Origin of the sequence: Streptomyces sp. NPDC050121 (genome assembly GCF_044460385.1) — a bacterium.
Lineage (GTDB): Bacteria > Actinomycetota > Actinomycetes > Streptomycetales > Streptomycetaceae > Streptomyces > Streptomyces soliscabiei.
The window spans coordinates 115,343-172,064 of the sequence record NZ_JBITJV010000003.1 but is presented as its reverse complement, the minus strand read 5'-3'; the positions used below and the strand labels follow the sequence as shown (position 1 = coordinate 172,064).

At 70.6% G+C, this 56,722-nt stretch carries 49 protein-coding genes and 1 pseudogene (2 of these 50 cut by a window edge); 23 read left to right on the top strand and 27 right to left on the bottom strand.

The features are described from left to right. The 4 genes from ACIBTS_RS05610 to ACIBTS_RS05595 form a co-directional block, all read right to left on the bottom strand. Window positions 1-866, bottom strand: the beginning of a protein-coding gene (locus ACIBTS_RS05610; RefSeq protein ID WP_399316823.1) for an FtsX-like permease family protein. Its footprint begins 1,423 nt before the window's first position; the window shows 866 of its 2,289 coding nt (coding positions 1-866); it begins with the start codon at window positions 864-866; its stop codon lies off the left edge, out of view. Next, window positions 863-1,531 (bottom strand): ABC transporter ATP-binding protein, encoded by a 669-nt coding sequence (locus tag ACIBTS_RS05605; RefSeq protein ID WP_399316822.1) that lies wholly within the window; start codon window positions 1,529-1,531, stop codon window positions 863-865. The genes ACIBTS_RS05610 and ACIBTS_RS05605 overlap by 4 nt, the downstream gene beginning before the upstream one ends. A gap of 905 nt (window positions 1,532-2,436) precedes the next feature. Beyond that, window positions 2,437-5,184 carry a pyruvate, phosphate dikinase gene (gene ppdK, locus ACIBTS_RS05600; protein ID WP_399316820.1) on the bottom strand — a complete coding sequence of 916 codons (2,748 nt, stop codon included), beginning with the start codon at window positions 5,182-5,184 and terminating at the stop codon, window positions 2,437-2,439. Between the two features lie 468 nt (window positions 5,185-5,652). Continuing rightward, window positions 5,653-6,930 carry an ROK family protein gene (locus tag ACIBTS_RS05595; protein ID WP_399316818.1) on the bottom strand — a complete coding sequence of 426 codons (1,278 nt, stop codon included), beginning with the start codon at window positions 6,928-6,930 and terminating at the stop codon, window positions 5,653-5,655. A 120-nt stretch (window positions 6,931-7,050) separates the two neighbouring features. Between ACIBTS_RS05595 and ACIBTS_RS05590 the strand changes: the two genes are divergently transcribed. The 3 genes from ACIBTS_RS05590 (at window position 7,051) to ACIBTS_RS05580 (ending at window position 12,808) form a co-directional block, all read left to right on the top strand. Then, window positions 7,051-8,640 carry an MGH1-like glycoside hydrolase domain-containing protein gene (locus ACIBTS_RS05590; protein ID WP_399316817.1) on the top strand — a complete coding sequence of 530 codons (1,590 nt, stop codon included), beginning with the start codon at window positions 7,051-7,053 and terminating at the stop codon, window positions 8,638-8,640. After that, on the top strand, window positions 8,637-10,586 hold the full coding sequence (locus tag ACIBTS_RS05585; protein ID WP_399316815.1) for a glycogen debranching N-terminal domain-containing protein: 1,950 nt from the start codon (window positions 8,637-8,639) through the stop codon (window positions 10,584-10,586). The genes ACIBTS_RS05590 and ACIBTS_RS05585 overlap by 4 nt, the downstream gene beginning before the upstream one ends. Before the next feature lie 485 nt (window positions 10,587-11,071). Beyond that, complete coding sequence (locus ACIBTS_RS05580; protein ID WP_399317195.1) at window positions 11,072-12,808, top strand: CDP-alcohol phosphatidyltransferase; 1,737 nt, start codon at window positions 11,072-11,074, stop codon at window positions 12,806-12,808. 40 nt (window positions 12,809-12,848) lie between these two features. Here ACIBTS_RS05580 and dusB read toward each other — a convergent pair whose 3' ends face one another. Next, window positions 12,849-13,988 (bottom strand): tRNA dihydrouridine synthase DusB, encoded by a 1,140-nt coding sequence (gene dusB / locus ACIBTS_RS05575; protein WP_399316813.1) that lies wholly within the window; start codon window positions 13,986-13,988, stop codon window positions 12,849-12,851. Between the two features lie 64 nt (window positions 13,989-14,052). Here dusB and ACIBTS_RS05570 point away from each other — a divergent pair, with 64 nt between their 5' ends. Next, window positions 14,053-15,498: an MFS transporter gene (locus tag ACIBTS_RS05570; RefSeq protein ID WP_399316812.1), complete on the top strand. Its 1,446-nt coding sequence runs from the start codon at window positions 14,053-14,055 to the stop codon at window positions 15,496-15,498. Here the strand turns inward: ACIBTS_RS05570 and ACIBTS_RS05565 are convergent. Continuing rightward, a complete protein-coding gene (locus ACIBTS_RS05565) occupies window positions 15,488-16,408 on the bottom strand; it encodes a helix-turn-helix transcriptional regulator (RefSeq protein WP_399316810.1) in 921 nt (306 codons plus the stop codon). The two genes, ACIBTS_RS05570 and ACIBTS_RS05565, sit on opposite strands and share 11 nt — an antisense overlap. Before the next feature lie 101 nt (window positions 16,409-16,509). Between ACIBTS_RS05565 and ACIBTS_RS05560 the strand changes: the two genes are divergently transcribed. Further along, complete coding sequence (locus tag ACIBTS_RS05560) at window positions 16,510-17,991, top strand: MFS transporter (RefSeq protein ID WP_399316809.1); 1,482 nt, start codon at window positions 16,510-16,512, stop codon at window positions 17,989-17,991. A 168-nt stretch (window positions 17,992-18,159) separates the two neighbouring features. Further along, complete coding sequence (locus ACIBTS_RS05555; RefSeq protein ID WP_399316807.1) at window positions 18,160-19,302, top strand: serine hydrolase domain-containing protein; 1,143 nt, start codon at window positions 18,160-18,162, stop codon at window positions 19,300-19,302. A 21-nt stretch (window positions 19,303-19,323) separates the two neighbouring features. On the opposite strand, the gene ACIBTS_RS05550 is transcribed toward ACIBTS_RS05555, so the two are convergent. Continuing rightward, on the bottom strand, window positions 19,324-20,064 hold the full coding sequence (locus ACIBTS_RS05550) for a DUF899 family protein (RefSeq protein WP_399317194.1): 741 nt from the start codon (window positions 20,062-20,064) through the stop codon (window positions 19,324-19,326). A gap of 44 nt (window positions 20,065-20,108) precedes the next feature. Between ACIBTS_RS05550 and ACIBTS_RS05545 the strand changes: the two genes are divergently transcribed. Further along, on the top strand, window positions 20,109-21,410 hold the full coding sequence (locus tag ACIBTS_RS05545; protein ID WP_399316805.1) for an RNA-guided endonuclease InsQ/TnpB family protein: 1,302 nt from the start codon (window positions 20,109-20,111) through the stop codon (window positions 21,408-21,410). 35 nt (window positions 21,411-21,445) lie between these two features. Here ACIBTS_RS05545 and ACIBTS_RS05540 read toward each other — a convergent pair. The 3 genes and pseudogenes from ACIBTS_RS05540 to ACIBTS_RS05530 all read right to left on the bottom strand — a co-directional run. Next, window positions 21,446-21,730: pseudogene (locus ACIBTS_RS05540) on the bottom strand (DUF899 family protein); the annotation flags it as partial. A 120-nt stretch (window positions 21,731-21,850) separates the two neighbouring features. Beyond that, on the bottom strand, window positions 21,851-22,450 hold the full coding sequence (locus ACIBTS_RS05535) for a TetR family transcriptional regulator (RefSeq protein ID WP_399316803.1): 600 nt from the start codon (window positions 22,448-22,450) through the stop codon (window positions 21,851-21,853). 25 nt (window positions 22,451-22,475) lie between these two features. Next, window positions 22,476-23,480 carry an aldo/keto reductase gene (locus ACIBTS_RS05530; RefSeq protein ID WP_399316800.1) on the bottom strand — a complete coding sequence of 335 codons (1,005 nt, stop codon included), beginning with the start codon at window positions 23,478-23,480 and terminating at the stop codon, window positions 22,476-22,478. Window positions 23,481-23,641: 161 nt separating this feature from the next. Here ACIBTS_RS05530 and ACIBTS_RS05525 point away from each other — a divergent pair, with 161 nt between their 5' ends. Next, a complete protein-coding gene (locus tag ACIBTS_RS05525) occupies window positions 23,642-24,754 on the top strand; it encodes an endonuclease/exonuclease/phosphatase family protein (RefSeq protein ID WP_399316798.1) in 1,113 nt (370 codons plus the stop codon). On the opposite strand, the gene ACIBTS_RS05520 is transcribed toward ACIBTS_RS05525, so the two are convergent. Both ACIBTS_RS05520 and ACIBTS_RS05515 read right to left on the bottom strand, forming a co-directional pair. Beyond that, window positions 24,733-25,011 carry a DUF397 domain-containing protein gene (locus ACIBTS_RS05520; protein WP_399316797.1) on the bottom strand — a complete coding sequence of 93 codons (279 nt, stop codon included), beginning with the start codon at window positions 25,009-25,011 and terminating at the stop codon, window positions 24,733-24,735. The genes ACIBTS_RS05525 and ACIBTS_RS05520 overlap by 22 nt on opposite strands. Continuing rightward, on the bottom strand, window positions 24,993-25,835 hold the full coding sequence (locus ACIBTS_RS05515) for a helix-turn-helix domain-containing protein (protein ID WP_399316794.1): 843 nt from the start codon (window positions 25,833-25,835) through the stop codon (window positions 24,993-24,995). The genes ACIBTS_RS05520 and ACIBTS_RS05515 overlap by 19 nt, the downstream gene beginning before the upstream one ends. Before the next feature lie 168 nt (window positions 25,836-26,003). On the opposite strand from ACIBTS_RS05515, the gene ACIBTS_RS05510 reads away from it, so the two are divergent. Beyond that, a complete protein-coding gene (locus tag ACIBTS_RS05510) occupies window positions 26,004-26,387 on the top strand; it encodes a hypothetical protein (protein ID WP_399316793.1) in 384 nt (127 codons plus the stop codon). 88 nt (window positions 26,388-26,475) lie between these two features. Here ACIBTS_RS05510 and ACIBTS_RS05505 read toward each other — a convergent pair whose 3' ends face one another. Continuing rightward, window positions 26,476-27,858: a glycine--tRNA ligase gene (locus tag ACIBTS_RS05505; protein WP_399316791.1), complete on the bottom strand. Its 1,383-nt coding sequence runs from the start codon at window positions 27,856-27,858 to the stop codon at window positions 26,476-26,478. Between the two features lie 206 nt (window positions 27,859-28,064). On the opposite strand from ACIBTS_RS05505, the gene ACIBTS_RS05500 reads away from it, so the two are divergent. The 4 genes from ACIBTS_RS05500 to ACIBTS_RS05485 all read left to right on the top strand — a co-directional run bounded on the left by ACIBTS_RS05500 (window position 28,065) and on the right by ACIBTS_RS05485 (window position 31,292). Next, window positions 28,065-29,024, top strand: coding sequence for a metal ABC transporter substrate-binding protein (locus ACIBTS_RS05500; protein ID WP_399316789.1), 960 nt, complete (start codon window positions 28,065-28,067; stop codon window positions 29,022-29,024). 20 nt (window positions 29,025-29,044) lie between these two features. Then, window positions 29,045-29,845, top strand: coding sequence for a metal ABC transporter ATP-binding protein (locus tag ACIBTS_RS05495; RefSeq protein WP_399317193.1), 801 nt, complete (start codon window positions 29,045-29,047; stop codon window positions 29,843-29,845). After that, window positions 29,845-30,747, top strand: a complete 903-nt coding sequence (locus tag ACIBTS_RS05490) for a metal ABC transporter permease (RefSeq protein WP_399316787.1) — start codon at window positions 29,845-29,847, stop codon at window positions 30,745-30,747. The genes ACIBTS_RS05495 and ACIBTS_RS05490 overlap by 1 nt, the downstream gene beginning before the upstream one ends. 125 nt (window positions 30,748-30,872) lie before the next feature. Continuing rightward, window positions 30,873-31,292, top strand: coding sequence for a Fur family transcriptional regulator (locus tag ACIBTS_RS05485; protein WP_028806487.1), 420 nt, complete (start codon window positions 30,873-30,875; stop codon window positions 31,290-31,292). A gap of 69 nt (window positions 31,293-31,361) precedes the next feature. Here ACIBTS_RS05485 and ACIBTS_RS05480 read toward each other — a convergent pair whose 3' ends face one another. The 9 genes from ACIBTS_RS05480 to ACIBTS_RS05440 all read right to left on the bottom strand — a co-directional run bounded on the left by ACIBTS_RS05480 (window position 31,362) and on the right by ACIBTS_RS05440 (window position 40,627). After that, window positions 31,362-32,213, bottom strand: coding sequence for an isoprenyl transferase (locus ACIBTS_RS05480; protein WP_079662386.1), 852 nt, complete (start codon window positions 32,211-32,213; stop codon window positions 31,362-31,364). Window positions 32,214-32,295: 82 nt separating this feature from the next. Continuing rightward, on the bottom strand, window positions 32,296-33,045 hold the full coding sequence (gene recO / locus ACIBTS_RS05475; RefSeq protein WP_079662385.1) for a DNA repair protein RecO: 750 nt from the start codon (window positions 33,043-33,045) through the stop codon (window positions 32,296-32,298). A 159-nt stretch (window positions 33,046-33,204) separates the two neighbouring features. After that, window positions 33,205-34,062, bottom strand: a complete 858-nt coding sequence (locus ACIBTS_RS05470; RefSeq protein ID WP_399316786.1) for a DUF6879 family protein — start codon at window positions 34,060-34,062, stop codon at window positions 33,205-33,207. Then, window positions 34,059-35,012, bottom strand: coding sequence for a hypothetical protein (locus ACIBTS_RS05465; protein ID WP_399316784.1), 954 nt, complete (start codon window positions 35,010-35,012; stop codon window positions 34,059-34,061). Before ACIBTS_RS05465 ends, ACIBTS_RS05470 begins: the two co-directional genes overlap by 4 nt. 40 nt (window positions 35,013-35,052) lie before the next feature. Continuing rightward, entirely contained in the window at window positions 35,053-36,015 is a 963-nt protein-coding gene (locus ACIBTS_RS05460; RefSeq protein ID WP_399316783.1) for an SCO2521 family protein, read from the bottom strand. 1 nt (window position 36,016) lies between these two features. Beyond that, complete coding sequence (locus ACIBTS_RS05455; RefSeq protein WP_399316782.1) at window positions 36,017-37,003, bottom strand: SCO2522 family protein; 987 nt, start codon at window positions 37,001-37,003, stop codon at window positions 36,017-36,019. Beyond that, window positions 37,000-37,920, bottom strand: a complete 921-nt coding sequence (locus ACIBTS_RS05450; RefSeq protein ID WP_399316780.1) for an SCO2523 family variant P-loop protein — start codon at window positions 37,918-37,920, stop codon at window positions 37,000-37,002. Before ACIBTS_RS05450 ends, ACIBTS_RS05455 begins: the two co-directional genes overlap by 4 nt. A 3-nt stretch (window positions 37,921-37,923) precedes the next feature. Then, a complete protein-coding gene (locus ACIBTS_RS05445; RefSeq protein ID WP_399316778.1) occupies window positions 37,924-39,786 on the bottom strand; it encodes an SCO2524 family protein in 1,863 nt (620 codons plus the stop codon). Window positions 39,787-39,829: 43 nt separating this feature from the next. Continuing rightward, a complete protein-coding gene (locus ACIBTS_RS05440) occupies window positions 39,830-40,627 on the bottom strand; it encodes an SCO2525 family SAM-dependent methyltransferase (protein WP_399317191.1) in 798 nt (265 codons plus the stop codon). Between the two features lie 45 nt (window positions 40,628-40,672). Between ACIBTS_RS05440 and ACIBTS_RS05435 the strand changes: the two genes are divergently transcribed. The 3 genes from ACIBTS_RS05435 to ACIBTS_RS05425 all read left to right on the top strand — a co-directional run bounded on the left by ACIBTS_RS05435 (window position 40,673) and on the right by ACIBTS_RS05425 (window position 42,721). Beyond that, window positions 40,673-41,137: a GNAT family N-acetyltransferase gene (locus ACIBTS_RS05435; RefSeq protein WP_399316776.1), complete on the top strand. Its 465-nt coding sequence runs from the start codon at window positions 40,673-40,675 to the stop codon at window positions 41,135-41,137. Window positions 41,138-41,187: 50 nt separating this feature from the next. Continuing rightward, a complete protein-coding gene (locus tag ACIBTS_RS05430; RefSeq protein WP_399316775.1) occupies window positions 41,188-41,742 on the top strand; it encodes a SigE family RNA polymerase sigma factor in 555 nt (184 codons plus the stop codon). 91 nt (window positions 41,743-41,833) lie between these two features. Continuing rightward, the gene (locus ACIBTS_RS05425) at window positions 41,834-42,721 is read left to right on the top strand and encodes a hypothetical protein (protein ID WP_399316774.1); all 888 of its coding nucleotides are present in this window, start codon (window positions 41,834-41,836) and stop codon (window positions 42,719-42,721) included. Between the two features lie 24 nt (window positions 42,722-42,745). Here ACIBTS_RS05425 and ACIBTS_RS05420 read toward each other — a convergent pair whose 3' ends face one another. From ACIBTS_RS05420 to leuA, 5 genes are all read right to left on the bottom strand, one after another. Beyond that, on the bottom strand, window positions 42,746-43,417 hold the full coding sequence (locus ACIBTS_RS05420; RefSeq protein WP_099937358.1) for a response regulator transcription factor: 672 nt from the start codon (window positions 43,415-43,417) through the stop codon (window positions 42,746-42,748). After that, window positions 43,414-44,670: a sensor histidine kinase gene (locus ACIBTS_RS05415; protein ID WP_399316772.1), complete on the bottom strand. Its 1,257-nt coding sequence runs from the start codon at window positions 44,668-44,670 to the stop codon at window positions 43,414-43,416. Before ACIBTS_RS05415 ends, ACIBTS_RS05420 begins: the two co-directional genes overlap by 4 nt. A 67-nt stretch (window positions 44,671-44,737) precedes the next feature. Next, window positions 44,738-46,795 carry an MMPL family transporter gene (locus ACIBTS_RS05410; RefSeq protein WP_399316770.1) on the bottom strand — a complete coding sequence of 686 codons (2,058 nt, stop codon included), beginning with the start codon at window positions 46,793-46,795 and terminating at the stop codon, window positions 44,738-44,740. A 164-nt stretch (window positions 46,796-46,959) separates the two neighbouring features. Next, a complete protein-coding gene (locus tag ACIBTS_RS05405) occupies window positions 46,960-47,655 on the bottom strand; it encodes a TerB family tellurite resistance protein (RefSeq protein ID WP_399316767.1) in 696 nt (231 codons plus the stop codon). A gap of 219 nt (window positions 47,656-47,874) precedes the next feature. Continuing rightward, window positions 47,875-49,596, bottom strand: coding sequence for a 2-isopropylmalate synthase (gene leuA / locus ACIBTS_RS05400; RefSeq protein ID WP_399316765.1), 1,722 nt, complete (start codon window positions 49,594-49,596; stop codon window positions 47,875-47,877). A 343-nt stretch (window positions 49,597-49,939) separates the two neighbouring features. Between leuA and ACIBTS_RS05395 the strand changes: the two genes are divergently transcribed. From ACIBTS_RS05395 to ACIBTS_RS05365, 7 genes are all read left to right on the top strand, one after another. Continuing rightward, window positions 49,940-51,010: a M4 family metallopeptidase gene (locus ACIBTS_RS05395; RefSeq protein WP_399316763.1), complete on the top strand. Its 1,071-nt coding sequence runs from the start codon at window positions 49,940-49,942 to the stop codon at window positions 51,008-51,010. 21 nt (window positions 51,011-51,031) lie between these two features. Beyond that, the gene (locus ACIBTS_RS05390; RefSeq protein ID WP_399316760.1) at window positions 51,032-51,298 is read left to right on the top strand and encodes a protealysin inhibitor emfourin; all 267 of its coding nucleotides are present in this window, start codon (window positions 51,032-51,034) and stop codon (window positions 51,296-51,298) included. A gap of 82 nt (window positions 51,299-51,380) precedes the next feature. Next, the gene (locus tag ACIBTS_RS05385) at window positions 51,381-52,727 is read left to right on the top strand and encodes a GH1 family beta-glucosidase (RefSeq protein WP_399316759.1); all 1,347 of its coding nucleotides are present in this window, start codon (window positions 51,381-51,383) and stop codon (window positions 52,725-52,727) included. Further along, window positions 52,724-53,983, top strand: coding sequence for an MFS transporter (locus ACIBTS_RS05380; protein ID WP_399316757.1), 1,260 nt, complete (start codon window positions 52,724-52,726; stop codon window positions 53,981-53,983). Before ACIBTS_RS05385 ends, ACIBTS_RS05380 begins: the two co-directional genes overlap by 4 nt. 115 nt (window positions 53,984-54,098) lie before the next feature. Further along, window positions 54,099-54,524 (top strand): hypothetical protein, encoded by a 426-nt coding sequence (locus ACIBTS_RS05375; RefSeq protein ID WP_319672185.1) that lies wholly within the window; start codon window positions 54,099-54,101, stop codon window positions 54,522-54,524. A gap of 58 nt (window positions 54,525-54,582) precedes the next feature. Then, a complete protein-coding gene (locus tag ACIBTS_RS05370; protein ID WP_399316755.1) occupies window positions 54,583-55,446 on the top strand; it encodes an ATP-binding cassette domain-containing protein in 864 nt (287 codons plus the stop codon). Further along, window positions 55,443-56,722: the 5' portion of a hypothetical protein gene (locus ACIBTS_RS05365; protein ID WP_399316753.1), read on the top strand. The gene runs 37 nt beyond the window's last position; only the first 1,280 of its 1,317 coding nucleotides appear in the window; it begins with the start codon at window positions 55,443-55,445; its stop codon lies beyond the right edge, outside the window. The genes ACIBTS_RS05370 and ACIBTS_RS05365 overlap by 4 nt, the downstream gene beginning before the upstream one ends.

The following is a 56,722-nucleotide window of genomic DNA, read 5'->3' as shown; positions in this document are numbered from 1 at the left end:
AGGGCAGCGGACAAGGCTAGCGATCCATCCGACGGATACCACCGGAAGCCGGGGAGACCGACGCGGGAGATGAGTTGGTTGGCCGCTGCGTAGATGCACAGACCGAGCGCCGCACCAAGGAGTGCGGCAGCGACCGTCTCGGCTGCATTGACGCGCTGAACGCCCTTCTTGCTCAACCCGAGTAGCCGCAGTGCCGCAAGCCGTCGGGCCCGCGCTGCAGCCGACAGCCGCGCACACACCGACAGGTAGACAGCCAACGGAAGAAGGACAACACCGCACAGCGCGAACCGCACGAGGCCCAGCGTCGAGGGCTCCACCGTTTCGTCGTCTGTGGACGATCTCCCATAGGACGTCACGGGATCCCCGTCCTTCAACTGGCCCCGAGTGACGCCGATGTACGCGTACAACTCATCGGGGTGAGCCAACCCTCGAGGGCTGATGAGTCCCCGTTCCCGCCCCGGCACGAGCTGGGCAAGACCCGGCTCCTTTCTGAGCGCTTCGTGCAGTCGCGGCGACACGAACATCTCGCCGGGAGCCGGCAGTTCACTCAGCCCAGGGGGAGGGTCAATGGCAAAGGTACCTGGTGCGTGGAAAACACGGGTCATGGGGCGGGAGCCGTACGGGTCCGTCAGCCTGATCTCGCGAGGTGCCCTATTTGCCTCGACACAGACTTGGCGTTGGTTGCGACATTCCCCCACGCGTGCCGCCTTACGCCCGTCCTGCGCTGCCAGGATCCCGGGGATCGCAAGCACCATGGCCAGGCAACAGACACCGACGGCACTTCCTCCGGCCATGAGGAGGAACCGCACTCGGTTGCCCCGCCCACTGCCCAGCAACAGCCGTAGACCCAGCAGGAGTTCCTTCATGTCGCCTCCCGCGCCAGGGCCGAGAGAACGCCGTCGCGCATCGCATACTGGCTGTCAGCCCGGGAGGCCACTTGGGCATCGTGCGTGACGAGCACCACCGCTGTCCCCTGGGAACGGGCAAGGGACAGGAACTCTTCCAGGACAGCGGTAGCGTTGGCACTGTCCAGCGATCCCGTCGGCTCATCTGCGAACACCACAGCCGGTCGATGCACCAACGCCCGTGCGACCGCAACGCGTTGGCTCTGCCCTCCTGACACCTGCGAAGGCCGACGCTGTCGCAGATCGGCGAGACCCAGACGTCCGAGAACCTCCCCGGCAGCGGTCAGCGCCTGTGCCTTGCGCTGCCCGGCCAGACGCAGCGGCAGGGCGGTGTTCTCTTCCACGGTCAGCTCCGGGAGTAGTTCGCCGTACTGGAAAACGAATCCGAAACGCTCACGGCGCAGCGCGCTGAGTTCCTCGTCGTCGAGTTCGCCGAGAACGCGTCCCTCGAATCGAACTTCACCGCGCACCACGGGCAGGACCCCGGCAAGGCAATACAGCAATGAGGACTTGCCGGAGCCACTCTGCCCGGTGATCGCCACGACTTCGCCCCGGCGCAGGCTGATGTCGGCATTCCTGACGGCGGGCGTCTCCCCGTAGAAAAGGTCGACACCCTTGGCGGACAAGACTTCTGACGTGTTGATGATCGTTCCCCTATGACGAGAGGGAGCCCAGATGCGGGCATCTGGGCTGTGGGGTGCAGACGCTTTTAGTGACGACTCGTGTAATTCAGCGTGCTTGAGCAGTTGTCCGGGTGCAGACTGCCACGGTTACTGCATGCCCTGATCCGCGCATGCTCCGTGTAGCGCTGGGCACCGTCCCAGTTCGAGTGATGCAAGGCGACGGCCTTTCCCTGCTTGCCGTCGTAACGAACCCAGTCGTGACCCTCGACACGCACCTGCACGTAGACGTTGTGACCGTCGTGGGCGTCAGCGTCCCTCAGGACGCCTTTCCACTCGAATGCGCCGTGATTCTGGCCTGCAGGATGGAAGCGGTACGAACCATCTGTGAAGTCAACGCCCCTCGCACTCTGCCTCGGCAGGTAGTGCCATCCCTCCGCGCCAACCGCCGTCCCCACCCCCACAAGAAACGCCCCCGCAGCCAGCACTCCGGCCAATACCTTCCGCATCGCGTACCTCTCCGACCGCCCGGCAGCCCCGTCGACCACCACTGACAACAGAACGTAGTTGGTCGATCACGTGCTGAAACCTTCAGTCGCTCACCCGCCATCACATCAGGTGATCGAAATCCAGACACCCCACGCAAACCGCACCCGAAACAGCCATCACGAGAGATACCTGAGGCGGGGAACGAACTGCGCAACACTCCCATAAACGGCACAACACAAGAGGACGGCACCCCCGCACAGGGTGCCGTCCTCCTTGGTGCGCCGGAGCCGCCGCCGATCGGTGAGGGTCGGGGACCAGCGGCGGCTCCGGGGTTCATGGACCCTTCAGCCTCTCCGGGCGTCAGGGCCTGTCAGGGCCTCAGCCCCTTCGGACCACACGGCCCCGGGCCCCGGGGCCCCGCCTCAGCGGTGGTCGCTGCCCGTCGACTGGGTGGCTGCTCGGCCCGCTTCCAGGCGGGCTACCGGGATTCGGAACGGGGAGCAGGAGACGTAGTCCAGGCCTACCTCGTGGAAGAAGTGGACGGACTCCGGGTCGCCGCCGTGTTCGCCGCAGACGCCGAGTTTCAGGTCGGGGCGGGTCGCGCGGCCCGCCTCGGCCGCGGCCTTGACCAGCGAGCCGACGCCGTCCTTGTCGATGGTCTCGAAGGGGCTGACGCCGAAGATGCCCTTCTCCAGGTACGCCGTGAAGAAGGAAGCCTCCACGTCGTCCCGGCTGAAGCCCCAGACCGTCTGGGTGAGGTCGTTCGTGCCGAAGGAGAAGAACTCGGCCGCCTCCGCGATCTGGTCGGCGGTGAGGGCCGCCCGGGGGAGTTCGATCATCGTGCCGATCGCCAGCTTCAGGGCGACGCCGGTCGCCGCCTCGACCTCCGCGACGACCTGGTCGGCCTCCTCGCGGACGATCTCCAGCTCCTGGACGGTGCCGACCAGCGGGATCATGATCTCTGCGCGCGGGTCGCCCTTGGCGTTCTTGCGCTCCGCCGCCGCCTCCGCGATGGCCCGGACCTGCATCGTGAACAGGCCGGGGATGACGAGGCCGAGGCGTACGCCCCGCAGGCCCAGCATCGGGTTCTGCTCGTGCAGGCGGTGGACCGCCTGGAGCAGGCGCAGGTCGTTCTCGTGGGACTCCTGGCGGGACTCCGCCAGCGCCACCCGCACCGACAGCTCGGTGATGTCGGGCAGGAACTCGTGCAGCGGCGGGTCCAGGAGACGGATCGTCACGGGGAGGCCGTCCATCGCCTCGAAGAGCTCGACGAAGTCCTTCTTCTGCAGCGGCAGGAGCTGCTTCAGGGACTCCTCGCGCTCCACCTCCGTGTCCGCGAGGATCAGGCGTTCCACCAGCTCACGCCGGTCGCCGAGGAACATGTGCTCCGTGCGGCACAGGCCGATGCCCTGGGCGCCGAAGCGCCGGGCGCGCAGCGCGTCCTCGGCGTTGTCGGCGTTCGCGCGCACCCGCAGCCGTCGCTTGCGGTCGGCGAAGGCCATGATGCGGTGGACGGCCTCGACGAGCTCGTCGGCGTCGTCGGCGCCCGCGTGCATCCGGCCTTCGAAGTACTCCACGACGGGGGACGGGACGACCGGGACCTCGCCCAGGTAGACCTTGCCGCTCGACCCGTCGATGGAGATGACGTCGCCTTCCTCCACCACGTGGCCGCCGGGCACCGTCATCCGGCGGCGCTTGGTGTCGACCTCGAGCTCCTCGGCGCCGCAGACGCAGGTCTTGCCCATGCCCCGGGCCACCACTGCGGCATGCGAGGTCTTGCCGCCGCGGCTGGTCAGGATGCCCTCGGCGGCGATCATGCCGTCGAGGTCGTCGGGGTTGGTCTCGCGGCGGACGAGGATGACCTTCTCGCCCGAGCGGGACCACTTGACGGCGGTGTACGAGTCGAACACGGCCTTGCCGACGGCCGCGCCCGGGGAGGCCGCGATGCCCCGGCCGACCTTCTCCACCTTCGCGTCCTCGTCGAAGCGGGGGAACATCAGCTGGGCGAGCTGGGCACCGTTGACGCGCTGGAGGGCTTCCGTCTCGTCGATGAGGCCCTGGTCGACGAGCTGGGTCGCGATGCGGAAGGCCGCGCCCGCCGTGCGCTTGCCGACGCGCGTCTGGAGCATCCACAGCTGACCGCGTTCGATGGTGAACTCGATGTCGCAGAGGTCCTTGTAGTGGTTCTCCAGCGTCTCCATGATCTGCATCAGCTGGTCGTACGACTTCTTGTCGATGTGCTCCAGTTCGGCGAGCGGGACGGTGTTGCGGATGCCCGCGACCACGTCCTCGCCCTGGGCGTTCTGGAGGTAGTCGCCGTAGACGCCCTGGTGGCCGGAGGCCGGGTCGCGGGTGAAGGCGACGCCCGTGCCGGAGTCGGGGCCGAGGTTGCCGAAGACCATCGAGCAGACGTTGACGGCGGTGCCGAGGTCGCCGGGGATGCGCTCCTGGCGGCGGTACAGCTTGGCGCGGTCGCCGTTCCAGGAGTCGAAGACCGCCTTGATGGCGAGGTCCATCTGCTCGCGCGGGTCCTGCGGGAAGTCGCGGCCGGCCTCGGTCTTGACGATCTTCTTGAAGCGGGTGACCAGCTTCTTCAGGTCCGCCGCCTCCAGCTCGGTGTCGACGGCGACCTTCTTCGCGGTCTTCGCTGCTTCCAGCGCGTCCTCGAAGAGCTCGCCGTCGACGCCGAGGACGGTCTTGCCGAACATCTGGATCAGCCGGCGGTAGGAGTCCCACGCGAAGCGGTCGTCGCCGGCCTGCTTGGCCAGGCCCTGGACGGACTTGTCGGAGAGGCCGATGTTCAGGACGGTGTCCATCATGCCGGGCATCGAGAACTTCGCGCCCGAGCGGACGGAGACGAGGAGGGGGTTGTCGGCCTGGCCGAGCTTCTTGCCCATCCGCTCTTCCAGGGCGGCGAGGTGCGCACTCACCTCGTCACGCAGTGCCGCGGGCTCCTCGCCGCTGTCGAGGTAGACCTTGCAGGCCTCGGTGGTGATGGTGAAGCCCGGAGGGACGGGAAGGCCCAGGTTGGTCATCTCGGCGAGGTTGGCGCCCTTGCCGCCGAGGAGGTCCTTGAGGTCCTTGTTGCCTTCGGTGAAGTCGTAAACGAACTTCACGCCCTCAACGCTCGCGGCCTGCTCGGTTACCGGGAGATCTTTGTTTTCCGACACGGGTCTCGACTCCTCGAGGACGCGGTGGCTGCCCTGACGGCCAGGAACATACCCAGATCAAAGGCGTCTGGGTACGTCTACTCGCGCGTCATGTGCTCGTAACCAGTCGTCCGCCAGCGGATCGAAAGTCAAGGCTTGGCAAGCCCAGAGCGGCGGATGTTTTCACTTCTTGAACGCAAGCACCTCCCACCCACCCCGCAGCCCGCTCAGACGAGCGCCATGGGGCACGATTGATTTCGATCGATGAACGATCAAGCGGTGGCACTCAGTGCCACTCCTTGGAGAAGTGCAGCGACTCATGATCCGCTCATCTGAGCACTACCCCCCTCAGGGGTGGCGAGAATCACGCTTCCACAGGCCGCCCGATTTCACCATGCGGACGCGTCTCGGGACGGAAACCCGCCCGTCATGCCGTCGGCCTGCCGCTCGTCGTGCGGCCCGTCGTGCCGCCCGCCATACGAGCGTCCCTCACACCCCCAGCGCCAGCAACCGCTCCTCCACCCGCTCCGGCGCGTACAGGTGCTCCACGACCAGCGCACCCCCTCCCACCAGGCCCGCCCGCTCTCCCAGCCGCGAGGTCACGACGTCCAGACGGGCCGTGGAGCGGGGCAGCGCCCGCTGGTAGAGCAACTCGCGCACGCCCGTGAGGAAGGCGGTTCCGGCCAGATCCCCGGCGATCATCAGGACTCCGGGGTTGAGCAGCGTCACGACCGTCGCCAGGACGTCCCCGACGCGGCGCCCCGCCTCACGGGCCAGCGCCGCGGCCTCGGGGTGCCCAGCGGCGAGCAGGTCGCGCACATCCGAGCCCGAGGACGCCGGTATGCCCGACTCCGTGAGCCGCCGCGCCACGGCGCCACCGCTGGCGACGGCGGCGAGACAGCCGTAGGAGCCGCAGCGGCACAGCGCCTCCGCGCCCACCCGGATGTGCCCGATGTCGCCGGCGCCGCCGTCCACGCCACGGAAGATCGAGCCGTCGACCACGACCCCGGCGCCGATGCCCGTGGACACTTTGACCAGCACGAACGCCGAGCAGTCCGGGTACCCGGTGCGTTGTTCGCCGTACGCCATGAGGTTGGCGTCGTTGTCGACGAGCACCGGGACCGCCGGCGCCGCCCCGGTGCGCTCCGTGAACGCCCGCGCGAGGCGGCTCCGTATGTCGTAGCCGTCCCAGCCGGGCATGATCGGCGGCTGGACGACCCGGCCGGTCTCGCTGTCGACCGGGCCGGGGACGGCGAGTCCGATGCCACAGACCTCGTCCGGCCGGTGGCCCGCCTTCTCCAGCAACTCGGCGAACCAGCCGCCGAGTTCGCCGAGGACGGCGTCCGGACCGTCCTCGACGACCAGGGTGCCGCCGTGCTCGGCCAGGATCTCGCCGGTCAGGGTCAGCACGGCCGCCCGGGCGTGCCGGGTGTCCAGATCCGCGGCCAGGACGACCGCGTGGGCGTCGTCGAACTCCAGGGTGATCGAGGGGCGGCCACCGAGCGGGGAGTCGACCGGGCCGCCGGCGCCCTCGCGCAGCCAGCCCGCACGGAAGAGACGCTCCAGGCGTTGGCCCACGGTCGCGCGAGAGAGGCCGGTGGCCTGCTGGAGGGCTCCGCGGGTCGTCGCCCGCCCACTGCGCACCAGTTCGAGCAGATCTCCGGCGCTGGCCTGACCGCCCGCCCTGCCCGCCCTACCGGCCCCTCCGGTCCTGCCGGTCCTGCCGGTCCCGACGGTCCTGCCGGTCCGTCCCGAACGCCCGGTCATGCGCACCCCCTTGTGTTTCCCCAGCCTGCATTACATATTGAGTTTTGCGTGTTAAATAGACGTAACCCTACGGTAGCCACTGCCGAACCAGTCGGCCTTGTCGTCTTCGGGGAGCCCCGAGTGGATCGCACCGCCCAGCTCATCGCCCGCCCGGCGGAGTACGCCGTTGCATACGATCCGGCGGCTCCGCCGGGTTCGCCGCAGCTCAGGGCGCCGCAGCTCAGGGCGTTGCACACGCGGGCGGCAGCCGTGCTGGAGGGCAACTGGACCGGCGCGTCGACCGTGCCGTCGCGCCGGCTGTACCCGCACCAGTGGTCCTGGGACTCGGCGTTCATCGCGATCGGGCTCAGGCACCTCTCGCCGCGCCGGGCGCAGACGGAGCTGGAGACGCTGCTGGCCGCCCAGTGGGGCGACGGGCGTATCCCGCACATCGTCTTCAACCCCTCCGTACCGCTCGACGCGTACTTCCCGAGCCCCGACTTCTGGCGCTCCTCGACCGCGGGGCGCGCTGCGGGCGCCCCGCGCACCGTACAGACCTCCGGCATCGTGCAGCCACCGGTGCACGCGCTCGCGGCCTGGCTGGTGCACCGCGCCGACCCGGGGCTCTCCCGGGCGCGCGGCTTCCTCGCCCGGGTCTACCCGCGGCTCGCCGCCTGGCACCGGTATCTGCTGCACCGGCGGGACCTCGGCGGAGGCGGACTGGTGTCGGTCGTCCACCCCTGGGAGCAGGGCATGGACAACGCGCCGAGCTGGGACGCGCCGCTCGCCCGGGTCACCCCGGCCCCGGCCCGCTCCTTCCGGCGCGCCGACCTCGACCACGGCGCGGCGCAGGACCGTCCGACGGACCTGGACTACGGGCGGTACGTGCGGCTGGCGACGGAGTACCGGGACGGCGGCTATGCCGACGGGGGCGGGGAGTTCGCCGTCGAGGACCCCGCCTTCAACGCGCTGCTCATCGCCTCCGAACACGCCCTCGCCCGCATCGCGCAGGAGCTGGGCGCGGCGCCCGGCGCCCGCCACGCGCGCGCGGAACGCCTGACGACGGCCCTGGTCGAGCGGCTGTGGGACCCGACGGAGGGCGTGTTCTTCTGCCGGGACGTGCAAGGGGCGCGGGCCGACGGACAGAGCGGTCCGGGCGGTACGGGCGGTCCGGGCGGGGCGGGCGGTCCGGGCGGGGCGGGCGGGGCGCTGATCCGTGAGCGGGGCGTCTCCGGGCTCGTGCCCCTCCTCCTGCCCGGGCTGCCGCGCGAGGTGGTGACGGCCGTCGTGGGGGCCCTGCGCGGCCCGCACTTCGGGCTCGGCACGACCACCCGCCTCGTCCCCAGTTACGACCTGCTCGGCGAGGCCTTCGACCCGCACCGTTACTGGCGCGGCCCGGCCTGGTTCAACACGAGCTGGCTGCTGGAGCGCGGTCTGCGGCTGCACGGCCACCGGGCCGACGCGGACGCGCTGCGCCGGGCGGTGCTGGACATCGCGGCCGGCTCGGACTTCGCGGAGTACGTCGATCCGTACACCGGCGAGGCCTGCGGCGCGACCGGCTTCAGCTGGACCGCCGCGCTCACGCTCGACCTGCTGCACCGAAGCGAAGCGAGCGAAACAGACCAAGCGGCCCAAGCGGCCCAAGTGAACCGAGCCAACCGAGTGAACCAGGCGAACAACGCGAACAACGCGAACGAGGCGAACGCTTTCAAGGGAGGGGACCAGGGATGACGGACCGGCATCATCTGCTCGTGTACGGCGGGACGTTCGCCGCCGTGGGCGACCGCGGGGACATCAGCGGCGTACGGGGCTCCGGCACGGCCTCCGGGTCCCCGGAGGGGTTATTCGTCCGGGACGCCCGGCACCTCAGCCGCTGGCAGCTGACGGTGGACGGCGCCGTGCCGGAGGCGCTCGCGCCGGTCGCGGACGGGGACGTCACGCGGTGCGTGCTCGTGCCGCGCGGCGGGCGCAACGAGCCGCCGTCCTGCACGCTGTTCCGTGAACAGGCCGTCGGAGACAGCTCGTTCGTGGAGTCGCTGCGAGTCGTCAGCAACCGGCCGGTGCCGACGACGGTCCGGCTCGCGGTCACCGCCGACGCCGACTTCACCGACCAGTTCGAACTCCGCTCCGACCACCGTACGTACGCGAAGACCGGGGTCGTCCGCCGCCGTCAAGTCCTCGACGACGGCGTGGAGTTCACCTACCGGCGCGGTGAGTGGAAGTCCTGCACGACGGTGACGGCCGAGCCCGCGCCGGACGGCGTCGAGGAGACCGGCACCGGAGCCCGCCGGCTGGTGTGGACGCTGGAGCTGGAGCCGCACGGCTCGGCCGAGCTGACCCTGCGGGTGATGGCCCGGCCGCACGGCGAGAAGCGGGCCCTGCGGGTGCCCCGTTCCCCGGCTGCGGTGGCCAAGCAACTCCGGGCGCAGGAGGGAGAGTTCATGGAGGGCGTGGCCTTCCCGACCGGCTGGCCCGAGCTGGCCGCCGCCTGCGTTCGCGGGCTCGCGGACCTGGCAGCGCTCCAGGTGCAGGCGACCGGGCCGGACGGCGAGGAACTGCGCGTTCCGGCGGCGGGCGCCCCCTGGTTCCTGACCCTGCTGGGCCGCGACGCCCTGCTCACCTCGCTGTTCACCCTCCCCTACCGGCCACGGCCGGCCGCCGCCACCCTGCTGGCGCTCGCCGCCGGGCAGGCGACCGAGACCGGCCGGGACTCGGTGTCCCAGCCCGGGAAGATCGTGCACGAGGTGCGGCACGGCGAACTGGCCCACTTCGGACAGGTCCCCTTCGGCCGCTACTACGGTTCGGTGGACGCGACCCCGCTGTTCCTCGTCCTGCTCGGCGCGTACGTCGAGCAGACCGGCGACACGACGACGGCCCGCCGCCTGGAGCCCAACGCCCGCGCGGCGGTCGGCTGGATGCTGGACCACGGCGGACTCACCTCCCGCGGCTATCTGGTCTACCGCGCCGACAACGGCGGCCTGGCCAACCAGAACTGGAAGGACTCCCCCGGCGCCATCTGCTCCGCCGACGGCACCCGCGCGAGCGGGGCGGTGATGGCGGCGGGGGCGCAGGGGTACGCGTACGACGCGCTGCGCCGGACGGCGTGGGTGGCGCGCACGGTGTGGCAGGACGAGAAGTACGCGGCGCTGCTGGAGCAGGCCGCGGCCGATCTGCGCGACCGTTTCCAGCGGGACTTCTGGATGCCGGACCGTTCGTTCCCGGCGCTCGCGCTGGACGGCGAGGGCCGCCAGGTCGACGCGCTCGCCTCGGACGCCGGGCATCTGCTCTGGTCGGGCCTGCTGGACAAGGAGTACGGCGAGGCCGTGGGCCGGCGGCTGGTGGAACCCGACTTCTTCTCCGGCTGGGGCGTGCGCACCCTCGCCGCCGGGCAGGCGGCGTACCATCCCCTGTCCTACCACCGGGGTTCGGTCTGGCCGCACGACAATGCGCTGATCACGCTGGGGCTCGCCCGCTACGGCCTGCACGACGAGGCCCGTACGGTCGCCCACGCGCTGGTCGACGCGGCGACCGCGACCGGTCACCGCCTGCCCGAGGTCCTCGCGGGCTACGGCCGCGACACGCACGCGCAGCCGGTACCGTACCCCCACGCGTGCGTACGAGAATCCCGCTCGGCAGCGGCCCCGTTGGCGCTGCTCACGGCAGTCGGGGGCGCGTGACGTTCCTCCCGGGAGTGCTTGGCGTGACGTTTGCGCGGTGTTTGCCGAGCACAGGCCCAGGGGGCTGAACGCGGGCGAAGAGCAGGCCGTACGAAACTGTGGCGGATCCGACCCACACCGGATCCGCCGAACAGCCGGGCTTCGTACGGAAGGACCCTCGGGTGCCTGTCTCCACTCACTCGTCCCAACACCCCGCCCCAAACCCCCCCGAGGACGACCCCGCGACCACCCCAGACCCGGAAACCCTGACGGGGACCGCCGCCCCGGCGAAGGCGAACCCTGAGGCCACCGCGGCGGAACCCGCGGAGCCGGAAGCCACGAAGACGAAGGCTGCCGAGACGAACGCCCCGGAGACGGCAGAGCCAGAAGCGGCGTCCCCGGAGACGGCGGAGCCGGGGACAGCAACCCCGGGCGGGGCGCCCCCGGAGCCGGACACGCCCGAGCCGAAGGGCCTTGCCGAATCGGGCGCGACGGAGCCGGATGCGTTGGACGAATCGGTTTCCGCCCCCGGTGAAAGTCGGTCTCCGCGCCCCCAGGGGGTCAGGGGTCGGGTTGGGTACTGGTGGGGGTGGCGGGGGCGGCATCCTCGGGTTGCTCGGGTGGTGTGGTGGGTCGGGACCGTTCTTGCTCTGGTGCTGGTGCTCGGGGCGTTGGTGATGCCGAATCGTCTCTTCGCGGTTCAGGTGAACCAGTTCCTGCGGCTGCCGGGTGAGGCGATCATCGGTGCGGCCGTGCTGCTGGCGCTGCCGCGCCGGCCGCGGGTGGCGCTGGCGGCGCTGGCCGGCGCGGCGCTCGGGGCGCTGACCGTGCTGAACCTGCTCGACATGGGGTTCGTGGAGTACCTGGGCCGCGACTTCAATCTCGTCCTGGACTGGGGTCTGCTGGACGACGCCCAGTCGTACGTCGCGGACTCGATGGGCGGGACGGTCGCGCTCGCCGCGGCGATCGGCGTCGTCCTGCTCGTCGTCCTGGTCATGGTGATCATGGCGCTGGCGATGGTCCGGCTGAGCGGCATCCTGGTGAGCAACACCCGGCAGGCGACCCGGGGCACGCTGATCGCGGGCACCGCCTGGATCACGTGCTCCGTGCTCAGTCTGCAGTACGCCGGGATGCCGGTCGCCTCCGACCGGGTCGCGCACACGGTCGCCTCGGAGGCGAGGCGGGTGCGCGACACCCTGCGGGACGAGGCCGCGTTCGGCAAGGAGGCCCGCGCCGACGCGTTCGGCGCCACCCCCGCCGACCAGCTCGTGCCGGACCTGCGCGGCAAGGACATGATCTTCACGTTCATCGAGAGCTACGGCCGCAGCGCCATCGAGGACCCGGGCATGGCGCCGGGCGTCGACAAGACCCTCGACGTGAGCACGCAGGCCCTGACGAAGGCCGGATTCCACGCGAAGAGCGGCTGGCTGACGTCGGCGACGTACGGTGGCAGCAGCTGGCTCGGTCACTCCACCACGCTGTCCGGGCTGTGGGTCGACAACCAGCAGCGCTATCGCACGGTGATGGCGAGCGATCACCTGTCGCTGACGAAGGCGTTCAAGAAGACCGGCGCCTGGGACACCGTCGGGATCATGCCGGGTGTGCAGAAGGGCTGGCCGGAGCAGAAGTTCTACGGCCTGGACAAGGTCTACAACGCCTTCCAGATGGGTTACCAGGGACCGAAGTTCAGCTGGTCGACCATGCCGGACCAGTACGCCCTGGAGGCGTTCCAGCGGCTGGAGCACAGCCGCACGGACCGTGACAAGCCGCTGATGTCGGAGATCATCCTGACCTCCAGCCATCAGCCCTGGGCGCCGATACCGAAGATGGTCGGCTGGGACGACCTCGGCGACGGCTCGGTCTTCGACGGCATCGAGAAGGCCGGCAAGAAGGCGTCCGAGGTCATCGCCAACAGCGCCAAGTCCAAGGAGGAGTACGGCAAGTCCATCCAGTACTCGGTGACCGCCCTCACCCAGTGGCTGGAGCGCTACGGCACCGACGACACCGTCCTGGTGTTCCTCGGCGACCACCAGCCCATAGCCCGGGTCAGCGGCAACAACGCCAGCCGGGACGTGCCGATCTCGATCGTCGCCAAGGACCCGAAGGTCCTCGACAAGATCGCCGCCTGGAACTGGACGGACGGCCTGAAACCGGCCCACAACGCGCCGGTGTGGAAGATGAGCTCGTTCCGCGACAAGTTCCTGACGGCGTACGGGTCCACCCCGCACCCTTCCGGGAACTGACCCCGGCCGCCGGAATTCACCCCGGCCGCCGGGGCCGGCCTCAGCCGCCGGAGGTGTCCAGCTCCGCGTCCTCGCTGATGCCCGCGCAGTCGTAGGGGTCCTTCAGCCAGCCGTCCGGCAGGACGACCCGGTTGTTGCCGGAGGTGCGGCCGCGGGGGCCGTCGGCGCCGGTGGGCCAGGGCTGGTCGAGGTCCAACTCGTCCAGCCCTGCGCGCAGTTCCGCCAGCGAGGAGGTGATGGCGAGGCGCCGCCGCAGCTCGGAGCCGACCGCGAAGCCCTTCAGGTACCAGGCGACGTGCTTGCGGAAGTCGATGACGCCGCGCGCCTCGTCGCCGATCCACTCGCCGAGCAGGGTGGCGTGCCGGACCATCACCTCGGCGACCTCGCGCAGGGTCGGCTCACGGAAGTCGTCCCGCCCCTCGAAGGCCGCCACCAGGTCGGCGAACAGCCACGGCCGGCCCAGGCACCCACGCCCCACGACCACCCCGTCGCAGCCCGTCTCGCGCACCATCCGCAGTGCGTCCTGTGCCGACCAGATGTCGCCGTTGCCGAGGACGGGGATCTCCGGGACGTGCTCCTTGAGCCGGGCGATGGCGTCCCAGTCGGCGGTGCCGCCGTAGTGCTGGGCGGCCGTACGACCGTGGAGGGCGATCGCCGTGACGCCCTCCTCGACGGCGATCCGGCCGGCGTCGAGGTAGGTGATGTGGTCGTCGTCGATGCCCTTGCGCATCTTCATCGTCACCGGGAGGTCGCCGGCGCCCGACACCGCCTCGCGCAGGATCGCCCGCAGCAGGTTGCGCTTGTACGGAAGAGCCGAGCCGCCGCCCTTCCTGGTCACCTTCGGGACCGGGCAGCCGAAGTTCAGGTCGATGTGGTCGGCGAGGTCCTCTTCCGCGATCATGCGGACGGCCTTGCCGACGGTGGCCGGGTCGACGCCGTACAGCTGGATCGAGCGCGGCTTCTCGGTCGCGTCGAAGCGGATCAGCTGCATGGTCTTCTCGTTGCGTTCGACCAGCGCCCGGGTCGTGATCATCTCGCTGACGAACAGGCCTTTGCCACCGCTGAACTCCCTGCACAGGGTGCGGAAGGGCGCGTTGGTGATCCCGGCCATGGGGGCCAGAACGACGGGCGGCCGGACGGCGTGCGGGCCGATCTGCAAGGGGGACACGGGCGTGGGCATTGCCCCATTCTCACGCACCGGACGAAGTGCCGCGAAAATCATTAGTTAGGCGTACTATTCACGCATGCCTGAGCTCAGCCCTCGACGACGCCTCCTCGTCCTCGCGATCTGCTGCATGAGCCTGCTGATCGTGAGTCTCGACGTCACCGTCCTGAACGTGGCGCTGCCCGCGATGCAGCACGACCTGCACGCCACGACCGCCGGCCTGCAGTGGACGATCGACGCGTACACGCTGGTGCTGGCCGCGCTGCTGATGCTGGCGGGCTCGACCGCCGACCGGATCGGCCGCAAGAAGGTCTTCATGGCCGGCCTGGTCGTGTTCTCGCTGGGCTCGCTGCTGTGCTCCCTCGCGCCGAGCCTGGAGCTGCTGATCGCGGCCCGCACGGTGCAGGCGGTCGGCGGTTCGATGCTGAACCCGGTCGCCATGTCGATCATCACCAACACCTTCACCGACCCGCGCGAGCGCGCCCGGGCGATCGGCGTGTGGGGCGCGGTGGTGGGCATATCGATGGCCGCGGGCCCGCTGCTGGGCGGACTGCTGGTGGAGTCCGTGGGCTGGCGCTCCATCTTCTGGCTCAACCTGCCGGTCGGCCTGCTGGCCCTGCTGGCCACCCTGCGGTACGTCCCCGAGTCCCGCGCACCGAAGGCCCGCCGTCCCGACCCGGCCGGCCAGCTGCTGGTCATCGTCCTCTTCGGCTCCCTGACCTACGCGATCATCGAGGCGCCGGAGGCGGGCGCGGCCACCAGCGGTCCCTTCGCGGCCGTCGCCCTGGTCGCGCTCCTCGGCCTGCTGCGGTACGAGCCCCGACGTACGGAGCCCCTCATCGACCTGCGGTTCTTCCGCTCGGCCCCGTTCAGCGGGGCGACGGTCGTGGCGATCAGCGCGTTCGCCGCGCTGGGCGGGTTCCTGTTCCTGTCCACCCTGTATCTGCAGAACGTGCGCGGCCTGGACGCCCTGCACGCCGGTCTGTGGATGCTCCCCCTCGCCGTGCCGACGTTCCTGTGCGCGCCGCTGTCCGGGCGGCTGGTCGGCACCCGGGGGCCACGCCTGCCCCTGCTCGTCGCGGGCGTCGCGATGACGACGAGCGGTCTGCTGTTCGCCGCCTTCGACGCGGAGACGTCCGATGGGACGCTGTTCCTCGGGTACGTGCTGTTCGGGGTGGGCTTCGGTTTCGTGAACGCGCCGATCACGAACACGGCGGTGTCGGGCATGCCGCGCAGTCAGGCGGGGGTCGCGGCGGCCGTCGCCTCCACCAGCCGCCAGCTCGGCCAGACTCTGGGCGTCGCGGTCGTCGGCGCGGTCCTGGCGGCGGGCGTGGGCGCCTCGTCGTACCGCGAGTCCTTCGTCTCCGCCGCGGTCCCCGGCTGGTGGATCCTCACCGGCTGCGGCCTGGCCGTCCTCGTCCTGGGGGTCGTCACCACGGGTCCCTGGGCCAGGCGTACGGCGGAACGGGCCGCCCAGCGCCTTCAGGCCCCGGAGATCCGGGAGGCGACGAGCATCAGGGCGTGAGCGCGCCCTGGGCGAGCGCGTGCAGCTTCTCCAGGCGCTCGCGGGTCTTCTGGTCCGCGGGCGCGTAGGTCACCATGCGGGCCCCGTGGTCCGGGTTCAGCCACAGGTCGGTGTGGGTGACGGTGAGGAGGCCGACGTGGAGGTTGCGGAACTGCTTGGTCTTGCCGCGGGACCCCACGACCTCGTAGCGCTCCCAGTTCTCGCGGAACTCCGGGGACTCCGTCTGCAGGCGCTTGACCAGCATCTTCCAGGCGGGTTCGGAGAGGTGGCCGGCCATGGAGGCACGGAGTTTCGCCGCCATCAGGCGCATGGACTCGTCGAGGTGGACGACCGACTCGCGCCACTGCGGATGGGTGTGGATGAGGATCATGCAGTTGCGATCCTCTGGCGGCACGGCGTCGAGGTCGCACAGCAGGTGGGCGTAGGTGCGGTTGTAGGCCAGGATGTCGTAGCGGCTGTTCTGGACGCAGGCGGGCAGCGGGTCGAGCTGGTCGAGCAGCGTGCGGACGGCCTCGGAGATGCCGGTGCAGGAGGAGGCCGGGGTGGGGTCCGTGGAGCCGGCGAGCTGGAAGAGGTGCGCCCGCTCGCTCGGGTCGAGCTGCAGGGTGCGGGCAAGGGCGTCCAGAACCTGCACCGAGACATGGATGTCCCGAGACTGTTCGAGCCAGGTGTACCAGGTGACGCCGACCGCCGAGAGGTGGGCGACCTCCTCGCGCCGAAGTCCTGGCGTGCGGCGGCGCGTTCCGCGCGGGAGGCCGACCTGTTCGGGCTTGATGCGCTCGCGGCGACTGCGCAGGAAGGCGGCCAGTTCGTGCCGCCGGACCTCCGAGCCGACGGTCTCGCGGGCCGGCGTCCCGGCGGGCGTCGCAGTGGGCGTCCCACTGGGCGTCTCGTAGGCCATCGTCGTCATCCCTCCAGCGTGCCGCCGCCCGGACCCTGTTGCCAGGTACTCCTTGTACCAGGATAAGGACACTCTGGTACCCGGCTGAGGGGCGGCGCAAGCTCGACGGCGTGACCGAGACAACGACCACCACCACGACTACCACCACGGCCGCCGCCCAGACCACCGCCACGACCACCAGCCCACCGGGCGACCACACTTCGGCACCGGCCCACGCCCTCGGCTCCCTCGGGCTGTTCACCGTGCTGCTCGGCGCGGCGCTGCCCCTCATCGACTTCTTCATCGTCAACGTCGCCCTGCCCACCATGGGCCGGGACCTCGCCGCGAGCGAGTCCGTCCTCGAACTCGTCGTCGCCGGGTACGGGCTCGCATACGCCGTGCTGCTCGTCCTCGGCGGCCGGCTCGGCGACCTGTTCGGCCGGCGCCGGCTCTTCCTGGGCGGCATGGCGGCCTTCGGCCTGACCTCGCTGGCCTGCGGGCTCGCGCCCGACGCGTGGTCGCTGGTCGCGGCGCGGGTCGCCCAGGGCGCGTCGGCCGCCGCCATGGTCCCGCAGGTGCTCGCCACCATCCAGTCCTCCACCGAGGGAGCCCGCCGCGCCAAGGCCATGAGCCTCTACGGGGCCACGGCCGGGCTGTCGATGGTGGCGGGCCAGATCCTCGGCGGGGTGCTGGTCTCGGCGGACATCGCGGGCAGCGGCTGGCGTTCGGTGTTCCTCGTGAACGTCCCGGTCGTCGTCGTGGGACTGTTCCTCGCCGTCCGCACGGTCCCCGAGACCCGCTCCCAGCGCCCCGAACCGGTGGACGGCCCCGGCACGGCCCTGCTCGCCGTCGCCCTGCTGACGCTGCTCGCCCCGCTCACCGAGGGCCGCGCGGCGGGCTGGCCGCTGTGGACATGGCTGTCCCTGACGGCGTTCCCGCTGGTCGCAGTGGCCTTCTATGTCGTCGAGCGCCGCGCCGACCGCAACGGCCGCACCCCGCTGATCCCCCCGAGTCTGCTCGAACTCAGCACGCTGCGGCGCGGTCTGACGCTCATGGTGCCGTTCTCGGTCGGCTTCAGCGGGTTCATGTTCGTCGTGGCGGTGGCCCTGCAGAGCGGGGCTCGCCTGGGCCCGGTCCAGGCCGGTCTCGCCCTGGCCCCCATGGCGGTGGCCTTCTTCGTCGCCTCGCTCGCCGGTCCCCGGCTGGTGACCCGGTTCGGGGCGCGGGTGGTGACGGCGGGGTCGGTGCTCCAGGGCGTCGGAATCCTCCTGATCGTGCTGACCGTGCGCGCCGACTGGCCGGACCTCGGCTTCGTGGAGCTGCTGCCGGGCGCGGCGGTCGCCGGTGCGGGACAGGCGCTCCAACTGCCCGTCGTCATGCGGATCGTGATGTCCGAGGTGCCGCCGGCCCGCGCGGGCGTCGGCAGCGGCGTGATGGTGACCACCCAGCAGACGTCTCTGGCGCTGGGCGTGGCCACGCTCGGCACGCTGTTCCTCTCCCTGGTCCCGGGGATGGGCATGCGCGACGCCCTGGTGACCACGCTGACCGTGCAGTTGGCCGGGGTGGTCGTGACGGGGCTGCTGAGCCTGCGGCTGCCACGCAAGGTGGGCTGAGTCCGGCGGCGTTCCTGCCCTGGCTGAAGGCGCAGGAGTACCTCGCCGAGGCGCACCAGGCGACGGTGGACCCCACGGAGGGTCGCGACCCGCGATGACTTCCGGCCGTCCGGGGAGTCGTAGCGGTGAAGCTAAGGACTCTCCAGGACTCGCACCGGAAGGCCGGCCATGAGCAATCTGCACAGGACCCTGCGACAGTACGTCGACGACGGCACCGTCCCGGGGGCGGTGGGCCTGGTGGCCCGCGGCGACGACGTGGAGGTGGTGACCGTCGGCGCGCAGGACGCCGACGGCACGGCCCCGATGACCCGGGAGTCCCTCTTCCGCATCGCCTCGATCACCAAGCCGATCACGGCGGCGGCGCTGCTGACGCTGGTGGACGACGGCACGGTCGGCCTCGACGCGCCGGTGAGCGAGTGGCTGCCGGAGCTCGCGGAGCCGATGGTGGTCCGTACGCCGTCCGCGCCCGTGGACGACCTGGTCCCGGCGGCCCGTCCGATCACGGTCGAGGACCTGCTGAGCTCGCGCCCCGGCTGGGGCTTCCCGTCGGACTTCTCCCTCCCCGCCGTGCAGGCCCTGTTCGCCGTGCAGAAGGACGGCCGCTTCCCGCAGGCCTATCCCGACCCGGACACCTGGCTGACGGACCTGGCCCGCGTCCCCCTCCTCCACCAGCCGGGCGAGGCCTGGCTGTACGGGACGGCGTCCGATCTACAGGGCGTGCTGATCGCGCGGGCGTCGGGCCGCAGCCTGCCCGAGTTCCTCGCGGAGCGGCTGTTCGAGCCCTTGGGCATGAACGACACGGCGTTCGAGGTCCCGAAGGAGAAGCGGGACCGTTTCACCACCGCGTACCGTCCCGACGGGGTGGGCGCGCTGGAGGTGTCGGACACCCCGGACGGCGGGTGGAGCAGCGTGCCGCGCTTCCCGTCGGGCGGCGGGGGCCTGGCGTCGACGGCCGACGACTGGCTGGCCTTCGCCCGTCTCCTGCGAGACGCGGGCGAGGCCGGCGGCCGTCGCATCCTCTCCCCCACCTCGGTGAGCCGTATGACGACCAATCACCTGACGGCGGCCCAGCGCGACATCGGCGCGCTCTTCATGGAGGGCCAGGGCTGGGGCTACGGCGGCCAGGTCGATGTCTCCCCCGTCGACCCGTGGAACGTCCCGGGCCGCTACGGCTGGGTCGGCGGCACCGGGACGACGGCCCACATCGTCCCGCAGACGGGCACGGTCACGATCCTGCTGACCCAGGTGGCGATGGAGAACCCGACCCCGACCCCGCTGATGCGGGACTTCTGGCGGTGCACCGCCAGGTAGTACGGAGTAAGGCGGAGCGGGTCAGTGGCAGTGGCCGTGCCGGCCGAGGGTCTGAACGGGGGTCGCGCCGGGACGGGTCCACTGCGGCACGGGCCGGCTGGTCGGGCCCCAGGTCGGGTTCCCGTCCGCGTCCGAGCGCCAGGACCAGCACGCGTTGCCGCCCTTGGGCCAGCCCTCGGGGTTGTCCTCCCACGCCTCGCCGCGGCCGTAGGGCGTCATGTCGAGCAGGCCGAGGGACCCGTTGACCCGCTCGTTGCCGCGGCCCGTCGTGGAGTAGGTGAGGAACACGCGGTCGCCGTCGCGCAGGAAGCAGGTGAGATACCCCATGCTGCCGCCGGCCGGTCCGTCCACGCCCCGCACCGAGTACCAGGGCTGGGTGTAGCCCATGAACTCGACATAGGAGGCGACCTCGTCCCACGGGCCCGTGGTCAGCACGGCGAACGACACACCGCGGGCGTTGAGGTAGACGGCGTCCTTCAGATGCCAGGTGGTGGTGCAGCCCTCGCACTGCCCCTGGTGCGGCGCGCCGTCGCACCATGTGGTTTCGGGCGGGGTGCCCGGTCCTTCAGGGTCGGGGTGAATGACCGCTCCCGCGGAGCGGGGCGGGGAAAGCTGGGTCGCCGTCAGGGCGGTCCGGCGTCCTGGTCCGGGATGCGGAGGGCGGCCATGGACGGGTGTTGACGCCGGGGAGTCGAGGGTCCTGGCGCTGGCGGCCGGGGCCGGCGGCCCACCGGGGTGTTCACTCGCACGGGTGACGGTGATCGATGAGGTGCGCGGGCGGGGAACGTGTGGTCTACGTTCACGGCATGGCACGGTTTCGGATGTATCCGACGGGCGGGCAGGAGCGGCAGATGCTGCTGCACTGCGCGCACGCCAGGTATGTGTGGAACCTCGCGGTCGAGCAGCACGCGCACTGGAGGCCGGGCCGCAGGTCCGCGCCCTCCTTCGCCGAGCAGTGCCGTCAGCTCACCGAAGCCCGCCGCGACAACGAGTGGCTGGGCTCGGGGAACGCCGACGTGCAGCAGCAGGCGCTGAAAGACTTCACGAAGGCCAAGAGCGCCCGCTTCACGTCCGGGTTCGGCGAGCCGACCTGGCGCAGGAAGCACCGGCACGAGGGCTTCCGCGTCATCGGGACCGACCGCGTCCCCGAGCACCATGCGGACGGCTCGCCGAAGCTGAACGCGAAGACCGGCAGGCAGGTCATGGGCCGCTCGGTCGTCGTGCAGAGGCTGAACCGGCGATGGGCTCGGGTCAAGGTGCCCGGATGCGGCTGGGTCCGCTTCCGCCTCAGCGCCAAGGGCAGAGGCGCGCGACTGCCCGACGCGAAGACGTTCAGGGTCACCTACCGCAACGGGCAGTGGCATGTGGCGTTCGCCGTCATCCCCGGCCCGGTCGCCGCGCCCGGCACGGGCGGGGCGATCGGCATCGACCGGGGTGTCACCGTCACCGCTGCCCTCTCCGACGGCCGCAAGCTGAACTGCCCTCAGCTCACCGTCAGGGAGCGGGCGCAGATCCGCAAGCACCAGCGGCGTGCCGCCCGCGCGCCGAAAGGCAGCGACCTGAAGGCGGCCGGGCACGCGAAGGTCGCCAGGCTCAAGGCGCGGGAGGCGAACCGGCGCAAGGACTGGTGTGAGAAGACCAGCACCATGCTCGCCCGCTCCTACGACCTTGTCCGCTTCGAGAAGCTGAACATCAAGAACATGACCCGCTCCGCGAAGGGAACCGTGGAGCAGCCCGGCAAGAACGTGGCGCAGAAGTCCGGCCTCAACCGGGCCATCCTCGCCCAGGGCTGGGGCCTGCTGCGCCGGCGCACCGGACACAAGGCCCCGGGCCGGGTCGAGGACGTTCCCGCCGCCTACACCAGCCTGCGGTGCAGTGCCTGCGGGTGGATCGAGAAGAAGTCGCGCAAGAGCCAAGCCGACTTCGAGTGCGTGTCCTGCGGCTTCACCTGCAACGCGGACACCAACGCAAGCCACAACGTCGCGGCAGGACAGGGCGGCATCCCCCGCCCCCGGCAAACAGCCGGTGCCGGAGGGACGACGCCGCCCGCGCGGTCGAAGAACGTCCGTGAACCTCAACCCAAACCGGTTGGAATCCCCCTCTTCTGAGAGGGGGAGGATGTCAAATGTGCTTGTAGACGACGAACGAGTTCGTCGCGGCCCTGGAACAGGTCGAGGAACGGGATCGGGCCGTCGGGTCCGACGACCTCGACCGTCCCGTCGAACTCCACCATCGGCAGCCGGCGGCGGGCCGCGGCGATCGCGTCGCCCTCGCGGGTGTGGGCCTTCTCGCGGACCAGCAGCTCGTCACGGGCGGCCTGCCAGGCAGCCAGGTCGACGACGGGCGGGCGGCCGGGCAGTGCGGTGGTCGGGGCGGTGGTCGGCGCGGTGGTCGGCGCGGTGGTCGGGTCGTCCGGCGTGGTCGTCATGGCGTCCTCCGTGGTCCGTGGTGTCAGGTGCCGGTCCGGTCGGCGTCGTGCGACGTCGTGCGATGTCCTACGACGCTCACGACGACGCTCACCGGTACAGACTCGCGACCCGGCCGGAACTCATCGGCCGCGCTGCCGCAGCCCGTGCAGCAGCAGGTCCACCAGGGCCTGGAAGTCGTCCTGCGACCCCGGCCGTTCCCACTCCTGAAAGTAGGCGGGGTCGTGGAAGCGGGCGGTGGCTTGGAAGACGGCGCGGGCGGTGGTCGCCGGGTCGGGAGCCGTGAACGCGCCCGTCGCCACGCCCGCCTCGATGATCCGGGTCAGCTGGCCGGTGAGGTCGTCGAGGTGTTCGCCCACCACCGAGCCGCTCTCGCCGGTCAGCACCATGTAGGTGGCGAACAGCTCGGGGTCGCCGCCCGCCTTGCGGCGCTTGGCCTCGTAGAGCGCCGTGAGCCAGTCGCGCAGCCGGGTCTGCGGGTCGCGGGTCTCGTCGGCGGTGATGCCGGAGAGGGTCTCGGACGTGTGGTCCAGCCACCGCTTCGTGACCGCCTCACGCAGCGCCGCCTTGGTGCGGAAGTGGCGGTAGACGCTGCCGTGACTGACGCCCAGCGCGCGGGCCACGTCGACCACGGTGGCCTTGGCCGGGCCGTGGCGGCGCAGCACCTCCTCGGTGGTCTCGAGGATGCGTTCGGCGGTCAGGGCCTCGGTCGGTGGTGACATGCTCAGACCGTACCCGGGAGGGCTGTCACGCTTCGAGGTGAGTCATCTGGGCCTCCGGGTAGCGCGCGCCCGCGGCGGCGTCGGCCGGGACCGCCTCCTCGATCGCGGCGAGGTCGGCCTCGTCCAGTGTGACCTGCAGCGCGCCGAGCGACTCCGCGAGCCGCTCGCGGGTCCGCGCGCCGATCAGGGGCACGATGTCGTCGCCCCGGCCGAGCACCCAGGCGATCGCGATCTGCGCGACGGAGACGCCCTTCTGCTCGGCGATCTTCCGCAGCGCCTCCACCAGGTTCAGGTTGTGCTGGAGGTTGTCGCCCTGGAAGCGGGGGGAATGCACGCGGAAATCGTTTGCCGCGAGTTTCCGGTCGGCGCTGAAGTGCCCGGAGATCAGCCCGCGCGACAGGACTCCGTACGCGGTGATCGAGATGCCCAGCTCACGGGTGGTGGGCAGGATCTCCCGCTCGATGCCGCGGGTGATCAGCGCGTACTCGAACTGGAGGTCGGCGATCGGCGCGGTGGCCGCGGCCCGGCGGATCGTCTGCGCGCCGACCTCGCTGAGGCCGATGTGCCGGACGTATCCCTTCTCGACCAGTTCGGCGATCGCGCCGACCGTCTCCTCGATCGGTACGGCCGGGTCGAGCCGGGCGATGCGGTAGACGTCGAGGTGGTCGACGCCGAGGCGCTGGAGGGAGTAGGCGGCGAAGTTCTTCACCGCTGCCGGGCGGCCGTCGTAGCCGCTCCAGCCGCCGTCCGGGTCGCGCAGCGCGCCAAACTTCACGCTGATCTGCGCCTGCTCGCGCCGGGCGGCGGGCGCGGTGCGCAGGGCTTCGCCGATCAACATCTCGTTGTGGCCCATGGCGTAGAAGTCGCCGGTGTCCAGCAGGGTCACGCCGGCCTCCAGAGCGGCGTGGATCGTCGCGATCGACTCGGCCCGGTCCGCGTCGCCGTACAGCGCGGACATGCCCATGCAGCCGAGGCCGAGGGCGGAGACCTGGGGGCCGGTGGTGCCGAGGGTGCGTGTGGGGATCGTCATACCGACAGCATGGCATGACAGCTGACAGATTTCAATATCTGTCAGTCGTCCGGTCGACAGGCCGGGCGCCCCGAGGACAATGAGAGATGTCGGCGTGCAGTCACCTCGGCGGCGCCTGCCGTCGGCCAGCGGCAGCTCCCTGCGCCGCCATGGAGGCCGCCATGAGCATCCGCATCGCCACGTTCAACATGGAGAACCTCTTCCGCCGGCCCACGGCGTTCCGCATTCCGGACCCTGTGAAGCGCAAGGAGATCCTCGACGACTTCGCCACCCTGGTCGGCCTCCTCGACCTGCCGGTGTACTCGGACGGCGACAAGACGAAGATCGCCGGGCTCATCAAGAAGCACCGGGCGTACGACATCGACCCGACGAACCCGCCGCCGATCTACGTCAACCAGTCCCGTCCGGGCAAGGAGTCGGGGCTGTTCAAGACATCGGGGTCGGGCAAGAACATCACCGTCGAGGTGACCGCCAAGGGCCGTGCCGCGTGGGCCGGTTGGGCCGAACTCGGGCAGGACGACTTCGACCTGGACGCGGTGCGCAACACCGGCCGGGTGGTCTCAGAGGTCGACGCCGACATCCTGCTCACCGTGGAGGTCGAGGACCGGCTCGCCCTGGAGCGCTTCAACACGCAGGTCCTCGCGGGGGCGCTCGGCAGGCGGCCGTACCCCTACAGCCTGCTGATCGACGGCAACGACAGCCGGGGCATCGACATCGGGATCCTCAGCCGACACCCGATCACGTCCATCCGGTCCCACATCTTCGACACCGACCCGGAACGCCCCGACCAGCGGCTCTTCAGCCGTGACTGCCCCGAGTTCGAGATCCGGCTCAACGGCACGCCCCTGGTGATCCTCGGCAACCACCTGAAGAGCAAGTTCCAGGACGATCCCGAACTGCGGCTGGCACAGGCGAAGCGGGTCGCGGAGATCTACACGGCGGCGAGGCAGCGCTCCCCGCACGTCATCGTCGCCGGGGACCTCAACGACGACCCCGACAGCGACGCGATCACGGCGCTACGGGACACCGGCATCCACGACGTGATGAGCCACCGCACCTATCGCGGGCTGCCCGGCACCCACGGCGACTGCAAGAGCGAGCGGAACAAGATCGACTACCTCCTGCTCGCGCCGGAGCTGTGGCGGGAGGTGCAGCACGTCGGCCTGGAGACCCGTGGAATCTTCGCGGACGACATCAAGTCCTTCGACACGGTGACATCGAAGGGCAACGAGGCGTCCGACCACGCGGCGCTCTACGCGGACGTCGACCTGTAGGCCCCGACGAACGCCCCCCAGGCCTCCGCCCCGAAGACGAGCACCCCCCGGGCGGGGGCCTTGCTGTCCCGCACGGGAACGAGGGGGAGGTGGTCGGCGACTTCGAGGCAGTTGCCGCCGTCCGAGTTGCTGTAGCTGCTCTTGTGCCAGGCGGCGGTGCTGAGGAGGTCGTCGGAGACTTCGAGGCAATTGCCGCCGTCGGTGTTGCTGTAGGAGCTCTTGCGCCACGTCACGCTGCTCAAGTCGATGGCTCGCACGGCAAATCCTCCAACATACGCAAGATGAACGACTGCGACTCGGCAGGATTCAGCGCCAGGTCACGTACCGCATCATAAGTGCGGTGCAGGCGCTCGACCTTGCCCGATTCCTCGATCAATTCGCCGCGTACGTCGTTTTCGGCATAGGCCACGGTCCGGCCATCCAGCAGCCGCAGGAACATCGTGTCCGTGTTCATCAGGCCATGCGGACCGGTGCCGAACGGCAGCACGTGGAGGGCTGTGTTCGGGCGTTTCGCTACCTCCAGGAGGTACTCCAGCTGGCACCGCCATTCCTGAGAGTCGCGCAGCGACATCCGCAGCACCGCCTCGGAGAGGATCGCCCTGAACGGAGGGGCCTCCTCCCCCTCCAACAGCTTCCGCCGACCCGTACGCGCCTCGATCTGCTGCTCCAACTCCGCCCCTTTGAGGCCACCTGCCACAAGCGCTTCACGCACGTAACCGTCCGTCTGAAGCAGACCCGGGGGCGCACTCACCGAGTATTGCCACAGCCCGACCGCCTCCGCCTCGAACGCCATGTACCGCCGATACTGCTCCTTGAACTGCGACGGATCCCCAACCGCCAGCTCCCACAGCGTGAGCAGCATCGGGGTCGTTCCGTAGTGCTGGTCCAGCGCCTCCACGACCTCCGGGCCGCCCAGGCTCTGACCGCCCTCCATCTTTCCGAAGGTCGACGCGTTCCAGCCCAGCACCTCCTCCAGTTGCCGCAGGCTGTCCCCCTTCTCGGTCCGCAGCAGGCGCAGCTCCTCCGCGAACCGTCGCCGAGGTTCCTGACTCCGCCCCGTGATCACCCGCCTCGACGGCATCTCACCCCTCCGGAATTTATGGAATTTGCGCCGCTGGACGAACCCCTAGCCCGCGCCCCCGGCATGTCGGCACCGTCCGGAGGTCATTCTGACGACGACCCCCACCCATACCCAGAGTATCCCAACCCACACATTTCGTAGGGAAGTTGGGTAAAAGGAGCGGACGACATGCGGCACGAACCCGGCACTCTCCTCTATGACCCCGCCACCGACAAGGTCGGCGAGTACCAGGACCGCTCCGGGCCCTACGCGATGCTGCGGCCGGTCGGCGGCGGCCGGGAGTGGCAGGCCGACCCCGCCGCGCTGCGCCCGGCCACCGCCCAGGAACGGCTGAGCGCCGGCGTGCGTGCGGCGAATCAACGGGCGCGTACCGACGCACCGTTCCTCGTCGGCATCGGCGCCCCCCGCCCGCCCGTGCCGACGCCCGACTGCGCCGAGTGCGTGGATCTGGCGGTGCGCCGAGCCGAGGCACGTGCCACGCACGACTACAGCGCGGAGACCGACGCCAACGTGCTGCTGCGCAGCCACCAGCGGCGCGAGCACCGGGAATGACGAATGCCGGGCCCCCCGAAGAAGGGACCCGGCACTCAGAGCCGAGGAGCAGAGCCGAGGAACGGCGCGGCGGCGCGGCCGCGCGGCCTCAGCAGCCGATCAGACGCCCCGCGAGGTAGCCCTCGATCTGGTCGAGGGACACCCGCTCCTGCTTCATGGAGTCCCGCTCGCGCACGGTGACCGCGTTGTCGTCCAGCGTGTCGAAGTCGACCGTCACGCAGTACGGCGTGCCGATCTCGTCCTGGCGGCGGTAGCGGCGGCCGATGGCGCCGGCGTCGTCGAACTCGATGTTCCAGTTCTGGCGGAGGGCGGCCGCCAGACCCTTGGCCTTCGGGGAGAGCTCCGGGTTGCGGGAGAGCGGCAGGACCGCGACCTTCACCGGGGCCAGACGGTGGTCCAGGCGCAGGACCGTCCGCTTCTCCAGCTTGCCCTTGGCGTTGGGGGCCTCGTCCTCGACGTAGGCGTCGAGCAGGAACGCCAGCAGCGAGCGGCCGACACCGGCCGCGGGCTCGATGACGTACGGCGTCCAGCGCTCGCCGGCCTCCTGGTCGAAGAAGGAGAGGTCCTGGCCGGAGGCCTTGGAGTGGGCGTTCAGGTCGTAGTCGGTGCGGTTCGCGACGCCCTCGAGCTCGCCCCACTCGTTGCCGCCGAACTGGAAGCGGTACTCGATGTCGGCGGTGCGCTTGGAGTAGTGGGAGAGCTTCTCCTTCGGGTGCTCGTACCACCGCATGTTCTCTTCACGCAGGCCCAGGCCGGTGTACCAGTTCCAGCGCTGCTCCATCCAGTACTCCTGCCACTTCTCGTCCTCGCCCGGCTTGACGAAGAACTCCATCTCCATCTGCTCGAACTCGCGGGTGCGGAAGATGAAGTTGCCGGGCGTGATCTCGTTGCGGAAGGACTTGCCCATCTGGGCGATGCCGAACGGCGGCTTGCGGCGCGAAGTGGTCTGCACCTGGGCGAAGTTGGTGAAGATGCCCTGGGCGGTCTCGGGGCGCAGGTAGGCGATGGAGCCGGTGTCCTGGGTGGGGCCGAGGTGGGTGGAGAGCAGACCGGAGAACTGCTTGGGCTCGGTGAACTGGCCCTTGTTGCCGCAGTTGGGGCAGTTGATGTCGGCCATGCCGTTCTCCGGCAGGCGGCCGTGCTTGGCCTCGTAGGCCTCTTCGAGGTGGTCCGCGCGGAACCGCTTGTGGCAGGAGGTGCACTCGGTCAGCGGGTCGGAGAAGGTGGCGACGTGACCGGAGGCCACCCAGACCTCGGGGGCCAGGATGACGGACGAGTCGATGCCGACCACGTCCTCGCGCGACGTGACCATGTAGCGCCACCACTGGCGCTTCAGGTTCTCCTTGAGCTCGACACCCAGCGGTCCGTAGTCCCAGGCGGCCTTCTGACCGCCATAGATCTCAGAACAGGGGAATACGAAGCCACGGCGCTTGCTCAGGCTGACGATGGTGTCGATCTTGTCGGCGGCCACGGTGCTCTCTTCATAACGACGACGGGCGACGAAGCGAGATGCTTCCAGCGAAGACTTCAGGGTACCGGCGGGTCCTCCCCCTCGACCAAATCGGTGGTCGTCCGCGGGGGCCATACCGCAGCCCTTCGGGGCTTACCGGGCCCTTACGCTGCCCTCACCCGAATCCTTGTTGACAACGGTTTCCATATTTGTTGAAAATGACTGTCATGAACGCACGACGACTCATATCCGGCACCGCGGTCGCCGCGGCCACCGCCCTCGGCCTCGGCACCCTGTCCGCCTGCTCCTCCGACAGCGCGGCCGCGGCCAACACGGACAAGTTCGACGTCGTCGCGTCGTTCTACCCGATGGCCTTCCTCGCCGAGCAGATAGGCGGGGACCATGTGCACGTCACCAGCCTGACCGAGCCCGGCCAGGAGCCGCACGACCTGGAGATCAGCGCCAAGCAGACCGCCGCGCTCCAGGAGTCCGACGCGGTGCTCTACCTGAAGAACCTCCAGCCTTCCGTCGACTCCGCGGTCTCCCAGTCCGAGATCAAGACCAAGATCGACGCCGCCTTGCTCACCACGATGGAGAAGCACGGCAACGAGGTCGGCGGCCACGCGGCCGAGCACGACGACCACGAGAACGAGGACCTGGCCGGCCTCGACCCCCACATCTGGCTCGACCCGGTGCGCTACTCCCAGGTCGCCCAGGGCGTCGGCAAGGCCTTCGAGAAGGCCGACCCGGACCACGCCGCCGACTACAAGGCCAACACCGCGGCCCTCGTGAAGAAGCTCGACGAGCTGAACACGCAGTTCAAGACCGGGCTCGCGAACACGAAGACCAAGGTCTTCGTCACCACCCACGCCGCCTTCGGCTACCTCGCCGAGCGCTACGGCCTGACCGAGGAGGCCATCACCGGCCTCGACCCCGACTCGGAGCCCAGCGCCGCCCGCGTGAAGGAGCTTGAGAAGATGGCCAGGGCCGACGGCGTCACGACCGTGTTCTACGAGACGCTCGTCAGCGACAAGACCGCGAAGACCATCGCCTCCGACGCCGGGCTGAAGACGGACGTCCTCGACCCCGTCGAGGGCATCGTCAAGGGCAAGTCCAGGGGCACGGACTACTTCTCGGTCCAGGAGGCCAACCTCAAGGCGCTGCAGACGGCCCTGGGAAGCAAATGACCAGTACGGAGGACGACGACATGGCCGAGCCCGTCATCGCGATGCGCGAAGTCCGCGCGGACCTGGGCTCGCGCCCCGTTCTGCGGGGCGTCGACCTCACCGTGCGGCGCGGTGAGGTCGTCGCCCTGCTCGGCGCCAACGGCTCCGGCAAGTCGACGGCGGTGCGCAGCGTGATCGGCCAGGTGGCGATCGCCGACGGCGAGATCGAACTGTTCGGCACCCCGCGCCGCCGGTTCCGGGACTGGGCGCGGATCGGCTACGTCCCGCAGCGCACGACGGCCGCCGGCGGCGTCCCGGCCACGGTGACGGAGGTCGTCTCCTCGGGCCGCCTCTCCCGCACCCGCTTCGGCGTCTTCCGCAAGGCCGACCGGGAGGCCGTACGGCACGCCCTGGAGCTCGTCGGCATGGCGGACCGCGCCAAGGACGGCGTCGACGCCCTCTCCGGCGGCCAGCACCAGCGCGTGCTCATCGCCCGCGCCCTCGCCTCCGAGCCCGAGCTGCTGATCATGGACGAGCCGATGGCGGGCGTCGACCTGGCCAGCCAGGAGATCCTGGCGCAGACACTGAAGTCGCAGGTCGCGGCCGGTACGACCGTCCTGCTCGTGCTGCACGAACTGGGTCCTCTGGAGCCCCTGATCGACCGCGCGGTGGTGCTCCGCGACGGCTGCGTCCTGCACGACGGGCCGCCCCCGCAGGCCGCGGCCAGCACTCCCCCACTCTCGGCTTCGCTCGAGCGGGGGGACCCCCAGCCCGGCCACGACCACGTACACCCGCACGCACCCGCGGGCGCCGAACCGATCCGCACGGGACTGCTGAGCTGATGGACTTCCTGAACTACGCCTTCATGCAGCGGGCGCTGCTCGCCGCGATCCTCGTCGGCATCACCGCCCCCGCCGTCGGCATCTACCTCGTCCAGCGCCGCCAGGCCCTCATGGGCGACGGCATCGGCCACGTCGCGATGACGGGCGTCGGCCTCGGCTTCCTGCTGTCCTGGTCCCCGGTGTGGATGGCCACGGCGGTCTCCGTCCTCGGCGCCGTCGTCATGGAACTCATCCGCTGGTACGGCAGGACCCGCGGCGACATCGCCCTCGCCATGCTCTTCTACGGCGGCATGGCCGGCGGCGTGATGTTCATCAACCTCGCGCCGACGGGCTCCAACGCGAACCTGACGTCGTACCTCTTCGGCTCGCTCTCGACCGTGTCGGAATCGGACGTCACCGCGATCTGCCTGCTCGCCGCCTTCGTGGTCCTGGTCACCCTCGGCCTGCGCCGCCAGCTCTTCGCCGTCAGCCAGGACGAGGAGTTCGCCCGGGTGACGGGCCTGCCCGTGCGCGCGCTGAACCTGCTGACGGCGATCACGGCGGCGGTGACGGTGACGGTCGCGATGCGGGTGGTGGGCCTGCTGCTGGTGTCGGCCCTGATGGTCGTCCCGGTGGCCGCCGCCCAGCAGCTCAGCCGCAGCTTCGCCGCCACCTTCGCGATCGCCGTCGCGATCGGCGTGACGGTGACCATCGGCGGCACGGTGACCTCGTACTACCAGGACGTCCCGCCCGGCGCGACGATCGTGCTGCTCACCATCGCCGCGTTCGTCGCACTGAGCGTGCTGGCCGCTCCGCTGGCCCGCCGCCGCGCCCGCGCACTGGCGGCCGCGCAGCCCGCCGGGGACCCCGCCGAGTGCGCGATTTTGGCCACCAGGAAGGCCGGGGACGGGATCGGCGTCTGACCGCGCACAGGCCGGACTGGCACAATGGCCGGGCAAGCGGCAGACGTGAGGCGCGCGAGAGCCGAAGGGGCGCGACACCGGCACAAGGCGCCCCGTAGGCGAACGGGCCATCGAAGGAGGCAACGGTGACGACCGCTGGACCGCCCGTGAAGGGCCGTTCCACCCGGCAGCGTGCCGCCGTGGCAGCGGCGCTCGACGAGGTCGACGAGTTCCGCAGCGCCCAGGACCTGCACGACATGCTCAAGCACAAGGGCGACTCGGTCGGCCTGACCACGGTCTACCGCACCCTGCAGTCCCTCGCCGACGCGGGCGAGGTCGACGTCCTGCGCACCTCCGACGGCGAGTCCGTGTACCGCCGCTGCTCCACCGGCGAGCACCACCACCACCTGGTCTGCCGCGTCTGCGGCAAGGCCGTGGAGGTGGAGGGCCCCGCGGTGGAGAAGTGGGCCGAGGCGATCGCCGCGGAACACGGCTACGTCAACGTGGCCCACACGGTGGAGATCTTCGGCACGTGTTCCGACTGCGCGGGGGCCTCCGGCGGTTGAGCGGTGAGCGGTGTGCGGTGAGCCCGGGGTGACGGTCCCTGGGGGCTGCCGCCCCCAGGCCCCCGGTGACTACGAGGTGGTCGGGTTCCCCGCGATGTCCCGCTCCATGGCCAGGAGTTCCTCGTTCGGGACGGCGCCGCCGAAGCGTCGGTCGCGGGAGGCGAACTCCACGCACGCCCGCCACAGGTCGCGGCGGTCGAAGTCCGGCCACAGCACGTCCTGGAAGACCATCTCCGCGTACGCGCTCTGCCAGAGCAGGTAGTTGGAGGTGCGCTGCTCGCCGCTCGGCCGCAGGAACAGGTCGACGTCCGGCATGTCCGGGTAGTACAGGTACTTCGCGAGGGTCTTCTCGGTGATCTTGGACGGGTCCAGCCTGCCCGCCTTGACGTCCTCGGCGAGCGCCTGCGCGGCGTCGGCGATCTCCGCGCGGCCGCCGTAGTTCATGCAGAAGTAGAGCGTGAGCCGGTCGTTGTCCTTGGTCTGCTCCTGGGCGATCTGGAGCTCCTTGGCGACCGACTTCCACAGCTTGGGCATCCGGCCCACCCAGCGGACGCGGACGCCGAGCTCGTCGAGCTGGTCACGGCTCTTGCGGATGAAGTCGCGGTTGAAGTTCATCAGGAAGCGCACCTCGTCGGGCGAGCGCTTCCAGTTCTCGGTGGAGAACGCGTACAGCGAGATGTTCCGCACGCCCATCTCGACCCCGCCCTGCAGCACGTCGAGGACCTGCTCGGCGCCGACCTTGTGGCCCTCGGTGCGCGGCAGCCCGCGCTGCTTGGCCCAGCGGCCGTTGCCGTCCATGACGATCGCCACATGCTCGGGCACCAGCTCACCGGGGAGCTTCGGCGGACGCGCGCCGGACGGGTGCGGCTCCGGCGTCCTGTACTCCCGACGCTGCCGGCCCAGGAACCCGCGTACGACCATGTGTCTCTCGTCTCCTCTGCTGCCTGTTCTCTACGTGCTGTTTCTCTGCGTGCTGTTTCTCTGCGTGCTGTTTCTCTGCGTGCTATTTCTCTACGTACCGAAGGGAGCGCAGGCCGCGCTCCAGATGCCAGTGCAGGTAGGCGGACACCAGCCCGCTGCCCTCCCGGACGTACCGCGGCTCGCACGCGTCCGCCGTCTCCCAGTCTCCCGTGAGCAGCGCGCCCAGCAGGACCAGGGTCTGCGGCGAGGGCACGACGCTGCCGGCCACCCGGCAGTCGGCGCAGACCGAACCGCCGGCGGCGACGGAGAAGAACCGGTTGGGGCCGGGCATTCCGCACTTGGCGCAGTCGCCGAAGCTGGGCGCGTAGCCGTTGACGGCCAGCGAGCGCAGCAGGAACGCGTCGAGGACGAGATGCGGCGCGTGTTCGCCCCGGGCCAGGGTCCGCAGGGCGCCCACCAGCAGCAGGTACTGCTGCACGGCCGGCTCGCCCTCGTGGTCGGTGAACCGCTCGGCGGTCTCCAGCATGGCCGTGCCGGCGGTGTAGCGGCCGTAGTCGGTCACGATGCCGCCGCCGTACGGCGCGATGATCTCGCTCTGCGTGCACAGCGGCAGCCCGCGCCCGACGAGCTCGCTGCTGCCCCGCGCGAAGAACTGCACGTCGACGTGGGAGAAGGGCTCCAGCCGGGCCCCGAACTTGGACTTCGTCCGCCGCACCCCCCGCGCCACGGCCCGCACCCGCCCGTGCCCGCGGGTGAGCAGCGTGATGATCCGGTCGGCCTCGCCGAGCTTCTGCGTCCGCAGGACGATGCCGTCGTCCCGGAAGAGACTCATCGCACACCACCGCACCGCTCGCCCCGAAGCACACCCCGGCCCACCACACCCGGCACCCGGGTGCCCGGCACACTGCCGTAGTCGCGGAACAGGCTCATACAGCCATTCTCGCCTACGCGCGGGGGGCGGCGTGCCCGGGCCGACGGGATGCGTCGCGCCTCAGGCGAACCATGCGCCGTGCTCGGTGGCCTCCCACAACTGGTGGAACCGGCGGATCAGCGGCTGGACCTCGTCTGCCCGGGAGTTCACCGTCGTCAACGTGCTCATGCTCAGCCCGTTCGTGCGAACCTCGTACGACAACGCGTCGTCGAAGACGATGCAGTCGAACGCCGAGCTTCGGCGGAGGTGGAGCGGCAGATCCTCCAGGGCCACCACCCTGACCTGGACACCCATCTCCCGTTGCTCCTCGCAGATCTCGAGGAGGGCGGCGAACTCCTCGGGCTGCTTCACGATGCACAGGCGCCGGACCGAGACGCCCCGTTCGAGGATCGCGTCGCGCTGGGCGTTCAGGTAGCGTCCCGCCGGTTCGGTGCTCCAGAATCCGGCGTCGACGACCGTGGTGCTGATGGCGTCGATGCTCGTTCTCGCGCACCTGGTGAGGGTCACGAGCCAGTCGTGGTTCTCGCCCGCGGACTCGGCGCTGAGGTCGGCCAGGTCCTCCATCTGCCCGGCAAGGCGGTCGATCTCGGCGTGCGCGAACGCGTGCAGGATCTCGGGTCCCGTGGAGAGGACCCTGGTGGCGCTCTCGGCGATCCGCGGCACGCCGTCCGTGCGCAGCGTCTCCACCTCGTTGAAGAGCTTGGTCGCCCTCCCTATGTCGGCGAACCGTCGGTCCACGGACTCCTTCACGGCGTGCAGCTCGTTCACGAAGAAGATCAGGAACTGCAGGACCAGCGTGATGCCGCCGCACAGTACGGCCAGCACGAGTTGCCAGGGGCCGTCCTCGCCGTACGGGTCGATGACGCTGGTCAGCAGGTAGACCATGCCGCCCATCGCGACGGCTACCAGGGCCCTCATCGTGCCTGCGGCTGGGGCGCGGGGTCCGGGCTCGGCTCGGTGGCGGCCTCCCACAGGTCGTTGAAGCGTCTGACCTGACCGTCGACACGACGGGCGTCCGCGTCGAGCCTGGTCTGGAGGTTGCTCCCCTGCCGGTCCGGTTCGAACTCCAGGTACAGCGCACTGTCGAAGATCACGATGTCCCGCGCCGCGGTGTGCCGCTGCGGCGAGAGGACCATGAAGCGCACCTTGATGCCGAGGTCGCGCTGTCCCTGGCAGAGCGCCATGAACCTGTCCATGAAATCGGGGTCGCCCTCCTCGGCAGCGTTGATCATGAAGAGCCGCCGGATGTTCACCCCGGGGCCCAGCAGCGCCTGTTTCTGCGCGTCCAGGTAGTGCCCCGCCGGGTCGGTGTCCCAGAAGGGCCGGTCGACGGAGCTGCTCGTGGCGTCGATGGTGCGCCGGGCGCATTCGGTGAGCCTGATGAGCCACTCGTTGTTGTCCCGCTGCCAGTGGGCGGTCATGCCGGTCAGATCGGTGACGACCGAGGCAAGGCTCTCTATCTCGGCGCGCGCGAAGGCCCTCACGATCTCCGGGCCCTGGCGTCCCACCTGGGTCGCGCTCTGGATCAGACGCCTCGCGTCACTGGTGCTCATGCCCGCCTGATCGAGCTCCTTCAACAGCCCGGCGGCCTCACTGAGCTGCGTGAAGTGGTCGTGCAGCTCCCGCGTCCGGGCACGCTGGCCGGTCTCCACCGAGTCCAGGCGCTTCTCGAAGTCGACCATGTACTGCACGATCAGTGCCGAGCCCCCGATGACGATCGACATCGCGAGCTTCCACAGTTCCTCCTGAGACTGGTCGATCAGGTTGGTGATGACATAGGCGACCGTGCCCACGACCACGGTGATCAGTGTCTTGAGTACGACGGGCGCTATCTGCACCCCGCTCCTCGTGCCCGGCTCTCCGTCCATACCCACCCCTCCCCGCCAGGTGTTCGTAGATGGTGCCCCGTCAGTGCGAGGTCGGCACCTCGTTCGGCAACGCGATTGCGTGGAGCGCCAGTTGATCGCGGATGCGCTGCGCCAGGGTGCCCCACTGTCTGCTGTAGCCCGGGCTCTTCTCCAGGTCCTCCCAGGCGGCGTGCAGGGTGCGGTCGACGCGGGCCCGCGGCATCCACAGGTGAAGCAGGTGGTCGACGAGGGGGCGCAGCACCTTCAGGACGGCCCGGTCGTCGGAGCCGGTTCGCAGTCCGTCGAGCTTGTCCGAGACGGTCGTCAGCAGCCAGTCGTGCAGGGCGAGGTCCTCGCACAGGCCGGCCGCTGCAGCGGGCGCGGTGCCCCGCGGCAGCCGCAGTTCAACCATCCGCAGGCCGTCGTCGGCCTTGGTGAACACGAAGGACGCCTCCTCGCCGTCGGCGGCCGCCGCCGCCCAGCGCAGGCTGGTGTCGGCGGTGGTGAGCGGGGCGTCGTGGTCGAGGATCCGATGCTGCCGGGAGATCCTCGCCAGCAGGCTCTCGGCGATCGATCCGACGTCCAGCTCGCCCGGCCGGTTCGCCGACAGGAAGCCTTCGGTGACCGCCTTCCCGGGCAGTCGGCCGACCGGGATCAGGAAGCCGGGCCGGACCAGGTAGTAGCCCCAGGGCTGTCGCCGGTCGGGGCCGGAGGCGGGTGCGCAGAAGTACGCCGTGGCCTGCAGGACCCGGCCCTCGGTGAGTGCCGCGCGGGCCGACACCGTGCCCACCGCGCGGCTGCGGGCCCCGGTGGCGGTGGGCAGCCGGCAGTCGACGCCGGTGAGGACGTCCGGGGAGACGGCGTGCCGGTTGGGGTGCCGGGAGACCCGTACGCGTTCGTCGGCGCGCAGCCGCAGCAGTTGTACGGCCGCCCGCTCGTCCACGGCGTCCCGGGTGGGCAGCAGGCAGGTGCGTACCTCCCCGCAGAAGAGGACGGGACCCGAGGCAGTGCCCAGACCGCTCATGTCACAGCCCAGGCGGGAACACGTAGGAGGTGCGGTCCACCGCCCCGGCCGGCATGGCGAACCCCTCCGCCGTCGACCGGTCGGCGACCTGTCGGAGGACCTCGGCCTCGACGTGGACCTGGTCGAGGATCACGCGTACGGCGTGCTCGACGGGCAGGAAGCGGGCGGGGAGCACACTGCAGGTGACATACGCCGTGAAGGGCGCGGCCCGCGCATTGAGGCGCAGCACGGGCGGCAGCGCGTCCCACTCGGCCGGGAACTCCTCGTCGTCCCAGGGGGTGGGCGTGAGCACGGTGCGGCCGTTGTCGCGCAGGAGTCCGAGGCGGACCAGCTGCCAGACGGAGGCGAGGAAGGCGCAGGACCAGGTGCGGTCGTCCTCGGGGCCGTTCCACAGTTCGACGTCCATGAAGACGGAGTGGCCGCGCGCGCCGGTCTCGCTGGGCGGCTGCCAGAGCGTGCCGGTGGAGTCCAGGGCGGCGGAGGTGCGCTGTGCGGGGGCGCGTCGGCCGTTGGTGAGCCAGCCGGTGCGGCTGACGGGCGGGCGGAAGCCGTTGCTGCCGGGCGGCGGTGACTCCACCAGGCGGTGCAGGACGGACTCGGCGAGTTCGGCCCGGTCCCGGTGCGCGGGGTCGGCTGCGGCACAGCCCGACTCGCGGGCCAGGTAGTCGATGGTCAGTCCGGCCTCGGCGGCGGCCTGAAGGAGTGGCGGGATCAACTCGGCGGGGGTGGAGAGCCGGGAGAAGTAGTCGTCGATCAGGAAGCAGGTGCTGATCCGGGGCCGCCGGCCCGGAGGGAGCGGGCCGAGGGCGGTCCGGGCGGCGTCCGCCCAGGGCCGTACGGCGGCGAAGTGTCGGCGCAGCCTGGAAGGTCCTTCGACGAAGTCCTCCATGTACAGGTGGCCCAATTCCAGGGAGAGGTGGGAGAACGGCACGGATTCCGTGCGCGGTTCGGCGCTGGTCTCCCGGAAGACGGCCGCGGGACGGTTCACAACTCCCCCCAGTACCTGTCGTCGGTGAGCCGCCGGGCGAGGCCTCCCATGGCCTGCCAGGTCGCTTCGTTGGCGATCCTGCGGTCGTGCACGTCCTCGTCGGTGATGAGGCGCTCCTGCCACTGCAGGACGGGCTCCAGCGGAATGGACGTCAGCGCCCGGGTCCTGCCGATGCCACGGCCGGCGGCGAGTTCCTCGAGTTCCTTGTCGCACTTGCGCATCCATGCGTACTGCGCGGGCGTCACCTGCGACCACAAGGACGAATCCAGATCCGGTACGGCCGCCCGGACGAAGCGGATCGAGCCGTTCAGCGCGTCGCGTCGGTGCCCCATCGCGACACCGGCCTGCACCATGCCCTGCTTTCCGTACACCAGTTCCGCCGCGGCCATCACGTGCTGACGGGTCCAGCGATGATGGACGAGCCACCGCGTGGCGAGCCCGCCGAGCCCGCCGCGGGGTGAGGTGGCGACGAGTGCGAGGTCCATCGCATAGCTGCGTCCGGCGCTCAAGTCGACGATGATGACGTCGAATTCGCGTTTAAGGCTCAGGACGAGATCTACGCAGCGGTGGAGGTTCTCCTCGTCGGTGACGAATTCCCCGCCGGTGCGGTCGCCGGGCAGCAGGACCAGCCGGCCGGATCCGCCGGGCCGGTCGCGCAGGTCGGGGTGTTCGGTGCGGGCCCAGACGTCGACCCGAAGGGGTGTGGCGGTCTCGCCCCGCAGATACGAGTGCAGGCCGCGCCCCTCGGCCTCGGAGAGGACGTCGGGCAGATCGAACACGGCGGCCGCGGTGGGCGATCCGAAGTCGAAGTCCAGGTAGCAGACGTCGTCCCCGTCGAGGGCGCGGTGGTAGGCGAGGTTGGCACTGGTCACGGAGCGGCCGGTGCCTCCCTTGTCGGAGGCGGCGAAGACGAGCACGGCTCATCCCTTCCAGGAGCCGGAGTCGTCCCGGGCGCGCTCGAGTTCGTCGAGCCGGCGGAGGACGTCGAGGGCCAGTGAGTACGCGGTGCCGGGTTGTCTGTCGACCAGTTCCCGGGCGCGGCGCAGGTCTGCCTCGATGCCCCTGATCAGTTCACCCTGGCTGCTTTTCGGGGCGGGGGCGGGCTGCTCCATCTGCTCCTTGCCGAAGAGGTGGGCGGCCTCGCTGATCACCTCCTGGGCCTGCGCCGACAGTTCGACGCTGCGGATGGGGACCTGGGAGTAGAGGGCGTGCGCGGCGACCATGCATTCGGTGACACGCTCGGTGACGCTCCAGGACAACGGCTGCTGGACCAGGGGCGATTCGGGGTAGACGGCGTGCACGTCGTCCCACAGGCCGACGCCCTCGCCGTCGGTGATCCGTCGCGCCCAGAGGTGGTCGAGGGTGCTTTCGGCGAGCCGCAGCAGACGGTCGCGCGAGGCGATGTTCCTCGACAGCGAGCACAGTTGGACGGTCCGCTTGAGCAGGTGCGCCGAGAAGTCCGTCATCGTCCACTTCATGGCCGGGCCGAGCTTCTCGCTGCCCAGCAGTGGCAGGCTGACCCCGGGGTTGTGCAGGCCGATCGCCGGGTCGTGACGGGTGGTGCCGCTGGTGATCCGGCCGCGTTCTGCAAGGCGTTCCATGACGGCGACGGTGCGCGTGAGATCGTCGTCGGTGGCGCGGCGACGCATCAGGTCGTAGACGAGGATGGAGGCGACGGAGAGGGAGAAGTACTCCGACTCCAACTGCTGGAGGGTGGTTCGCCAGGGGATGTCCTCCAGCGGCCAGGTCGCCTCGTCGAAGCGGGCGATGGCGGACCAGTACTGCTGGGTGATCTCCCAGCGCAGTCGCAGTGCCTCGGCCAGCCTCTGCTGTTCGGCGGTGAGCAGGCCGAGGACGAGGGTGCGCTCGGAGAAGAGGTCCACGATGCCGTCGAGGGCGACGACGGTGAAGTACAGGTAGGGCACGGGGCGTGCAACGCCCTCGGGCTGTTTGCCGATGTCCTCGGCGGTCTTGGGCTCCACGTCGATCTCGGGTGCGCCCTTAACCAGGCTCCAGGCCCAGCCGCACTCGAAGAGACGGTTGTCGTTGCGGAGTTCGTCGGTGACGTCGCCGTCGAGGCCGAGGGTGACGCTCTCGGCGATGAGGGAGCGCAGCGAGTTGCAGCGGTCCTGGAAGCGCCCCAGGACCTGCCGGTCGGAGAGCCGGCCCCGGCCGAGGAGCCGGGCGAGCGCACGCCCCTGCTCGGAGGAGACGTCGACGACGTTGACGGTGAAGGAACGCAGCAGACTCACCATGGCGGCGGTGAGTCGGGCGCTCGTGTCTTCCCTGAGCTGGTCGATCCTGGCGAGAGTGGAGGCCCGTTGGGTCTTGCTCCGATACACCTTCAGGAAGCCGAGGGCAGCCAGGCACAGGGTGATCGACAGGGAGTAGGAGTCGACGACGCCGACGTCCCTCTGTTCCTGGGAGAGTTCCCGCTCCGGGTCCTGCGGGGCGAAGCAGTGACCGCCGGCAAAGGCGGGGCCGCCCTGTCCACGGTGCCGCTCCATGAAGTCGCCGAGGATCTCCACGAGTTTCGCGGGAATCTCGCTGGAGTCACCCGCGTTCTTCAGGGCCCGTCCCACGTCGAGCTGGGTGGTGTCGGGGTCGTCCAGGCGAAACGCCGCCAGTTCGGTGGCCGGGTACAGAAGGCAGAGCAGCCGCTCCGCGTCGGCCACGCTGCTGAGCCCGCCCCGCTCGTCCCAGGACCAGGTCCCCGCGTCGAAGGAGTGACGGGCCAGGGCCTGCCAGATCTCCAACAGGTGCTGACGCGGCTTGATCTGCATTCTGTGCCCCCTCACAGATCGCTTCACCCCGCCGAAGGGGCTTTCAGGAGTTACCCGTCCCACGGAAACCGCAAGCAAGAATCATGGAGGTGTAGCCCGGCCGCACCTCCCCCGGCTGTCCGATCCGGTAGATCCGCAGGCCTTCGGCATAGTCCTTGATGCTGTCACGGATGTCGGATTCACTCACGTCGCACGCGGGAAAGAGGGTTTCTCCCGCCCAGTAGCCCTCGGAGTGTTCCATGAACGCGGCCGCGAAAGGCGCACCCGGTGTCAGGGATCGCAGGAAGCACTCCACTCCCTTGCGGAACTTCTCGTAGGAGGTGGAAAGGGATTCGGCGACGAAGAACATGGTGCCGAGCTGCCACTGTTCCGGTCGGTCGACCAGTGCGAAGATATCGCCCTGCTCGACCCGGGCGACCTCGCCGAAGCGCTCCCACGGCCCGCCGGGCATCGTGGCATAGGCGTCGTCCAGGCACAGTTCCCGCCAGAAGGCGTCCCAGCCGTGGTCGTGCCTGTCGAACTGCTGCTTCAGATAGTGCAGATTCGGCGTCGACCGGTCCAGCAAGGTGATCTCGTCGCACCAGGGCAGCATCATGAAGCTCGGATAGAGATTGGCTCCGGCGCCCACATCGATGCCCCGGACCCGCAGGCCTGGAGATCCACGGAAATGATCACTGAAGTGGGCGCGGACGATCGACATGATCTCCGCGTCGACAGAGAGCACGGTGCGGTAGTTCTTCCGAACGTAGGCCACGGGATCGAAAGCTTCCCACCGTGCCTCTGCGTTCAACTGCGCCGGATTTTCCGATGATCCGAAAGGCATGCCCCACCGTATCAACACCTCCAAGGACTTGAACGGTCCGTATCACCGGGCAATTCTGGTCCGATGCAAGCACTTCACCCTCTGGCCGTTTCGGTGAACAAGGCCGTCGAGACGGATCTGCCCGAGCTCGTCCGCGTGGATCGTGAGGCCTTTCCCGAAGACCCGTATCCCGAGGCCGTCCTGCGCCAGTTCATGGACACCTACGCAGACCATCTGCTGCTGGCGAAAAGGGACGGCGTCCTGTGCGGATACGTGCTGGCCACGCCGCCGTACGAAGGACTGAGCTGGATCTTCAGCCTGGGCGTAGCGCCCGGCGAGCGGCAGCAAGGGCTGGGCCGGCAGCTGATGAAGGAAGTGCTGGAGAACCTGCGGAAGGAGGGCGCGCACACGGTCACCCTCTGGGTCGACCCGCGCAACACCGCCGCCATCGGCCTCTACGAGTCGCTGCGCTTCGTGCCCGTCGGCGAGTCTCACGAGGACTACTTCGGCCCCGGCAAACACCGCCGCCTCATGAGACTGACCCTGTAAGGCAACCGATTTCGTCCGTCCGGTGGTCTGGAGGGCGAGGAGGGTGCTTGATGCAGGCGGAACTAGAGGAGCGGTTCCAGGAGTTCGTCAGAGCGCGGTGGTCCCGGCTCGTGCGGACCGCGTATCTGCTCACGGGGGACGTCCACCACGCGGAGGACCTGACGCAGACCGCGCTGGCCAAGGCGTACCGGTCGTGGCGGCGGATCTCGCGTGCCGACAACCCGGAGGCGTATGTCCGGCGGATGCTGGTCAGTTGCAACAGTGACCGGTTCCGCAAGCGGCGGGTCACCGAGGCGCTGACCGCGGCGCCGCCGGAGCGGGCGGGGCGGGACGAGGGCGCTGGGCGGGTCGAGGAGCGTGGCTCCCTGATGGCCGGGCTGGCCCAACTGCCCCCGAAGCAACGGGCGGTGGTGGTGCTGCGGTACTGGGAGGACCTGTCCGAGGCGGAGGTGGCCGAGGTGCTCGGCTGCTCGCCCGGCACGGTCAAGAGCCAGGCCTCGAAGGGGCTGGCGAAGTTGCGTACGTATCCGGGGCTGGCTCCCGTCGGCCGCGCGGTGTCCGGTGGCCAGGGTCGGGCTCAGGGGCAGGGAGGCAGCCGTGGGTGAGGCAGAAAACCCGGATAACCCGGCAAACACAGAAAACCCGGCAAACACAGAAGACACAGAAAACCAGGAAGACTTCGGGTTCGAGGAGCGGATGCGTGAGCTGCTCGCTGAGGACGCGTACGCCGTTCGGCCCTCCCCGGCGCCGTATCCGGCGATCCGGCGCCGGGGACTGGCCGAGCGGCGGCGGCGCGCGGCGGTGACCGGCGCGGCGCTGGCGACGCTGGCCGCGGTGCCGGTGGGGGCGTACGCCGTGGCCGGGGGGAACGGGGAGCGGGGCGCCGACACGGCGGCGCCGAGGCCGTCGGTCAGCGCCCCGCACAGCCCGGCCGTCACCCCGTCCGCCACACCCACCGGGCCCGCGCGGCCCGCCACCGACCGGCAGTTGTTCGACGGGATCACGTTCGCGCAGGCGGCGGACGGGCTGCAGAAGTGCATCGACTGGGACCAGAAGAACACGCCGTCGGCGCTGGGCCGCGAGGGTCTGGGCAAGGCAGCGGACTACCGGATCATCCTGGCGATCAAGAGCACCGGTGACTCCAACGCGCCCGGCGACGGCATGTACGTCGTCGCGACCAAGACGCAGCCGGCCGGCTTCCGGGTGATCTGCAACGTCAGGAGCGGCGAGGGTGTGGGCATCAACTCCGGTTCGGGCGACGCCGGCGCCCCGGACGCGGGTCCGGTCGTGGCCGACATCAACGGCGGCAAGCTGTACCAGCAGTCGTTCCTCGACAAGGGCAACTGGAAGCTGCCGTTCCGCTGGGGGTTCATCGGCACGGTCGAGCCGTCGGTCGCCAAGGTGACCGTCTCCTACGGCGGCGGCGGCCCCGTCACCGCCGCCCTGGACCACGGCTGGTTCGTCGCCGCCGGCATCCTGAACCAGCAGGTCACCGTGGCCCCGCACATCAAGGGCTACGACGCGGCCGGCAAGCTCGTCTACGACTCCGACGACGACAAGTCCTACGAGCGGACCCTGCCGTAGGGGGCGTTCACGCCCGCCCCGGTGTCACGAGGCCCGCCCCGGTGTCACCAGGCCCGACTCGTAGGCCACGATGACCAGTTGCGCCCGGTCGCGCGCGCCCAGCTTGCCGATGATGCGGCTGACGTGGGTCTTCGCGGTGAGCGGGCTGAGGCCCAGCGCCTCGGCGATCTCCGTGTTGGTCAGGCCGCGCGCGACCAGGGCGAGTACCTCGCGCTCCCGTTCGGAGAGCTCTTCCGGGCCGCCTGCCGTGGGCGGCCCGACGGGGCTGCGCAGGAACCGGGCGATCAGGCGGGCCGTCGGGCCGGGCGACAGCAGCGCCTCACCCGCGGCGACCGTGCGGATGGCGTCCAGGAGGTCGGCGGGCCGGGTGTCCTTCACCAGGAAGCCGGAGGCGCCCGCGCGCAGCGCCTCGACGATGTTCTCGTCGGTGTCGTACGTCGTCAGGACCAGCACGCGGACCCCGGCCAGCTCCTCGTCGGCGGCGATCAGCCGGGTGGCCTCGATGCCGTCGAGGTCGGGCATGCGGATGTCCATCACGACCAGATCGGGGCGCTCCCCACGGGCCACCGCCACCGCCTCCCGTCCGGTGCCGGCCTGGCCTACCACCGCCATGTCCGGCGCGGACTCGACGAGCATCGCGAACGCGGCCCGAACCAGTGTCTGGTCGTCCGCGAGCAGCACCCGGATCGGGCTCACCGGCCGACCTCCGTCGGCAGTACGGCACGCACCTCGAACCCCTCCCCCTCGTCGTTCCTCGGTCCGGCCTCCAGTGTGCCGCCCACGCTGCGCGCCCGTTCCCGCATTCCGACGAGTCCGAACCCGGGCGGGCCCGCGCCGACGTCGTCCCCCCCTCTCGGGGTCGCTGGAGCGGGGGTACCGCCACCGTCGTCGGTCACCGTCACCCGCAGGGCGCCGTGTTCCTCGTACACCCGCACCCCGACCGCGAGATCGGCCCGCCCGCCGTGCCTGACCGCGTTCGTCAGCGCTTCCTGGACGATCCGATAGGCGGCCGCGCCCACCGCGGGCGGCACCTCCCCCGCCCCCACCGACAGATCGACGCTCGCCCCCGCCACCCGGGCCGTCTGAGCGAGGTCGGGCAGGCCGTGCAGGCCGGGCAGCGGGCCGCGGGCGTCGGGGGCGCCGTTCTCGCGCAGCACCTCCAGCGTCGTACGGAGTTCGCCGCGCGCGCTGCGGCAGGTCTCGGCGATGTCGTCGAGGGCCTTGGCGACGGCCGTACGGTCGAGGCGGTCGGGGTCGGCGGCCAGGACGTGCGCGGCGACGGAGGTCTGCACGCCGATGAGGGTGATGGTGTGCGCGAGCAGGTCGTGCAGGTCACGGGCGATGCGCAGGCGTTCCTCGGCGACGCGGCGGCGGGCCTCCTCGTCACGGGTGCGTTCGGCGCGTTCGGCGCGTTCGACGATGGCGGCGACGTACTGGCGGTAGTAGCGGGCGCTCATGCCGCAGAAGAGGACGGCGATGACCCAGCCGGAGATCCGCAGCACCTCCACCACGCCGTCGGGGTTGGTGACCGCGTTGACGATCAGCGTCACGCCGAGGAGGGAGACGCCGGTGAGCAGCGTGCGGCGGGCGGTGCCGGTGCACGCGATGGTGTAGAGCGCCACCATGGTCACGGCGACGGGCGCCGTGTGGTCGTTGTCGAGAGCGTGGTACGGGACGATGCAGGCCACCACGGCGAACAGGACCGGCATCGGACGGCTGCGCCGCCACACCAGGGGCACGTGCGCGGCGAGCAGCAGCGTCCAGCCGAGCACGTCGGGGCGCGACCCGTCGCTGCCGAGGAGGCCGAGGGCCGTGGCGAGGGCGGCGATCACCGCGGCCAGCAGCGCGTCGGTGCGGGTGCGGTGCGGGGCCGAGCGGGGGTCGCGGTTGATCACCGTCATGACGCGCTCGGCCCGCCGGGAACGCCCTGGTGTCGTGGTTGCCTGCACGACCTCATCCTGCGGCACGCAGGCGCCCCTCCGACAGGGAGGGGCGCCCGGGTGCTCAGAGCCTGTGTCACGCGGACTGCCGCTCGCGGTCGACGACTTCGGGTTCGGGCGCCCGCGAAAGGCGGCCCGGCCACCACACCCGCCGCCCCAGCGCCACGCTCGCGCTGGTCACGAGGTAGGTCCGCACGAGGAAGGTGTCCAGCAGCACGCCCACCGCGATCACGAAGCCCAGCTCGACGAGTTGGACGAGCCCCATGTTCGTCAACACGGCGAAGGTGGCGGCGAGGACGAGGCCCGCGGAGGCGATGACCCCGCCCGTCGTGCGCAGCGCGGTCAGCGCGGCGGTGACGGGTTCGGCGCCGCGCACCGACTCCTCCCGCATCCGGTGCATCAGGAAGATGCCGTAGTCGACGCCGAGGGCGACCAGGAAGACGAAGGACAGCAGCCCCAGCCCCGGATCCGTGCCTTCGAAGCCGAACACCGGCCCGAACGCCAGTCCGCCGATGCCGAGCGCCGCGCCCCACACCGCGACCACGGCGGCGACCAGCATCAGCGGCGCGACGAGCGACCGCAGCAGCACGATCAGGATCAGCAGGACGGCGACGAGGACGATCGGCACGACGATCAGCCGGTCGCGGGCGCTGGTGTCCACCATGTCGATCCGCTGGGCGCTGGGCCCGCCGACGTGGGAGCCGGTCAGCCGGTCCCTGAGGGCCTCGATGGTCGCCGTCTCGGCCGCCGACTGCGGCGGCGCGGAAGCGGTCACCGCGATCTCCGTCCAGCCGTCCCCGGTGCGGCCGACGCGGGCGTCGGCGACGCCGCCGGTGTCGCGGATCGCGGCGAGCGTGGCGTCGGCCCGGCCGGCCTGGGTCATGACCTCGATGGGCTGGGCGGACCGCTCCGGGAAGGCGGCCGCGAGGGTCTCCATGGCGGCGACCGACTCGGGTCGGTCGACGAAGGCGTCCTGCTGCCTGACCGCGCCGGGCAGGTTCAGCGCGCCGAGCGCCAGCGCGCCGAGAAGGACGGCCCCGGCCGCCAGGATGGTCCGGGGGCGCCGTCCGGCCGAGGTGCCCATCGCGGCGAACAGCGACCGGCGGGTCCTGGGCGTGCTGCCGAAGGCGGGCGCCAGCGGCCAGAACACCCGGCGGCCCAGCACGACGAGGAGCGCGGGCAGCAGCGTCAGCATCGCGACGAGCGCGCACAGCACCCCGGCGGCGCCCAGCGGTCCCATCCCCCGGCTGGAGTTGAGGTCGGCGGCGAGCAGGCACAGCAGTCCGGCGGCGACGGTCCCGGAGGAGGCGAGCACGGCGGGCCCGCAGCCGCGCAGCGCGGCCAGCATCGCGTCGTACGGCCGCTCCACGCGCCGCAACTCCTCCCGGTAGCGGGAGACGAGCAGCAGGGCGTAGTCCGTGCCCGCGCCGAAGACGAGGACGGTCATGATGCCCGAGCTCTGCCCGGACACCGAGGTGCCGAAGGCCTGGTGGAGGCCGTAGGCGACGCCCATGGACAGGTAGTCGGCGATCCCGGCCACGACGAGCGGCACCAGCCACAGCAGCGGGCTGCGGTAGATGAGGATCAGCAGGATGGCGACGACGGCGACGGTGGTGTAGAGCAGCGGCCCGCCGAGCGAGTCGTACACCTTGCCCGCGTCGGTGGACAGCGCTGCCGGCCCGCCGACCTCGACCGTCAAAGCGCCCTGGCTGTGGGCGACTTGGCGTACGGCCTCGACGAACGCGTCCCGCTTGCCCTCGTCTGTGCCGGGCTCGTTGGTGACGACCGGGTACATGAGGGTGGCGCCGTCGGCGGATGGGACGCCCTGCGGCGTACCGGTCAGGGTGTGGTCCCCCGCGATCCGCGCGACCTGCTCCCCAGCCGTCGCCCGGTCGGCGGCGGTGAGCCCGCCGGCCCGGTGGTAGACCAGCACGAGTTCGGTGCTCTCGCCACCGGGCAGCCGATCCTGCAGCTTGGCGACCCTGGTCGAGTCGGCGCTCGCCGGCAGGTAGTCGGTGATCCCGTCGTGCTGCACGTCGGCGAGCTTGGCGGCGAACGGCGAGGCGAGCGCCAGCACACCCACCCACAGCGCGAGCATCACCCAGGGGATGCTCTTCCTTTTCCCGGCCCCCATGAGACGGGCCCTCCCTTCGACACGGTCGTCCGGTTGCGCTCTCCAGACTTCCGGTACGCAAGGGGCGCTTCGTCGCACGCGAGGGCGAGTTCGGGGGTACTGCCGGGGGCGGCCGGGCGGCCGCGTTACTCCCTGGGGAGTATCAGGGGCGTGTCAGCTCGACGTCAGGACGGGGTGCGGGCCGCCGCCAGCAGCCGGGTCACGTCGTCCGCGCAGATCATCAGGGCCGTGCCCACCGTCGCGAGGACCTCGCGCTCGGCGGGGGTGTACGGGCCGTCCGCGAGGGCGATGCGGGCGCCCTGCAGCAGGATCGATTCGCGGCCGGCCGGCGCGAGGTGCGGGGCGAGGGGGTCGAGAGCCTCGTGGAGCTCTATGGCGAGGCCCGCGCCGTAGGGTTCGCCGTAGCTGGGGCCGGTGTCGGCGGCGAGGGCGTCGACGAGGGCGGCGAGCTGTTCCTCGGTGCAGTCGGCGAAGCCGGCCGCGCGCACCGCGCCCGCCGCCGTCTGCAGGGACGTCGGGGCGCAGGCGCCGCCCGCGGACAGGACCGCGAGGGCGACCGTGTGGACGGCGTCGCGGAGCATCGCGGAGAAGCGGATGGTGGTGGGGTGGTCGAGGACGTCGGTGCCGAAGTGGCGTCGGCAGGCGGCGCACTCGACGACCGGCCCGGTCTCGCCGCGCGGCGCGACGGGCACGCCGAGGACGGTGAAGCGGCGCCGGCCGGTCAGCCGCTGGTAGTTGCGGTCGCCGCCGCAGCCCGGGCAGAAGAACTCTCCGTCGCCCACGGTCGTCCACGCGGTGCGGGTGCCCAGGATGCGGGCAAGCCTGGTGACACGGCCGTCTCGTCCCCGTCCTGGCAGCACGTCGCACCTCCTTAACGGCGCGGCAACATCGCCGCGTCTGCGTGATGTTAGCCACATCGGGCAGGAGTAGTCAGCACCCAGGACGAGACCTTTCCGTGACCTCCACCCCGCGCTGGCCGAAAACGACGGGGCCCTGGTCGCCGTATGCGACGACCAGAGCCCCTAAACCGCCGGTCAGGCCTTGGACCTGGCGTCAAGGATGCCGCCTGCCGAGCGGTGCTAGCGCGTCGCGCGGTTGACGGCCGAGACGACTGCCTTCAGCGAGGCACGCGTCGTGTTCACGTCGATGCCGATGCCCCACAGGACCTTGTCGTCGATCGCGCATTCGATGTACGAGGCGGCCTGCGCGGACGCGCCCTCGCTCATCGTGTGCTCCTGGTAGTCCAGCAGACGTACGTCGATGCCGATGCCCTGGAGCGCGTGGAAGAAGGCCGAGATCGGACCGTTGCCGGTGCCGACCAGCGTCGTCTCCGCGCCGTCGACCTCGGCCTCGACGGTCAGCGTGTCCACGCCGTCCTTGTCGGTCGTCGACTGCCCCGCCCTGAGCTGCATCCGCCCCCAGGCGTTCTCGGGGTTGGGCAGGTACTCGTCGCGGAAGACGGCCCAGATGTCGGAGCCGGTGACCTCGCCGCCCTCGGCGTCGGTCTTGGCCTGGATCAGCTTGGAGAACTCGATCTGCATCCGGCGCGGCAGGTCCAGCTTGTGGTCGTTCTTCAGGACGTACGCGATACCGCCCTTGCCGGACTGCGAGTTGACGCGGATGACGGCCTCGTAGGAGCGGCCGACGTCCTTCGGGTCGATCGGCAGGTACGGGACCGCCCACTCGATGTCGTCGACGGTGACGCCCTTCGCGGCCGCGTCGGCCTCCATGGCGTCGAAGCCCTTCTTGATGGCGTCCTGGTGGGAGCCGGAGAAGGACGTGTAGACCAGGTCGCCCACGTACGGGTGGCGCGGGTGGACCTCCATCTGGTTGCAGTACTCCCACGTACGACGGATCTCGTCGATGTCGGAGAAGTCGATCTGCGGGTCGACGCCCTGCGAGAACAGGTTCATGCCCAGGGTGACCAGGTCGACGTTGCCGGTGCGCTCGCCCTGCCCGAACAGACAGCCCTCGATGCGGTCGGCGCCGGCCATCAGCGCCAGCTCGGCCGCCGCCACGGCCGTACCGCGGTCGTTGTGGGGGTGGACGGACAGCACGACGTGCTCGCGGCGGGAGAGGTTGCGGCCCATCCACTCGAAGCGGTCGGCGTGCGTCGACGGCGTCGAACGCTCCACCGTGGCCGGCAGGTTCAGGATGATCTCGCGGCCCGGACCGGGCTGGTAGACGTCCATCACCGCCTCGCAGACCTCGAGGGCGAAGTCCAGCTCGGTGTCGGTGAAGATCTCGGGGCTGTACTGGTAGCCGAACTCGGTCTCCGGGCCCAGCAGCTTCTCGGCGTACTCCATCACCAGGCGGGTGCCGTCGACGGCGATCTGCTTGATGTCGTCCCTGGAGCCGCGGAAGACGACCCGGCGGAAGACGGGGGCCGTGGCGTTGTACAGGTGGACGGTGGCGCGCTTGGCGCCCTTCAGGGACTCCACGGTCCGCTCGATCAGGTCCTCGCGGGCCTGCGTCAGCACGGAGATCGTGACGTCGTCCGGGATCGCGCCCTCTTCCTCGATGATCGAGCGCACGAAGTCGAAGTCGGTCTGGCCCGAGGCCGGGAAGCCGACCTCGATCTCCTTGTAGCCCATCTTGACCAGTTGGTCGAACATCCGGCGCTTGCGCTCGGGCGACATGGGGTCGATCAGGGCCTGGTTGCCGTCACGCAGGTCGGTGGAGAGCCAGCGGGGGGCGGTGGTGATCCGGTTGTTCGGCCAGGTGCGGTCGGCGATGTCGACCTGCTCGTACCGTCCGTACTTGTGGACCGGCATCTGGCTGGGCTGCTGGCGGTTCGCCATGGGGCGTTGGCTCCTCGGGGTGACCGGACAATGTCCGGACGGAAGGACGGCCGACGCGCAACACCAAGCACCGCGGGGAGGGGGTCGGCCTCGACTACAGGCCCTCGCCGCGGCAGCTAAGGAGAAGCAGCCCGAAACGCATAGTGCTCCGCAGCCTAGCCGAGACACTGGTGTCACGCGGGTCCGTATCAGTATGCGGGACCAGCGGAAACAAATACAGGAAAAGGGACGAAACGTGCTCCATACCACTTGAAGCCACGGATCGGCCATGTTTGTCACCGTTTTTCACCGATCATGGTTGCCTGTGGTGACAGCGAGATAACGCAGTGCAAAGGTGCCGGGCATGACGACCCACGGGGGCTTCGAGCCCGTCTTCTGCACCGTCGTACCGCCGCACATCCTCGACCGGCTGGCCAGGAGCGACGATCCGGCCCTCGCCGGCCCCGCCCGGCGCACCATCCTGCGCGACAGCGAGCTGCGCTCCCTGCGCCAGGTGAACACCGAGTACGGCCTCGTGGCCGCCCCGAAGGCGAAGGCGCCGTCGGACCAGCCGCTGCGCACCGTCTACGACTGCGAGCACGGCACCACCCTGCCCGGCGCCAAGGTCCGCGCCGAGGGCTCCGAGCCCGGCCAGGACGCCAGCGTCAACCGTGCCTACACCGGCCTCGGCGCCACCTTCGAGCTCTACCTGAAGGCCTACCAGCGCCACTCCATCGACGGCGACGGGCTGCCCCTCGACGCCACCGTGCACTACGACGAGGGCTACAACAACGCCTTCTGGAACGGCGAACAGATGGTGTTCGGCGACGGTGACGGCCAGATCTTCGTCGACTTCACCTCCTCCATCGACGTCATCGGGCACGAGCTCACCCACGGCGTCACGCAGTACACGGCGAACCTGACCTACAACGGCCAGCCGGGCGCCCTCAACGAGTCGATGTCCGACGTCTTCGGCTCGCTCATCAAGCAGTACTCCCTCGGTCAGACCGCCGCCGAGGCCGACTGGCTGATCGGCGCGGACCTGCTCGCCCCGGGCGTCACCGGCACCGCCCTGCGCTCCATGAAGGCGCCGGGCACCGCCTACGACGACGACGTCCTCGGCAAGGACCCGCAGCCCGCGACGATGGACGGCTATGTCCGCACCGGCCGCGACAACGGCGGTGTCCACATCAACTCGGGCATCCCGAACCACGCGTTCTACCTGGCCGCCACCGCCCTCGGCGGCCACGCCTGGGAGAAGGCGGGCCAGATCTGGTACGACGTCCTGACCGGCGGCGAGCTCACCGAGAGGGCCTTCTTCACCGACTTCGCGGGGCTGACCGTGAAGGCCGCGCGCGAGCGCTTCGGCGACGGCGGGGAGGAGTTCCAGGCCGTGGAGAAGGCATGGGAGCAGGTGGGGGTGCGGATTCTGTGACCGCGGGATAGACAGGGACCCATGCGTATTCAGGTGAGGCGCACGGGCGGGTTCGCGGGCATCGAGCGGCAGGCCGAGGTGGACACCTCGGGGCGGCCCGATGCCGGCGACTGGCACGCCCTGGCCGAGCAGGCGGTCGCAGCCGGTCAGGGCCGGCCGCCCATGGGTGTGCCCGACGGGTTCCGTTACGAGATCACCGTGGACGGCAAGACGGTGTACGCGGCAGATCCCCGGCTCACCCGGGAGCAGCGGGAGCTGATCTCGCGGGTACTGAAGGAAGGGGCCTGATCGGTTGGTCGCACCGGGCGTGAACTGCCACTTCACGCCCGGGCGTTGACTTCCTTACCCGTGGGTAAGGATGATCCCGGCCATGGCGAACGATCCGCGTGCCGCGGCCCATCCGATTCCCCCGCTCCCCCCGTTCCCGGCCGACTTCCTGTGGGGGGTGTCCACCTCCGCCCATCAGATCGAGGGCGCGGTCGACCAGCGCGAACCGTCCGTGTGGGACACCTTCACGGCCGAGCCCGGCCGGGTGAAGGACGGCTCCACGGCGGCCGTGGCCTGCGACCACTACCACCGCTACAGCGAGGACGTGGCCCTCCTTGCGGGCCTCGGAGTGGACGCCTACCGCTTCTCGATCTCCTGGCCGAGAGTGAACTCCCCCGGCGGCCTCGACTTCTACGACCGCCTCGTCGACGCACTGCTGACGGCAGGCGTACGCCCCGTCCCCACCCTCTTCCACTGGGACCTCCCGGCGAACCTGGACTGGCTGGAGCGGGACACGGCGTCCCGGTTCGCGCAGTACGCGTCGGTGGTCGTGGACCGCCTCGGCGACCGCGTCAAGAAGTGGATCACCCTCAACGAGCCCGCTGAACACACCCTGTTGGGGCACGCGCTCGGCACCCACGCCCCCGGCAGGCAGCTGCTCTTCGACGCGCTGCCGGTGGCCCACCACCAGCTTCTGGCCCACGGCCTCGCCGTCCAGGCCCTGCGCGCGGCCGGCGCCACCGACATCGGCGTCGCCAACTCCCACGGCCCGACCTGGCCGGCCTCCCGGGAGCCCGCCGACCTGGAGGCGGCGGCCTTCTACGACGTCCTGCTGAACCGCCTGTTCGCGGAGCCGCTGCTGCTCGGCGAATACCCCGACGGGCTGGGCGAGTTGATGCCGGGGGACGTGGCGTCCGACCTGAAGGCGATATCCGAGCCGCTCGACTGGTACGGGATCAACTACTACGCCCCGACGCGGGTGGGCGCCCCGCAGGGCACCGAGATCGAGTTCGGCGGGATCACCATGCCGGCCGAACTCCCCTTCTCCGTCCAGGAGATAGCCGGCGTCCCGGTCACGGACTTCGGCTGGCCGGTGGTCCCCGAGGGCCTCACCGAACTCCTGACGACCTTCAAGGACCGCTACGGCGACCGCCTCCCGCCGGTGGTCATCACCGAGAACGGCTGCTCCTACGAGGGCCTCGACGACCAGGCCCGCATCGCCTACCTGGACGGCCACCTCCGCGCCCTGCACAAGGCGCTGGAGGCGGGCGTCGACGTGCGCGGCTACTTCGTGTGGTCGCTGCTGGACAACTTCGAGTGGGCGGAAGGGTACGCACGCCGCTTCGGCCTGGTCCACGTCGACTACGCCACCCAGACCAGAACCCCGAAGGCGTCGTACGCCTGGCTGCGGGACGTGCTGCGGGCGCAGAGATCGCAGGCACGGGGATGACGACGGCCGACCGGGTTCCGGTCGCCGCGCTGGCCGAGCCGGTCGAGCGGGTCGGCCGGGGCTGGACGTCGGCCCTGTCGCTGGCCAACGGGGCGATCTGGGTGGGCTGGTACGGCCCGCTGCAGATCCTGCTGGCCTCCCAGGCCGAGGACTTCGCGCCCGGCTCCGGCATGTCGAAGGAGACGATGCTGGCCTGGGTGACGGGCGCGGGCGCGGTGATCTCGCTGGCCGCGAACCCGGTGTTCGGCGCGCTGTCGGACCGTACGACGTCCCGCCGGGGCCGGCGCACACCGTGGATCGTGGCCGGCGCGGCGGCCGGCGCGCTGTCGCTGCTGCTGCTCGCGGGCGCGGGCGGCGTCTGGACGCTGGCGGCGGGCTGGTGCCTGGTCCAGCTGACCCTGAACGCGGCCTTCGCGGCGGTGACGGCGGCGGTGCCCGACCGGGTGCCGCGGCTCCAACGGGGCTCGGTGGGCGGTTGGTTGGGGGTTGCGCAGATCCTGGGCGTGGTCGGCGGCACGGGGCTCGCGACGGTCGCCGGGGGCGTCGGGGCCGGATATGCGGCGTGCGCGGTGTTCACGGTGGTGGGCGTGCTGCCGTACGTCCTGCGGTACGAGGATCTGCGGCTGCCGGCGGCGGACCGGCCGGTGTGGTCCTGGCGGGGCTTCGCGGCCGGGTTCTGGCTGAGCCCGCGCAAATACCCCGACCTGGGGTGGGCGTGGCTGACGCGCTTCCTGATGAACCTGAGCAACGCGCTGGTGCTGCTCTACCTGCTGTACTACCTGCGGGACCGGCTGGACTACGCCGACCCCGAGCAGGGCGTGCTGATCCTGACGGCCGTCAACGGGGTGACGCTGCTCGCCACGGTCGTCGTCGGGGGCGTCTGGTCGGACCGGGTCGGCCGGCGCAAGCCGTTCGTGATCTGGTCGGGCGTGCTGATGGCGGTGGCGACGGCGGGGCTCGCGGCCTGGCAGACCTGGCCGGGGGCGATCGTCGCGGCGGCCGTGCTGGGTGTGGGGTTCGGGGTCTTCACCTCGGTGGACTTCGCCCTGATGACGGACGTACTGCCGAAGGCCGTGGACCGGGGCAAGGACCTGGGCGTCATCAACGTCGCCAACTCCCTGCCCCAGGTCGCGGCGCCCGCCCTCGCCGCGCCGATCGTGACCTACCTGGGCGGCTACCGGGTGCTGTACCTGGTGGCCGCCGTGATCGGCCTGGCGGGGGCGGTGCTGGTGGGGCGGATCAGGGGGGTGGAGTGAATAGTGCGATGGCAAATCGCCGTCAGCGGTTCCGTGATCTCCCACACAGACAGGCAACAGGTGTCACACATAGTCTTCGTGGCGACCAATTGGCCCTGAACAGGGGGAAGTTGACGTGCAGAACCGTCTGATGACGTACAAGCACAAGACCGCCGTGGTGGCCGCGATGGCGGCCTTCGTGGTGGCCGTTCCAACCGTCAGCGCGCTGGCCGCGGAGATCAGTGGAAGCCGTTTGCCGTTCGCGGTCGCCACGTCGGGCAGTGCGGAGGACAGTAACCGCTGGTCCGGCCCGGGCTCCGGCCACGTCAAGGCGTGCGGCGATGTGCCGGTCAACGACACGCGTACCTTCACCGCCTCCGTCTGGCGGGACATCTCGCTGTCGCCCGACCGCCAGATAGCCACCGCGTCCCGCAGCTACTCGCAGGGCTACGGCTGCGGCTCGTACAAGGACACCAGCACGTCCAACAAGTACTACACGCAGGTGAGCTGGGCCGCCGTGCCGGGCAGCCGGGGCGTCGGTTTCGCGGCCGCCGAGAACTGACCCGGCCGGCCGGTAGAAGCAACACACAAGAAACCGCACCGACGGAACCAGGAACACTGTGTCCCTTGGCAACGACCCCGCCGCGGCCGACCTCCAGTCGGCCGCGGCGGGCCCCATCCCGCCCGCACAGGCCGACCGCGACCGGTCCGCGGAGACAAGGACGACCCGACCGGCGGAGACGATCGCCGCCGTGGAGCAGGCCACCGTCCGCTACGGCTCGCTGACCGCCCTCGACGGGGTCTCGCTCGGCTTCCCGGTGGGCGTGACCGGGCTGCTCGGGCCCAACGGCGCCGGCAAGAGCACGCTGCTGTCCCTGCTCAGCACCGCGCAACAGCCGAACGAGGGCATCGTCACCCTGCTGGGCGAACCAGTGGGGGCGGGCGGCCGCAGAGCCGTGCGGCGGGTACGCGAACGGATCGGCGTCCTCCCGCAGTCCTTCGGCTACTACCCGCGTTTCACCGCGCTCGAGTTCGTCGAGTACGCCGCCTGGCTGCGCAAGGTGCCCTCCCGCGGGCGCCGCGACCAGGCCCGTGCGGCGCTGCGCCAGGTCGCCATGGAGAAGCACGCGGACCGGCGGATGGGGGATCTCTCCGGCGGCATGCTGCGCCGCGTGGGCATCGCCCAGGCCGTGGTCAACCGGCCCGCGCTGGTCCTGCTCGACGAGCCGACCGTCGGCCTCGACCCGGCCCAGCGCGTCGGCTTCCGCGATCTCATCAAGGGGCTGGGGGAACACTCCGCCGTCGTGATGAGCACGCACCTCGCCGAGGACGTCGCCCACACCTGCGACCGGATCTCGGTACTCCTCGAGGGCCGGGTCCGCTTCACCGGCACGCTGGCCGAGCTGTGCGCACTGCCCGGCGAGGACGGCACCGTGGAATCGGGCTATCTGCACCTGGTCGGCCCTGAGGAGGCGGTGCTGTGATCCGCATGTTGTGGACCGAGATGCGGCGCGGCGAGTCCCGGTGGATCGCCGCCCTCATGACGCTGATCGGCGCCTGGTACTTCCTCGGCGCGGACGCGGCGACCAGCGACTGGGTCGGCTGGTGGACGCAGAGCTCCGTCGAGGTCCAGATCTTCGCCGTGATGGTGATGGGCCCGCTGGTGAGCACCGGCGCCGCCTGGACCGCGGGCCGTGTGCGCCGCTATCGCACCCTGGCCTGGGCGGAGACGACCGCCCGCAGCGGCTGGGAGCAGAACGTCATGGTGTGGCTCTCCGCCATGGCGTGGGCACTGCCCGTGTACGCGCTCTTCGCGGCCATGGCCTTCTCCCGCACCGCCGGCGTCAGCGAGGTCACCGCGCCCGTGTGGTCGCCACTGCTGACCGGCGCCGCCCTGGTCGGCCTGCAGACCGCGGTCGGTGTCGTCGTCGGCGTTCTCTCCCCGTCCCGGATCGCCGTCCCCTTCGTCGGTCTCGGCTGGTACGGCGCCCTGGTGAGCATCGCGCTGTTCTCCGACGAGCGGTCCGTGCTGCCGTGGGCGCTGGTGCCGGCGCTCGACGTGCACTGGGACATGGCCTTCCAGCCGAACGCCGGCCGACTGCTGACCGCCGCCGTCTGGTGCCTCGCCTGCGGCCTGCTGATCCTTGCCCTGCCGGGTCTGCTGCGCGGGCGGTCCGTGCGTCCCGCACTGGGCACCCTGCTGCCGGTGGCACTGGCAGCGGTCGTCGCCGCCGGGGCGCTGTTCACCTTCCGTGCCCCGCTGCCCGAGCTGTACTGGGCCGAGCGGACCCCGCAGCCGGAGCGACCCGTGTGCGCCACCGAGGGCGGCGCACAGGCCTGTCTGTGGCCCGACGACCGGCATCTGCTGCCGGAAGTCCGGGTCGCGCTGCGCCGGGTCGACCGCACCGTCGGAACCGTCCCCGGCCTCACCCGCACGTACTACGAACGCGGGCTCACCGCGCCGTCCGGGGCCACGCCGACCGCCGAACTGCCCGTGTACACACCAGGGATCGACCGTGAGGGACTGACCCAGGACATGCTCGCCGCGTCCCTGCCACAGCCGCCGCAGGGCTGTGCCCCGCACCTGATGAAGGAGATCGGGGACTACCCGGACACCTTCCTCTTCGAGGCCGTGGTCCGCAGTCGCGCGCAGGTCCAGAACGGCTACTGGAGCGACGAGTTCACCGCCGCGCTGGAGCGCTTCCTGAAGTCGCCCACGGCCGAGCAGGACCGCTGGCTGGCCGCCGCCGCCGCCGACAT

What these genes read in the sequence shown, in the direction of transcription:
- ACIBTS_RS05595 (WP_399316818.1), bottom strand. Translation starts at nt 6,930, where the DNA reads ATGACCGGGCGTTCGGGACGGACCGGCAGGACCGTCGGGACCGGCAGG.
- ACIBTS_RS05585 (WP_399316815.1), top strand. Translation starts at nt 8,637, where the DNA reads ATGACGGACCGGCATCATCTGCTCGTGTACGGCGGGACGTTCGCCGCC.
- dusB (WP_399316813.1), bottom strand. Translation starts at nt 13,988, where the DNA reads ATGCCCACGCCCGTGTCCCCCTTGCAGATCGGCCCGCACGCCGTCCGG.
- ACIBTS_RS05570 (WP_399316812.1), top strand. Translation starts at nt 14,053, where the DNA reads ATGCCTGAGCTCAGCCCTCGACGACGCCTCCTCGTCCTCGCGATCTGC.
- ACIBTS_RS05565 (WP_399316810.1), bottom strand. Translation starts at nt 16,408, where the DNA reads ATGACGACGATGGCCTACGAGACGCCCAGTGGGACGCCCACTGCGACG.
- ACIBTS_RS05555 (WP_399316807.1), top strand. Translation starts at nt 18,160, where the DNA reads ATGAGCAATCTGCACAGGACCCTGCGACAGTACGTCGACGACGGCACC.
- ACIBTS_RS05545 (WP_399316805.1), top strand. Translation starts at nt 20,109, where the DNA reads ATGGCACGGTTTCGGATGTATCCGACGGGCGGGCAGGAGCGGCAGATG.
- ACIBTS_RS05535 (WP_399316803.1), bottom strand. Translation starts at nt 22,450, where the DNA reads ATGTCACCACCGACCGAGGCCCTGACCGCCGAACGCATCCTCGAGACC.
- ACIBTS_RS05530 (WP_399316800.1), bottom strand. Translation starts at nt 23,480, where the DNA reads ATGACGATCCCCACACGCACCCTCGGCACCACCGGCCCCCAGGTCTCC.
- ACIBTS_RS05525 (WP_399316798.1), top strand. Translation starts at nt 23,642, where the DNA reads ATGAGCATCCGCATCGCCACGTTCAACATGGAGAACCTCTTCCGCCGG.
- ACIBTS_RS05515 (WP_399316794.1), bottom strand. Translation starts at nt 25,835, where the DNA reads ATGCCGTCGAGGCGGGTGATCACGGGGCGGAGTCAGGAACCTCGGCGA.
- ACIBTS_RS05510 (WP_399316793.1), top strand. Translation starts at nt 26,004, where the DNA reads ATGCGGCACGAACCCGGCACTCTCCTCTATGACCCCGCCACCGACAAG.
- ACIBTS_RS05500 (WP_399316789.1), top strand. Translation starts at nt 28,065, where the DNA reads ATGAACGCACGACGACTCATATCCGGCACCGCGGTCGCCGCGGCCACC.
- ACIBTS_RS05495 (WP_399317193.1), top strand. Translation starts at nt 29,045, where the DNA reads ATGGCCGAGCCCGTCATCGCGATGCGCGAAGTCCGCGCGGACCTGGGC.
- ACIBTS_RS05490 (WP_399316787.1), top strand. Translation starts at nt 29,845, where the DNA reads ATGGACTTCCTGAACTACGCCTTCATGCAGCGGGCGCTGCTCGCCGCG.
- ACIBTS_RS05480 (WP_079662386.1), bottom strand. Translation starts at nt 32,213, where the DNA reads ATGGTCGTACGCGGGTTCCTGGGCCGGCAGCGTCGGGAGTACAGGACG.
- recO (WP_079662385.1), bottom strand. Translation starts at nt 33,045, where the DNA reads ATGAGTCTCTTCCGGGACGACGGCATCGTCCTGCGGACGCAGAAGCTC.
- ACIBTS_RS05470 (WP_399316786.1), bottom strand. Translation starts at nt 34,062, where the DNA reads ATGAGGGCCCTGGTAGCCGTCGCGATGGGCGGCATGGTCTACCTGCTG.
- ACIBTS_RS05465 (WP_399316784.1), bottom strand. Translation starts at nt 35,012, where the DNA reads ATGGACGGAGAGCCGGGCACGAGGAGCGGGGTGCAGATAGCGCCCGTC.
- ACIBTS_RS05460 (WP_399316783.1), bottom strand. Translation starts at nt 36,015, where the DNA reads ATGAGCGGTCTGGGCACTGCCTCGGGTCCCGTCCTCTTCTGCGGGGAG.
- ACIBTS_RS05445 (WP_399316778.1), bottom strand. Translation starts at nt 39,786, where the DNA reads ATGCAGATCAAGCCGCGTCAGCACCTGTTGGAGATCTGGCAGGCCCTG.
- ACIBTS_RS05435 (WP_399316776.1), top strand. Translation starts at nt 40,673, where the DNA reads ATGCAAGCACTTCACCCTCTGGCCGTTTCGGTGAACAAGGCCGTCGAG.
- ACIBTS_RS05430 (WP_399316775.1), top strand. Translation starts at nt 41,188, where the DNA reads ATGCAGGCGGAACTAGAGGAGCGGTTCCAGGAGTTCGTCAGAGCGCGG.
- ACIBTS_RS05425 (WP_399316774.1), top strand. Translation starts at nt 41,834, where the DNA reads ATGCGTGAGCTGCTCGCTGAGGACGCGTACGCCGTTCGGCCCTCCCCG.
- ACIBTS_RS05410 (WP_399316770.1), bottom strand. Translation starts at nt 46,795, where the DNA reads ATGGGGGCCGGGAAAAGGAAGAGCATCCCCTGGGTGATGCTCGCGCTG.
- leuA (WP_399316765.1), bottom strand. Translation starts at nt 49,596, where the DNA reads ATGGCGAACCGCCAGCAGCCCAGCCAGATGCCGGTCCACAAGTACGGA.
- ACIBTS_RS05395 (WP_399316763.1), top strand. Translation starts at nt 49,940, where the DNA reads ATGACGACCCACGGGGGCTTCGAGCCCGTCTTCTGCACCGTCGTACCG.
- ACIBTS_RS05390 (WP_399316760.1), top strand. Translation starts at nt 51,032, where the DNA reads ATGCGTATTCAGGTGAGGCGCACGGGCGGGTTCGCGGGCATCGAGCGG.
- ACIBTS_RS05385 (WP_399316759.1), top strand. Translation starts at nt 51,381, where the DNA reads ATGGCGAACGATCCGCGTGCCGCGGCCCATCCGATTCCCCCGCTCCCC.
- ACIBTS_RS05380 (WP_399316757.1), top strand. Translation starts at nt 52,724, where the DNA reads ATGACGACGGCCGACCGGGTTCCGGTCGCCGCGCTGGCCGAGCCGGTC.